This is a genomic window from Paraburkholderia fungorum, from assembly GCF_046027605.1.
Classification (GTDB): domain Bacteria; phylum Pseudomonadota; class Gammaproteobacteria; order Burkholderiales; family Burkholderiaceae; genus Paraburkholderia; species Paraburkholderia fungorum_F.
This window is the reverse complement of record NZ_JAQQEF010000006.1, coordinates 171,990-229,660: the sequence shown is the minus strand read 5'-3', so window position 1 is coordinate 229,660 and position 57,671 is coordinate 171,990. Positions and strand designations below refer to the sequence as shown.

Below are 57,671 nucleotides of genomic sequence, written 5' to 3'. Positions count from 1 at the left end.
GCAGCAGCGCCACCTGCGGAATGCTCAGATCGAGCCGCAGATCGGACAAGTCGAAGGATTGCGACGCACCGTCGACCAGATCGGCGAGATTCGCGCACTCACCCGCCTGGGCTTTCGCGAGTTCGCCACGACCCTTGCCCGACAATGCCGAAAAGTCCAGACCGAGGCGCTCGATCAGCGCTTTGCTGAAACACGGCGCGGCGTTCCCCGCGCCTTCGCGTGCCACGAAGCGAAGCGCGTCGTGGCCAACCCAATTTCCGTTCACATAAAGATCGACCGTGTATTCGCCCGGTTGCACCGGATTGCCGCGCTCGAAACGCGACACGTCGACGCTTTGGCCTTTCGGCTTCATCAGGAACTCGCTGTTGAACTGCACGTCGGCGAGCAGCGTCGAGTCGGCGAACGCCGGCACCGTGCCCCAGGCGGCCAGCGCGCCGAGCATCAGGGCATGGCTGCGCCTGAGCGCGAACCGGCTTCCGGCTCGCGGCCGTGGAGAGTGTGACCGGGTGCGCATGATTACTTGCGGGTCTCGTCGCGCAGCGTTTTGCCGTTGACGCCGGCGCCGTAGTCGTTGATGAACGTGTAGTCGACTTGCGCGGGCACGTCGGCGAGCGGCGCGACATTGCCGACGTCGAAGTCCGCGCTCGCGCCCGGGTCGACCATGCCGCCCTTGTCACTGGTCCAATTCGTCGTGCTCTCGCTCGCGACGATCTTGCTGAACGTGACGTGATAGGGCGTCGGATTGGTCGCCTCCAGCGCGTAAGCGCCGTTGTCCTTGCGCACGAATTTCCAGCTCACTTTCGCGGCCGCTTCGTCCGCATTGCCCGGCAAGCCCGTCGGCCGGAAAAACAGCTTGATGCGCGAACGGAACGCCAGTTGCAGTGAATTCGGATCGTCCGCTGCTGCGCTGGCGGCCGCGCGCGGCGGCACTTCAAGCACGTTGAGCCAGAACAGCGACTCCTTGTCTTGCGGCAAAGGCTCCTGCGTATAAATCAGACGCAGGCTCTGCCCTTTCTTCGGATCGAGGCGAAACAGCGGCGGCGACAGGGTGAACGGCACCTTCGATTCGTCCGGCATCGCGTTGGGATTGCCCGTGTCGAGCCACACCTGCACCAGTGCGGGGGCGTCGCCTTCGTTGCTGAGCTTGACCGTCACTTCACGCTCTTTTGCCTGATAGATCACGCGCGTACCGCTGATGACGACACCCGCATGCGCGCTGCCCGCCAACCATGACAATGCGAAAACCGTCATCGCCTTTAATAATTTTTTTCGCATTACCATTTCGTGATCCTGATTACATGGCGAACTCGGGGTTCGCTCAGATCTTCTCGACAGCCGGCGCCTCTCCCGGGCGCCGGCTACCGCCCCGTAGCGTTTTACTTTTACTGATAGACGATCGAATACATGACGGTCGTATTGACGGTACCCGCCGTCGACGCGCCGTTCGTCGCCACGTATTGCGCGAAGTACTTGAGCGTGGCCGCGCCGCTTGCCAGCGCAACGGCCTTCGAGTTCTGCGAGGCCTGAGCGGCGCCCAGCGTGATGACACTGCTGTCGCCGTTGAGGAGGCCGATTTCGACATTGGTCGCCGTGCCCGAGGCGTTGACCAGTTGGCCCGTCGTCGTATCGACGGTAGCGCCCGGCTCGAAATAGGTCGACACATTGCCCGAGTTCGGCGTGCAGTTCGACAGCGCGATGTTGAACGGCGTGCGGCCCGCGGTCGTGCCGGCCGTTGCGAGCGCCGAGGTCGAGACAGTCGGAAGCGTGACGGTAAAGTTCTTGCCGGCGCCGTTGCCGCTGATCGTGCAGGTCTGGCTCGTAATCTGACCGGTGAACGTGATGGTGCCGTCCGCGGCTTGCGAAACTGCCGGCATGGCGGCAGCGACCGCGATCGCTGCGGCGAAAACGCCTGAGCGCGTGAAATTCATGGTGATCCCCATTAGTGAGTGATGCGTCGTATTGAAAGGCCGTGTGTGTGGCGGGTTCGGCGATGGCGTTGCGCTCAAACCAACCGCGCCGGGGCTAATTATCGGGACGACACTCAAAAGGAACAGTCAACCAATGTCAGGCTGGATGCAAAAAATTTTAAGCAATGTCAAATCGGCGGCATTTGACAAGCGGACGCGGCCTGAGCAAACGCTCAGGCGCCAGAAGGAGGATACGGGGGACGGTTGCGCGGGTTCATCGTGCGGCGTCCCGGCCTGATGGCCGACGCCGCAGTGGCGCGGTGCTTCGTTATCTCTTCACAATCAATCAGGCAGCAGCGTAAAGCCGCCTCACTGCGCCTGTATCGCAGCGGGATTCAACTCGATATGCAGAATCACGAGCCACCGTTTCGGGCAATCCTGGGCGATCTGCAAATCCTGCTTTTTGTCGCCAGCCGTCTTCACGAAACCCTTGGCACGCGCGAAGCCGAACGCGCGCCGGGCATCGGCCTGCAGCCACAACGTGAGCAGCCCGCAGGTCACGCAACTGAACAGCCAGATCGTTTCGTGGGGCAAGTCTGCATCGAGCTGCTGCGCGACGTAGGTAAAAATAGTCGTGAGAACCTGATTGGTGACGAAGGCGATGGCAACAACCTTGCACATCCCTCTGAGCATCATGGCGGGTCTTGACGGGGTCATGATGTGGCAGAGCCCGGAGCGGCGCATACGCAAGCCTCGACGGTCACGTAGCCCCTGGTTTGTTTGAACGCCATACACTCTCCAGCCAATCGCGGATTTTTCGCGGCGGAACGCCGGACTCAAACTATACGGACGACACCATAAACGCCGCGAAAGGATAGCTGCCGTCAGCATAAAAATTTTGTGAAATTCACCGCACGCCGACCAGCCGGTAACCCACGCCGGACTCGGTGACAATGTGTTCAGGATGCGCCGGATCGCGTTCGAGCTTATGGCGCAGATGTCCCATGTAGATTCGCACGTAATGGTGGTTGTCGGTTTGCAAGGGGCCCCATACCTCGCCGAGCAGTTGTTCATGCGTCAATACCTGCCCAGGATGGCGCATCAGCGCGGAGAGAAGGCGATACTCGGTGGGACTGAGATGGACGGTCCGGCTGCCGCGCAGCACTCTGCGCTCGCCGAGATCGACCGTGACGAGGCCGAACTGAATCTGTGGCGGCCCGGCCCTGGCGCAGCCGGCCTGTCTGCGCAAGCGCGCGCGGATCCGCGCGCTGAGCTCGGGCAAGCCGAATGGCTTGGTGAGGTAATCGTCGGCGCCGGCATCGAGCGCGGCGACCTTGTCTTCCTCGCGGCTTCGCGCCGACAGCACGATGACCGGCATGGTCGACCAGCTACGCAATTCGCGGATCACTTCGATGCCGTCCACGTCCGGCAAACTCAGATCGATGATGACGAGGTCCGCCAGCCGCGTCGCAGCGTGCGCCAGGCCTTGTGCGCCAGTCTGCGCTTCGAAGACACTCATGCCGCCCGCTTCGAGGCTCGTGCGAATGAAGCGGCGAATGGCTTTGTCGGTATCGATCACAACAACTGTAACGGTGGGATCGCTCATGAATGTGCCACGTCGACAGCTCGCCGATCAGGCGGCGGCCGACGTCAAGGCGAGGTCTCCATTAATTATTGGAAGAGCGCGCATGTGCACGCCGGTAAAGCAGCGGCGACAGAAGTCAGACCCAGCCGAACAGGTTCAGCACAATGTCGATCAGCTTGATGAACGGAAACGGCAGCAGAATGCCGCCTAACCCGTAGATCAGCAGATTGCGGCGCAATAGCGACGCCGCGCCGAGCGGCCGGTACTTCACGCCCTTGAGTGCCAGCGGGATCAGCGCCACGATAATCAACGCGTTGAAAATCACCGCCGACAGAATGGCCGACGACGGCGAGCTCAGATGCATCACATCGAGCACACGCAGTTGCGGATAGGTCGTCGCGAAAGCCGCCGGGATGATCGCGAAGTACTTGGCGACGTCGTTGGCAATCGAGAACGTCGTGAGCGAGCCGCGCGTCATCAGCATCTGCTTGCCGATCTCGACGATCTCGATCAGCTTGGTCGGATTCGAATCGAGGTCGACCATGTTGCCGGCTTCTTTCGCCGCCTGGGTGCCGGTGTTCATCGCCACCGCTACATCCGCTTGCGCGAGCGCCGGCGCGTCGTTGGTACCGTCGCCGGTCATCGCCACGAGGCGCCCTTCGGCCTGGTGCGAGCGGATCGCCGTTAGCTTCGCTTCCGGTGTCACCTCGGCGAGGAAATCGTCCACACCTGCCTCGGCGGCGATCGCCGCCGCCGTCAGCCGGTTGTCGCCGGTCACCATGATGGTCTTGATGCCCATCTTGCGCAGTTCGGCAAAGCGCTCCTTGATGCCGCCCTTGACGATGTCCTTCAGCTCGATCACGCCCATGCAGCGTGCTGCGCTTTCGCCGCGGCCGTGCTGCGCGACAACCAGCGGGGTGCTGCCGCGCCGGGCGATCTCCGTCACCGCGGCCGTCAGCTCCGCGGGGAAGCGCCCGCCGCGTGCCTCGACATAATGTTTGATCGCGTCGGATGCGCCTTTGCGAATCTCGCGATCGGGCAGATCGACACCGCTCATGCGCGACTGCGCGCTAAAGGCGAGAAAGGTGGCCTGCAACGAATGCATGTCGCGTTCGCGGATATTGAAGCGCTGCTTCGCAAGCACGACGATGCTGCGGCCTTCCGGTGTTTCGTCGGCAAGTGAAGACAACTGCGCGGCATCGGCGAGCAGTTCCTCAGTGATACCCGGCGCCGGCACGAACTGCGACGCCTGGCGATTGCCGAGCGTGATCGTGCCGGTCTTGTCGAGCAGCAACACGTCGACGTCGCCGGCCGCTTCCACCGCGCGGCCCGAGGTGGCGATCACGTTCGCCTGCATCATCCGGCTCATACCCGCCACGCCGATCGCCGACAACAGGCCGCCAATGGTGGTCGGGATCAGGCAAACCAGCAGCGCGACCAATGCCGTAATCGTGACGACGTGCCCTGCTTTCGCGGCTTCGACCGAGAACATCGAGAACGGCAGCAGCGTTGCCGTAGCGAACAGCAGAACGAGCGTCAGCGCGACCAGCAGGATCGTCAGCGCAATTTCATTCGGCGTCTTCTGACGCTTGGCGCCTTCCACCATCGCAATCATCCGGTCGAGGAAAGCCTCGCCGGGATTCACACTGACCCGCACGACGATCCAGTCCGACAGCAAACGCGTGCCACCCGTCACCGACGAAAAATCGCCACCCGACTCGCGGATCACCGGCGCGGACTCCCCCGTGATCGCCGACTCGTCGACCGAGGCAACCCCTTCGATCACCTCGCCGTCGGCGGGAATCACGTCGCCGGTTTCGACCAGCACGACATCGCCTTTGCGTAGATCGGTCGCTGTCGTGATAACGATCGGCGACCTGGAATGCGCTTCCTGCAACTTCTTCGCCATCACGTCGCGCTTCGCGCCACGCAGTGAAGCCGCCTGCGCCTTCGAGCGGCCCTCGGCAAGCGCCTCCGCGAAGTTGGCGAACAGCACGGTAAACCAGAGCCAGAGCGCAATCGCGAGAATGAAACCGGCGGGTGCTTCAGCCTGACCGCCGAGCGCGGCGATCCACAGAATGGTCGTCAGAATGCTGCCGACGTACACGCAGAACATCACCGGGTTACTCAACTGATGACGCGGCGCGAGCTTCCTGAACGAATCGACGAGCGCCGGCCGCGCAATGGCCGGGTCGAACATCGAGCGCGCGGCGTTGCGTGCCTGACCGACGTTGCCAGGCTGATGAAACGGCGGTTGGAATCCGTTATTCATGCTTTCCTCTCAGTCAATGTTCCGCGACCACGATCAGATGTTCAACGACGGGGCCAAGCTCCTTTATGGACGGCCGCGAGGCGCGCGGCGAAGCGTGCCGCACGCCAATCACGAAGGCCGCGACGAGACCGCTGAACACGATGATGTCGATGAGGTAAAGCAGATCGATGGCCGCGCCTTCCACAACGGACTCTTGCACCATGCAATGTAGAAGACGCTACGTAAACGCAGCGTCAAGACTTCGCGCGATTTCGTAAAGACGGTGTGCAGGATGCGGGAGAGCGCCGGGCTGGCGCAGCTGGAATACTTTCAGGCGGTTCGAGCCGCCATCTGAAAACGACCGGTGTTTATGCCGTCTACCCGGCTTATGCTGCCTGAGCCGCTTCAGCCGTTTGAGTCGCTTTTTCGAGCGCGGCCTGTTCGAGCCAGAGCCGGCTATCGGGGAACCAGAATGCGTCCGGGCGCGGAGGCGAGACGAGCCTCACAGGAAGGGAGGGATTGAATATCTTCGACCATGCGGACAGATAGGACGGCGTCTTCACGAGGAACCCGCAATTGGCCAGAAGCAGGCTCGAAACCAGCGCTTCGCGGCCGATCTCGAGTCCCGGATAGCCGCTAAAGTGAATCGGCGTATTGCCACATGCGAGTAGTTTTGCCGGCGCTACTTTAACCGGCTTGCCGAATGGCCACGCGACAAAGAAATCGATAAACGCCTGTTCGTCGCTCGAGATGAAAATATGGGTGAGCTGCGGATTTTCCGCGAGCGCCAATTCCACCTGCCGGCAAAAGCTTCCCCACGAAACCGGCACGGCTTCCAGTGCCTTATCGGTACCTCTGAAATGCGCACCAAGGGTCGAGGTGCCGAGTCCGAGCTTCTGGCAGATCGAGTCGACTTCTTCATAGATATGGGTAGCCGGCCGATAGTGCGCGAAGAAGAGTTCGCTTGCACTACTGAGTCGAAGCCGGGCTTCATAGCGCTGACGAAATCCGAGCTGAACCAGGTCGCGGACCGTCGACGTTCTCACCTTGTGAGTGACCGCGTTTCTCGAAGTAGCGTGCACGGGTTCGAAGAACGCGGAGAACCAGTCCAGTTTTCCCTCGGCGTCGCCATACAACCCACCGCGGGCGCTAATGCTCGGCGTGAGGCATTTCTCGTCGCAATACATCAGAATAAACAGGACCATCTGCATCACGGAGAAGAACCCGGAGTTCTCCTGAATCTCGATGGAAAAGACGCCCCTGTTCAAACGCTGTGTAGCGTGAAGCGAAAGCCGGCGCGGCGTGGCCACGGAATGCTTGAACCCTTCGCTGCGTCGGATCTGTTTCGCCCGATCGACTACCTTTCTCAACATGCCCAACTCCTAATGAATTAGGTATTCTTTGAAATGGCACGCACCTGTTTGCTGCGAAGGAATGGAACACTCAGCATAACAGTTAAACAAATCCGGCCAAGTAAGTTTGGCTTGTATTCGTGAGCTAACGCACAAAGGTTCGGTAAGGTTTTCCCTGGATAGGCAAAGCCGCGGCGAGCTGCTCCAGCGCGTCATTCAATTGCCTCGCGGTGATTGCGTGAAGATTCGCATGCGGGGATACCAGGGGCAGTCATCCCGATCATGCAGCCAGCGTCAGCAACTCGCGAGGCGATTGAGCAGCCAGACGGGATCGCAATGTGCGTAGACGCTTGACCTTCCCCCGGTGGGAAGGTCCACGCTTCGGCTCTGATCTCTCATCGGAGCCACGAAAATGGAATTCAACATCCCGGATATGTCATGCGGCGGCTGCGCCAACGCGATTACTCGTGCAGTGACAAGTCTCGACCCCGCGGCGAAGCTCGACGTCGATGTCCCCGCCAAAATCGTTGCGGTCACATCGAGGTTGCCGACGGCACGCATCATCGAAGCCATGGAGGCGGTGGGTTTTCATCCTTTGCTCAGGGGCTAGGCGGATCGCGTCAAGTCATATAAATCGATTAAGCTTGCCTCCCTGTTCACGGCAGCACGGCACCGCGACATCACCGCATCACGGCGCGGCATCATGGCCGCCCGATATCACTTTTTCTCCAACGGAAAATCCAACATGAAAAACCTTCACACATTCCGTGCCCTGTGTCTTTTCAGCGGCGTTGCGTTTGCTGTCGCTGCGGCGCCTGTCTATGCGCAGCAGAGTGCGTCGATGCCCGGCATGGACATGTCAGCATCGGCGGACGCCGGGTCGAGCGCCTCGACGCAGGCCTTCAAAGATGTCGACGAGAAAATGATGCAGGACATGGAATCGCCCGCCTATACGGGCGATGCCGACAAGGACTTCGTGGCCCACATGATCCCGCATCATCGAGGCGCGGTCGAAATGGCGCAGGTGGAACTGAAATACGGTAAAGATCCCGAGTTGAAACGGTTGGCCCGCAACATCATCCAGGCGCAACACGAAGAGATCGCGTTCATGCAGCGCTGGCAGGCGAAGCACGGTGTGAAGTGACAACCGGCGCGGCCTGACCTGCCGCTACCGGTCGCGATACAACCGCAAACGGAAAACCGCGAAATAACGGCGACCCGCATCTCACGCGGGTGCTCACCGGGTCGTCGCGGCTTGCGCTTCGCGAGTCTCGCGAACGAGCGTCTCAACCAGTTCCGCCGCCGGCATCGCACGCGAAAGCCGCACGGCCTGGCCTGCCCATTGCGCCGCATACGCAGCGCTTCCCCGCGCTTTCGCGGCCGCATGCAACGCCTTGCCGGCGTCGTAAGCAATCGGGTAGTCAGGCAGCGCGGGACGCTGCGGGTCATCGCCCAACTCACTGAACTGATTCACGATGCCGCGCGCCGCACGTCCGGAAATCGCGCTAATGAAGGTGGTGCGGCTGTGGGGATTCAGCAGCGCGGCCCGGTATGCCGCGTCGGCAGCAGATTCCGGCGATGCGACGAAGGCAGTGCCCAGTTGGGCGGCCTGTGCGCCAAGTGCCAGCGCCGCCGCGATGCCCGCGCCATCCATGATGCCGCCAGCCGCGATCACCGGCAGCGGAATCTCATGAACCAGCAGTCGCACGAGCGCCAGCGTGCCAAGCAATTCGTCCGGGACCGATGGATCGAAATTGCCCCGATGACCGCCGGCCTCGGCGCCCTGTGCAATGACGCCGTCCAGTCCCGCTGCCTGGATCTCAGCGGCTTCGTCGAGGTTGGTGGCGCTCGCCAGCAGCATGATCCCAGCTTCGCGCAACGCCGCGAGTTTCGCGGCCGACGGCAAGCCGAAGTGAAAACTGACCACAGCCGGACGCTCCTCGAGCAACATCGCGAGCATCGCGTCGTCTTCGACAAAACTCGTATAGATCTCACGCAACGCCACAGGCGGTTGAGCACCGAAGCGCGCGAAGTGCGGCGCCAGATAGTCGAGCCAGCGCGCCTCCCGAAGCGGATCGGCGTGGGCTGGCGCATGGGCAAACAGATTGACGTTAAACGGCTTGCTGCTCAACGCGCGCGTTTCGTGGATCGCGGCCCGCGCGCTCTGCGCGTTCATCGCACCGAAACCGAGCGAGCCCAATGCGCCGGCGTTCGATACCGCCGCCGCGAGCGCCGGCGTGCTCACGGCCGCCATTGGCGCCTGGATGATCGGCAAGCCTATGCCCAACCGGGCGAGTAGATTTCCAGCGTCCTTCATTTTCGTCCCTCATTGAGTCTCACGCGTTCAGCATTGCCGCGCGCGCAAGTCTGTCCCGCTCCCACGCAACTGACTATACTTGTGCCCCCGCGTTGATAAACACCTCCATATCGAATTAATTTGATACATCGCGTAATGAATAATCCTCGGATCATTGAACGCAACAATAAACGGCAGTTCGACGACTTGATGCTCGGCAGCATCGAACTGTTCTGTCTGGCGGCGGAACGGGAGAGCTTTACAGACGCCGCCACCGCTGCCGGCGTCACGCCTGCGGCGGTGAGCCGTTCGGTGTCGCGGCTCGAGGAGCGCATGGAGGTGCGGCTCTTTGTCAGAACCACGCGCCGTATCCGGCTGACCGACGCGGGCAGGACCTATTACGAGCGTTGCCGCGAAGCGCTCGGGCAACTCGTCGACGCGGAGCGCGAAGCGACCGGCCAGCAGTCCGCCGCTGCCGGCGTGTTGCGCATCAGCATGCCGACGCCTTATGCGCACTATCGCGTGTTGCCCATTCTGCCGGCACGGCGGATTGATCGGCGTCCATCTCGGTCTGCACGCCGTGTTCTTCGTCACAGGTTCGCTGTTGATTGCTTGCGCCGCGCTCGGTCAGGCAGTGCGCAATCAGCCGACGCCGGCATGATGCGACAGGCGTCGGCCAATCGCGCGCTTATTGCCCCGTCTTGAGCACAACCCTGAAGCGGGCGGCACCGCTCATCATCCGGTCGAAGGCCTCGGCTGCCTTTGTCAGTGGGAACTCTTCGATCATCGGTTTGATTCCCGATAGCGCGCTGAAAGCGAGCGTGTCCTGAGAATCCGCCGACGTACCCGACGGCCAGCCTTGCACCGAATTGCGCCCCATGATGAACTGCGCGATAGGCACTTCGACGGGCTCATCGGAGAGCCCGACCATGATCAGCTTGCCGTTCGCCCCGAGGCCACCTATTACCGCGCTCATCGCCTTGCCGCTCGTGACGGTGGCGAGAATGACGCGCGCGCCGCCCAGCGCCTGCAATGCTTCAGCGACGTTGCCCGCGGTGCTGTCGATGTAGTGATGGGCGCCAAGTTGTTTCGCAAGACTGGCCTTGTCCTCTCCGCGCGCGATGGCTACCGTGACGAATCCCATCTTTCTCGCGAACTGCACGCCGAGATGACCGAGTCCGCCAATGCCCAGAATGGCGACCACATCGCCGGCCCGCGCGCCGCTGTTGCGCAGTGCGTTGAATGTCGTGATGCCCGCGCATAGCAGCGGCGCGGCATCGACATCGGAAAGATCATCGGGAATGCGCGCCAGCGCTTCGACCGGCGCCACCATGAATTCGGCGTAGCCGCCGTCGTAGCTGATACCCGGGACGAGGGCGCGCTCACACAGAACAAAATCGCCTCGACGGCAATTCTCGCACCGTCCGCAATGTCCGCCGTGCCAGCCGACGCCTACGCGCTGCCCCGCCTGCCATCCTTCTATGCCCGCGCCGACTGTATCGATGACGCCTGCGATCTCGTGCCCGGGCACCCTGGGATATTTCAGGCCAGGCCACTGCCCTTCCTTCGTCAACACGTCACTGTGACAAACGCCGCACGCCTGGATCCTGATCAGCACCTGCCCGGCACCCGGTTCCGGCACGTCCCGTTCGACGAGCTCGAGAGGGCCGCCCGCCCGCGCGACCTGCATTGCCTTCATCGTCCGCATCGCTTACCTCCTGATGAAAGAGACGAACGCGAGCTGACCAAACCCGGTTCGCGGATCTGCTGCCGACGTCACCCACCGGTCAAGCGTTCAGCTTACGCCATATTGCAGGCGCCGCTCCCTGCCACGGCATGGCCTGTCCTTATCGTCGACGCGAACGCCGCATGACTCGCGAAAGGCTTGTTCAAGCAGGCCACCCGTGCGGCCAGTTTTGCGCCCTTCACGCTGACCCGACAGGATCGCTCACGGCCGGATCACTCACCGCACCGCGTTGCACCGCCGGCCCCAACTGCTCGCCGAACTGCAACGCAGCCAGCTGGGCATAGAGCGGCGAACTCAAAAGAAGCTCCGCGTGACGGCCCTGCGCGACAATGCGCCCCTGTTCCAGCACGACAATGCGGTCGGCCTGCTGGACGGTCGCGAGGCGGTGTGCGATGACCAGTGTGGTGCGATTCTGCGCGGCATTGTCGAGCGCCTTTTGCACCAGCCGTTCGCTGGCGGCGTCGAGCGCGCTGGTGGCTTCGTCGAGCAGCAGGATGGGCGGATTCTTCAGGATCGCGCGAGCGATCGCAATGCGCTGGCGCTGTCCGCCGGACAGGCGCACGCCGCGCTCGCCGAGAAAGGTGTCGTAGCCTTGCGGCAGTTCTTCGATAAAGCCGGCCGCGGCGGCCATGTCGGCAGCGCGTTGTACTTGCGCCAGCGTGGCTTCCGGCGCGCCATAGCGGATGTTGTCCAGCACGCTCCCTGAAAAGATCACCGATTCCTGCAGCACCACGCCGATTTCCTTGCGCAATTCGACGAGCGGCACGTCACGCGTCGGCACGCCGTTGATCAGAATGCGGCCGGATTGCGGATCGTAAAAGCGCAGCAGCAACTGGAACAGCGTGGTCTTGCCCGCGCCGGACGGACCGACCAATGCGACATGTTCGCCCGGACGGACATCGAGCGAGAGTGCGGATAGCGCGGCAATGCCAGGACGCGATGGATACGAGAAACTGACGTTGTCGAAGCGGATGCCCTCGCCTCGCACAGGCAACGTGACCGTGGACTCAGCTTCCACCACCGGCGAGCGCGCCGCCAGCAATTGCAGCAAACGTTCGGTGGCGCCGGCAGCGCGCTGCAGATCGCCCCACACCTCGGCGACCGCACCCACGGCGCCTGCCGTGAACACTGCGTAAAGGATGAACTGGGACAACTGCCCCGCCGTCATCCGCCCGGCCAGCACCGCCTGCGCCCCGAGCCACAGCACGAACACGATGGCGCTGAACACCAGCACGATCACCACGGCGGTCAACCAGGCGCGCGCGCGAATGCGCGTGAGCGCGGTCTCGAAGGCCGCCTCCACCGCGCCGGCAAAGCGTCGCGCCTCGAATGGCTCCTGCGTATACGACTGGACGGTCGGCATCGCATTGAGTACCTCGCCCGCCAGCGCGCTGGTGTTCGCGATCTTGTCCTGGCTTGCACGCGAGAGCCGCCGCACGCGCCGGCCGAAGATCACGATAGGCGCGACCACCACGACCAGCGTCGCGATGATGTAGCCGGACAGCACCGGGCTCGTCACCGCCAGCATCGCCACGCCACCGGTCAACAGAAAGAAGTTGCGCAATCCCAGCGACAGGCTGGTGCCCACCACCGCCTGAATCAAGGTGGTGTCGGCAGTGAGGCGTGACAGCACCTCGCCGGTCTGGGTGGTTTCGAAGAACTGCGGACTCATTCCCAGCACGTGATCGTAGACCGCGCGCCGCAGGTCGGCCGTGACGCGCTCGCCCAGCCACGACACGAGATAGAAGCGCAACGCCGTGGCGCCGGCCAGTACCAGCGAAACGACGAATAGCGCGAAGAAATAGCGGTCGATGTGCGCCCGGTCGCCCCCGGCGAAGCCTCGATCGATCAGGTATTTGAACGCCACCGGCAACACCAGCGTGGCGCCCGCCGAGGTCACCAGCGCGAGGAAGGCGAGCACCCAACGGCCGGCATAGGGGCGCAGAAAGGGCAACAGCGCAAACAGGGGGCCGATACGTGGTGATGAACGTGAAGGAGGCGAAGACGTAACGGCATCTGGCATGGGGATTCCCGAGCGGATCGAATATCTTCCGATTGTGCCAGTCCTGCGAATTCGAGGTCGGTTCACGCAAAAGCCCGGCGCGGCCCGATGCATGGCCTGTTGCGCCACCAGCCCTATAATCCGCAGCACAGGCCAATTAACCTATCGATACCGAGGTCGAATCGATGTCTGAAAGCATGTCCAACGGAGCGCTGCGGCGCATGGCCTCGATTGTTGCACTCGTGGTCGCACTTGCGCTGGTCGTTGTCAAAGTCTGGGCATGGCTTACCACCGGCTCGATTTCCCTGCTGACATCCGCTGCCGATGGTCTGGTGGACGTCGTCGCGTCTACCGTGACCTTCGCCGGGGTCCGTTATGCAGCCATGCCTGCCGATCGCGGCCATCGCTACGGGCATGGCAAGGCCGAGGCTGTCGCCGCGTTCGTTCAGGCCTTGCTGCTCGCCGGTGCGGCGATCGGACTCGCCATCGAGTCGGTGCAACGTCTGTTCGTTCCTCAAGCGCTGAATCAGACAGGGTTCGGCATCTGGGTGATCGTGGGCAGCTCACTGGCTGCGGCCGGGCTCGTCGCTATGCAAACCGTCGTGGTCAGGCGCACGGGTTCCACAGCCATCGCCGCGGATCGTGCCCACTACGTGACGGACGTGGCGGTCAACATCGCCGTGCTGATTGCGCTTCTGCTCGACCGCTTTCTTGGCTGGTCGCGGGCCGATGCGATCGGCGCCCTGGCGATCGCCGTCTACATGCTGTGGAACGCGCGCGGCATGACGGTCCATGCGTTGGTTCAACTGCTGGACCGTGAGTTGGATGAAGCAGATCGGGCACGCATTGAAGCCGCGGTACTGGCCTGCGACCGCGTGCAAGGCGTTCACGATATCCGTACGCGCGACAGCGGGGACAGGATTTTTGTCGAGTTTCATGTGGAAGTCGACGGGGCGCTCACTGTCGAAGAAGGTCATGCAATCGGCGACAACGCCGAAAAAGCGGTGCAGCGATTGTTCCCTTCGACCGATGCCACGGCCCACCTCGAGCCTGCCGGCATCAAGGACGAGCGGCTGGACGATCTTGTCAGATAGCCTGGTCGTGCGGACCGCGGTGGAGCAGCGGCAAGCGACCCCGTAAAAACCCTAGGATACTCCGTTGGTGTATCGATTTACTATATCGATACACTAAATCGTCCGAACACCACGGACTTCAGGAGACACCATGGCTTCGATTTCCCGGCGAAAATTCTTACAAATCACTTCCGCCGCCTCGGTCGCCGCAGCGGCCGGTTCCCTCCCCACCCTGGCGCGCGCATCGGCGCCGATCGCCCTGCGTTTTTCATCCACGATGGTGGCGGACCAGAACGCCTCGCACTATGTCTGGTATCAGAACTTCGCGGCGAGTCTGAAAAAGAACGTAGGCGACGCCATCCGTGTCGACTTCTTTCCCAACAACCAGCTTGGTAATGAAAGCGACGTCGTGCAGCAGGTCAAGATCGGCTCGATCGACATGATGGTGACGGGCGCCTCGATATGGGCCACGCTCGCGCCGGAAATCGGCATGCTGGATATGGGCTATCTGTTCGACAGCTTCGCGCATGCGGAGAAGGTTCTTGATGGCCACGTGGGTGCCACCTTGGGCAAGTTCCTGCAAGACCGCTCGGGTTGCCAGATTCTCACGTGGACGTCCCAATTCGGCGCGCGCAATGTCTTCACCAAAAAGCCCGTTCAGTCGCTGGCCGAATTCAAGGGCACCAAACTGCGGGTATTGCCGACACCCGCCTTCATCCAGACCTTCAAGGCCATGGGTGCGGTCCCCACGCCGATCCCGTTCGGCGAACTCTATATGGCCGCGCAAACCGGCGTCGTCGATGGGCTCGAACACGATTCCGCGACGGTGCTGTCAGGCAAGTTTTACGAGGTCGTGAAGTCATGCTGGAAAACCCAGCATAACTTCAGTCCGCTCACCGTCGCGATTGGCAAACGATCCATGGACAAGATCCCCGCGGAGCTGCGCCCGGGATTTCTCAAGGCCGTTCAGGAAGCCAGTTTGAAACAGCGCCCCATCGCCGACGAAAAAGTCGCGCAGGCCGAGCAGGTGCTCAAGCAGCACGGCATGACTTTCTACCCGATGGCGCCGGCAGAGCGCGATACCGTGCGCCATCAATTGCAGAGCACGCTCTATCAAAGCTTCGCAAAACAATATCCGGCGACGGCACCGCTCTTTGCGGAAATCGCCGCGGCAAGGGCCTGATCGATGAGCGCGCTCCCCACCCCGCACACGCCGAACGAGACCGGCCACGCCGCCACAGCGCTGGCTTTCGATCGTGGAACACCTTGGGGACCGGGCCTCGAACGCTTGGTGCGATGGACCGAATACCTCTCGGCAGCCGTGCTGGCGGCCGATGTGGCCGTGGTATTCGTGTCGGTCATCTACCGCTACTTCCTGCACGACCCGGTGGATTGGGCCGAGGAAATCGCCTCGGCGCTGATGATCGTGCTGGTCTTCTTCGGTGCGGCGACGGTACTGGCCCGTAGCCAGCACGTCGGCATCGAGTTGTTTCGCGGCCTTTTGCCGGGGCGCTGGCAAACCGCGATGATTCACGCCGGGCACTGGATCATCGCCGGGGTGTCGGCGAGCCTGTTTTTTTCGTCCTGCCTGTTGCTCGTCGATTCGTACGGGCAGACGACCGCGAGCGGCATGCCCGGCTGGATCAACGTCTATCCGCTCGTGATCGGAAGTCTGTTCATGACGCTGTTCGCCGTGGCGAATGCCATCAACGGCACGCGGCGCATCGTGCTGGGGAGCCTCGCCGGATGCGCGGTGATTGCGCTCGCGCTGCTCGCCTGGAGCACGTTCGTCCCGGCCCATCCGATCGAGCCCGGGCTGTTGCTCGCCGCGGGATTTTTCGGCGGCCTGTTCCTCGGCATCCCGATCTGTTTCGTCCTCGCCTTTTCCGCCCTGCTGTTTTTCCTCGCGGAACCGAGCCTGCCCATGCTCGTGTACTCGCAGCAGGTGATGGCAGGCGCCAATCATTTTGTCCTGCTCGCGGTACCGTTCTTCGTGCTGGCCGGCCTGCTGATGGAATCCAACGGCATGTCGTCCCGTCTGGTCGAGCTGCTGCTGCGTATCTTCGGACGCGTGCGCGGCGGCCTCGGCTTGATCTCCATTACGGCAACCGCCTTCTTTTCGGGTGTGTCCGGCTCGAAGCTGGCCGATATCGCGGCAGTAGGCGGCGTCGTGATGCCGGCCGTGCGTCAAAGCGGGGAGGATCCGGACGAGATTGCCGCGATCCTCGCCAGCAGCGCAGTCATGGCGGAAACCATCCCGCCCTGCGTGAACATGATCATCATGGGCTTTGTCGCCAACATTTCGATTGCCGGCCTGTTTCTCGCCGGGATCGTGCCGGCCGCGGTGCTGGCGGTGTCGCTCGGCATCATGGCCGTGATTTTTGGCCGGCGCATCGATCCCAGCAAGGCCTTCAGTGTGCGCCGGCCGCTGGTGCCCCTGCTCGGCGGCGCGCTCGTTGCCTTCATCATGATCGGCATGATCGGCAAAGGCGTGACGTCCGGGGTGGCGACCTCGACCGAGGTATCGGCGTTCGCCGTGGTCTATGCGCTGGTGGCGGGATGGCTTGCATTCCGTGAACTGACGCCGCGAGTGGTCGCGCGGCTGTTCGTGCGCTCCGCGTCGATGGCCGGCAGCATTCTGTTCATCGTCGCCGCGGCGTCGAGCGTCTCGTTCGCGCTCACCATCGAGCAGATTCCGGCGCTCGTGTCCGGCGTGATGGTCTCTTTCGGCAGTCACTACGGTGCGACCGGGTTCATGCTGCTGTCCGTGCTCATCATGATCGTCTTTGGCGCGATACTGGAAGGCGCGCCGGCGTTGATCATCTTCGGGCCTCTGCTGACGCCGATCGCCCAGCAGCTTGGCATCAACCCACTGCACTTCGGAACGGTGGCCGTGGTGGCGATGGGACTCGGCCTGTTCGCACCACCTGTGGGGCTCGGCCTGTTCGCCACCTGCGCCATCACGGGCACCAAGGTCGAACGCGTTGCGCGGCCCATGCTCAAATACCTTGCGGTACTTGCTATCGTCCTCGTCCTGCTGGTGCTTGTGCCCGGCTTCTCTCTCTGGCTACCATCCCGCTTTGGGATGTAAGTCACTTTACCGAGGATCTCGTGAGCACGATACAAGACGTCGCTAAACATGCCGCCGTCTCGGTGAGCACCGTGTCGAATGTACTGAACGGCCGCACGGAAAGGATGCGTCAGGAGACGCTCGCCCGCGTGGAGGAAGCGATAGAAGCGCTGAAATACCGGCCAAGCACCCTCGCACGTCAGCTGAAAACCGGCCAGACACCGTTGATTGGCCTGCTGGTGCCGTCCATCGCCAACCCGATGTACGGCTACATTGCCCGCGAGGTCGAGACCTTCGCGCAGGAGCAGTACGGACACCGCGTGTTGATTGGCAACACCTATCGCGACAAGGAAAAAGAAGCGTCTTTTTTTGAGGACCTCCTCGCCCATGGTGTCCGGCGCGTCATCGTGATCTCTTCGCTGGCTGACGAGAGCCACCTTACGCAGGCGGTACAGCGCGGCATGGTGGTCGTCAGCTACGACCGGCGCGCAACCCCCGGCGAGCAATCTCAAGTCAACCACGTCGCGCCGGATAACTTCGAGGCGGCGCGGATCGCCACCCGTCATCTGATCGCGCATGGCCATACGCAGCTCGCGTTCGCGACGGTTGCGGGGATGACCGTGAGTCGCAGCGACAAGATCGATGGCTTCTACGCGGCGGCAAGCGAGGCCGGCTTGCGCGACCAGGCGCGTGTTATTGAAGGCGGCCCGTCGAACGAATATGGCGACTCCGTCATCGGTGAAGTGGGACACGAGCTTGCGCGGCAAATCGTCAGGAATGCCTGCCGCCCCACGGGAATCGTGGCGGTCAATGACCTGATGGCGCTGGGTTTGATGTCCGGCCTGCGTGAAACGGGGCTGAGCGTGCCTTCGGATGTCTCTATCGTCGGACTGGACGGCCTGTTTCTGTCCGCGCTTTCCAATCCCAGATTGACGACCGTACAGCTGCCGGTGACCGAGATGGCTCGCGCGATGGTCGAGCGGGCCATGACTCCTCAGGGGGCGCCGGACGCGAACGCGGATGCCAATGATCTGGTTTTCAGCACTACGTTGCTCATCGAACGCGAATCCGTGGCGGCACCTCCCGCGCAGATTCCGTCTATCCATGCCAGAAAGCGGAATACCAGGAAATGAATACGGTTTTTGTTAGTCATCCTAGCAACATGCTGGAACGTTACTTCGGCGACAAGGCGCTCGCCGGGTTACGCGCGTTCGCCGAGGTGAAACTGAACACCGGGCGCCGGGAACTCAGCACCGATGAACTGGCCGCCGCGGCGCGTGACTGCGACGTGATCATTGCCTATCGCCAGACGCCCGCGCCGCGCAGCCTGTTCGCCGCGCTGCCTGAGCTGGCGGCGCTCGTGCGGTGCGCGGTCGATATCCGGACCATCGATGTCGACGCCGCAAGCGAGCACGGCGTGCTGGTCACCCAGGCGAGCGCCGGATTCGTGCCGTCGGTTTCGGAATGGGTGATCGGCGTGATACTCGCCATGGCGCGCGGCATCCCTACCTACGCGACGGCCTACCATCGCGGCACGCCCACCGAGCCTGTGATGGGACGCCAGCTGCGTGGCGCCACCCTGGGTGTCATCGGTTATGGCCAGATATCGCGCTATCTATGCGACGCGGCGTGCGCGTTGGGCATGCGTGTGATCGTCACGGATCCGTACACCGAGGTAGAACAGCCCACCTTGCAGCAGGTGCCGCTGCCCACGCTGCTGGCTCTATCCGACTTCGTTGTGTGCCTCGCGCCTGCCACCGCCGAAACCGCCGGCCTGATGAATGCCCAGGCGTTTGCCTCAATGAAACGCGGGGCGTACTTCATCAATGCCGCACGCGGCGAACTGGTCGATGAAGCCGCGCTGCTATCCGCACTGGATTCCGGTCTTCTGGCCGGCTGTGCACTCGACGTCGGCAGCGAAGCGGACCAGATGCCCTCCCTGATCCTCGCACGGCATCCCAGGGTGATTGCGACCCCGCATATCGGCGGTCTCACGCCGGAGGCGATCGAACATCAGGCGCTTCAGACAGTCTCGCAGGTCGAGGCGATCTTCAGCGGAGCAATACCGGAAGGCGCGGTGAACGCTTCGCACGCGAGCCGATTGAGCAGATTCGCGCATGGCGGGAAGCAGGCGCAGGCCGCGCTGGATACGCAAACGCCCCGTCATTCATAGCAGCGCGCAACTGACACCTCATGAATTCGACTTTGGCCACGATGTACCCGGGCGCATGTGATTGCCACATCCATATCTATGAAGCGGGCTATCCTCTCGCGCCTCACGCCACGTTTGTCCCGCCGCCCGCGCCCGTGAGCGCATACCAGCGGATGCAAAAGGAGTTGGGCTTGACGCGGGTCGTCGTGGTGCAACCCACCGGCTATGGCTTCGACAACAGTTGCACCTTGTCGGCATTGGAAAGGTTCGGCGACGCGGCACGCGGCATTGCAATGCTCCCGCCGCAGGCACACGCACAGACACAGCACGGCGACAGTGAACTCGCGCGTCTGCACGAGGCGGGCATTCGCGGTCTGCGTTACATGATGCTCGCCGGTGGTCTCACCTCATGGAGCAACCTCGAGGCCGACGCCGCCCACATCGCCTCGCTCGGCTGGCACATCAATCTGCAACTCGACGGACGCGACCTGCCCACCCACGAGTCCGCGCTGAAGAACTTGCCCTGCAAGCTCGTCATCGATCACACCGGCAAGTTCATCGAGCCGGTGCAACCGGACAGCGAAGCGTTCCGCTCGTTGTGTCGCCTGCTCGATCGCGGACAATGCTGGGTCAAGCTTTCCGCACCGTATGAAACTTCCCGGCTTGGCGCACCGGACTACGACGACGTGGCGCTGCTCGCGCGCACGCTCGCCGCGCGCTATCCGGAGCGCTGCCTATGGGCAAGCAACTGGCCGCACCCTAACGCCCAGCCGCGTCCCGTCGATGCGCTGCTGCTGGATTGGCTCATCCGTTGTGCGGGCAATGAAAACACCGTGGAAAAGATTCTTGTCGGCAATCCCGAAGCGGTCTACGGCTTCTCGCCGTTGTCGAGCTCACATCGGAGTGCGGCGGGCACCGCCTGACGAAACGGCGCGGCAGTCATCGTCATCGTCACGGAGCTGGATCGCCGAGACTGGCCGCGCGCAACCGGTCGAAATCCAGAATGGCGATTTCTCCCGATTTCAGGCTCAAAATATGTTGGCTTTCGAGGTTCCTGAGCAACTGATTCGTGGTCTGTCGCGACAACGACACCATTGAAGCCAGGCTGTCTTGCGAGACCCTGATCCTGCTGTGTGAGGCGTTGAGACCGCCATAGCCGCCCGCGATCATCAACAAACGGTTCGCCACGCGCTGTGCCGCGGGCAATAGGGTCACCGCTTCGGCGTTCTCGAACGAAACCCGCAGTCTTTGCGCCATCAACAACGCAAAATCGCGCCAATAGCCGGGCGTGGAATCGAGCAGGCTCTGCAACGCGGCTTCGGGCACGTGCAGCAACAGCGTCCTGCCGACGGCAGTGGCGTCATTCGGACGTGGCAGCCCGTCGAACATCGAGATTTCTCCCACCCATGCAGTCGGTCCGAGCACCGCGAGCAACGCCTCTTTCCCATCCACGCCGACGGTGCCGATAGCGAGCGCGCCGCCCAGGACGGCGTACAGTCCATAAGACTGGTCGCCGCGGCGATACAGGATTTGGCCCTTCTCCAGCGTGAGCAGGCTGGCACGGCTGACGAGGTAGTCCCGCAACTCCAGGGCCAGGCCCCGGAACCACGGTGTCGTTTCGAGTTGCGACCGGTAGCGGTGCAGGCTGGATTCCATGGGCGCGTCGACCTGTCGTGTATCTGACAGATTTTAGGCGGGTTCGAGAACATCATGTGGACTTGCATCGGACGACGACGCAATGACTTTGGTCCATGCCGCACCTGCTGCACCTGCGGCAGCGCACGGACCGAATGCGCGATTTCGCCGGGCGCTATGCCACCAGGTTGTTCCATTGCTTGAATCATCGAATAAGGAGTGTCGACGTGGCCTCATCTATTGTCAGTCTGAAGAACGACGTGTCACCCGCCGAATGGGAAGCGCGAGTCAACCTCGCGGCCGCGTACCGTCTCACGGCGTTGTTTGGCTGGGACGATCTGGTGTTTACCCACATCTCGGCGCGCGTGCCCGGCCCCGACCATCATTTCCTGATCAACCCGTACGGCATGATGTTCGATGAAATCACCGCGTCCTCGCTGGTCAAGATCGGTCTCGACGGCCGCAAGGTTGTCGAATCGCCGTATGACGTGAATCCGGCCGGCTTCACGATCCATAGCGCCGTGCATGCGGCACGCGAAGATGCGCATTGCGTGATGCACACTCACTCGATCAACGGCGTTGCGGTATCGGCGCAGGAGGCGGGCTTGCTGCCGCTCTCCCAGCAATCGCTCGGTGTGCTGGCGTCGCTCGGCTACCACGACTACGAGGGCATCGCGCTCAATGACGCCGAGAAGCCACGTCTCGTTCAGGACCTCGGCAGCAACAATTATCTGATGCTGCGCAATCACGGCTTGCTGACGGTCGGCGCGACGGCGGCGGACGCCTTCGTCGCCATGTACTTCTTTGAAGCGTCCTGCATGATTCAGGTGCGTGCTCAGGCCGGTGGCGGGAAGCTCACGTCCATTCCCCAACCGATTCTCGACGGCATCAAGGAACAGATCGGATTGGTGACGAGGGGCGTCACGCTGGGTGCGCTGGCATGGCCCGGGCTGCTGCGCCGGCTCGATCGCCGCAACCCCGGATATGCGGACTAACGCGGTCCATTCGCGCCATGCGCTACGCACGATGACAGGTGCTGAGCGAACGGCGTAAGCGTCATCGCCCGTGCCTGCTGATTCAAGGCATCGCGGCTGGGTGGCCAAGTCACGTGAGAACTAATATGGCAAAAATCTTTATCTACGGCGCCGGCTCGATTGGCTGCTATGTTGGCGGACGGCTTCTGGCCGGCGGCAGCGACGTGAGTTTCATCGGGCGTGCACGCATGGCCGATCAGTTGCGCAGTCAAGGCATCACGCTGTCGCGGCACGACAATAGTCGCTGGCATGTGCCACCGGAGCAGACCGACGTGTCGACGGACGCAGCCAGCGCCGCCACCGCCGACCTCGTGCTGGTCACCGTCAAGTCTGCCGCGACGCCCACGGCCGCCGCGGAATTGGCCAGCGTGCTGCGGCCTGGCACGATTGTCGTGAGCTTCCAGAACGGCGTGGGCAACGCGGACGTATTGCGTGCCGCGCTGCCACATCACATCGTGCTAGAGGGGATGGTGCCGTTCAATGTCGTCGAGCGCGGCCCTGGCGCGTTTCATCAAGGTTCAGCGGGCGAACTGGAAATCAGACATACGCCGGCCATGCAGCCGTTCGTCGACGCGTTCAGGCAAGCCGGTCTGCCGCTGATCCAGCACGTCGATATGTTGCCGGTGCAATGGGCGAAGCTGTTGCTCAACCTCAACAATGCGATCAACGCGTTGGCGAACCGTCCATTGAAAGAGGAGCTCTCGCAACGCGCCTACCGGCGCTGTCTCGCGATGGCGCAAAAAGAAGCGCTCGCGCTGCTGAAACGGGCCGGCATACGGCCGGCCAAGGTGACGCCGCTTCCGTCAAGCTGGATACCGCATGTGCTCGCCGTACCCGATGCGGTGTTCGAACGGCTGGGCCGCACGATGCTGACGATCGATCCGCTCGCGCGCTCGTCGATGTCCGACGACCTGGCGGCAGGGCGCGCCACGGAAATCGACTGGATCAACGGCGAGGTCGTGCGCCTCGCGCAACGCCTCGGGCAAACGGCACCGGTCAACGCGCGGCTATGCGAACTCGTGCGGCAAGCGGAACGCGCCGACGCGCGCCCTGCATGGTCAGGCGAAGCACTGCTGGCTGAGTTGCGAGCTGCGGCGGATGCCCGTTTGGTATTGCACGGCAATATCTGAACGCCGGCGCACGCGCAGCCGTTCTTCAGTATCCGTCCTCGAAGCGCCTCGAACTCCGCATGGCCCTGGTTAGCCGGTCGTCCCCGCATAGGCGGCTCTGAGCGTGGCGAGGTCAAGCTTCACCATTTTCATCATGGCTTCGGCCACCCGCGTGGCCTTCACGCGATCGGGGTCGGCCATCATCCGGAGTAGCTCGGTCGGACAGATCTGCCAAGAGACGCCGAAGCGGTCTTTCAGCCAGCCGCACGCATCAGTTGAACCGCCGCCCTCGAGCAGGGCGTTCCAATAGCGGTCGACTTCTGCCTGATCCTCACAGTTGACCAGCAGGGATATCGCATGGTTGAACGAATCGCCTCCCCCGGAGCTCATGGCGATGAAGGGCTGCCCAAACAGAACGAAATCCACAACCTTCGTGGAACCGGCGCTCGGCACCGCGGTGACCCGAGTGATGCGCGAGTCGGGAAAGATAGCCGTATAGAACGCTGCGACCTCTTCAGCTTCAGTGGCGTACCAAAGGAAAGGCGTGATCTTTTGAATCGTCATGGCAAATCTCCTGTCAGGGATGGCTAAATGTGCAGGCAAGTCGCATGCCGCTACTGAGACGACGAAGCAATAGCATCAAGATCGACATGCCGAGAGGAAAAGTTTCACTTTTTATCCATCTCTGTATTCCTGATACTCATTAAGGGGCGGAAGCGGCGCCCTTTCCCGCCGCTGCACCTGCTTCCTTTTCCAAACACGTGACAGCGCAGTTTCCGTATCCTTCCAATGAAACTCGCGCGCCACACCTTCGGCAAAATGCGCGGTTACGGCATCGGCCAGCTCCGCTACTTCCGGTTCGTCCTTGCGAGGGAGATTCTCTAGCCGCGCCGGATGTCCGAACTCTCCGCTCCGATCCATCCAGCGATACAAAGCCGGAATGGTCTGCCGCCATTCGCCCTTGCGCGCAACCGCGCATAGCGTGCGCCACGCTACCGTGTCGCTTTCGAGCCACCGCTTGCGCGCGTCGCCCAGCCGATGTTTTGCGCGGCGCAAGAACATGACGATGCGCCCTCGTGCCCACGCCACCACCAGCAGGCCCAGCACGATCGCGCAGCCGGCGATCAACTGCCTGCTGTGAATCACGATGATTCTGTGGGGAAGGCCCTGACTCATCACATCGGCGGGGATTTCGAAGAGGGGTTTCTCGCGCGCGGTTGACGCGGAAAACGTCATCCCCGGCAACGCGATCGTCTCTTTCTTTTGCGTCTTCGTGTTCCACCATTCAATCGTCACTGGCGGCAGCTTGAACCGGCCATTGTGATCGGCAATGTAGGTCACGCTGTCGGTCCGCTCTCCGGCGACCAATCCCTCCCGGTCCTGCACGATGTTGCGGGTCGTGGACGGTTTGGCGTAACGTTTCAATCCGTCGACTTCGCCGAGATTGGCCGGCGGAATCAGCATCGACTCGGTGCCCTCTGCACTTTGCGTGATGGTGCGCGTGATCGAATCGCCTACCCGAAGCTGCTGCTTCGACGGTTCGATTTTTTGCGTCGCGGTGAGCTTCGTGGTCGGAAAGAATACGGCCATGTCCTGCGCGCCCGGCGGCACGGTCGCCACGAGTTTGAGCGCGGGCGTCATCACTTGCACTGGCGTGTTCGTGCCACCCGGATAGACGGTGATCGCAAACGGCGGGATGTCGTAGGTCTTGCCTGTCTGAGGCGCAATGCGATAGGCGCGGCTCACGCCGAACCAGCGCACGCCGTCGATGTCCTCGGAAAGGTTGTCGGCCTGCTCGTCCGGCAGACTCACGATCGCATCGGCGACGCTGAAGAGCGGCCAGTTCGGCGCCTCGGTAAACCAGGTGGTCGTCAGCAGATCGACGACGAGCTTGACCTCACTGCCCGCGACGACCGGGCCGGCGGGTTCGAGATGCGCGCGAACCAGGGTCCGCGGCGCAGGGTCGGCGAAGGCCGGCAGCGATGGGCAAGCCGCGCCAAGCCACACGATGACGAGCAGTAACCGCAGCAAAGTGGCTGTCATGGCGCGCCCGCTCCCTTGGCCGCGGACTCCGCTTCAAAGCGCTGCTGCAGAAAAACGGCGGGCGACGTATTCAGACTGCGCATCCAGACCTCCTCGCTCGGCCGCGGCGCTCCCTCGATCACGGTCGACGTGCCCCGCCCTTTCTTTTTGTCGGTCTGCACCTGATCCGGCGCCTCCTCTTCCGGGTCCATCTGATCCTGCTGGTCTTTCGCGAGCAGGCGCTGCAAGAACGCGCGATTGGTCGCCGCCTCGCGCAGCGCAGGCTGGAGTTTGAGCGCGTTGTCGTAGGCTTTGATTGCGGCGGCGTAATCATCCAGATGCGCGAGCGTATTGCCCATGTAGAAATACGCCTGCGCCGTCTTCAGACGCGAAAAACTTTCGAGGGCGCCGGCATAGTCGCCCGCGAGATATTGCGCGCGTCCCTTCCACATCGGATCGTCGAAGCGTTGCGCGGCTACCTTGTAATCACCGTGCTCGAAGTGCCAGCGGCCTTGCTGATCGTGTGTCGCGAACAGATCGATCCAGTGCCATTCGGCAGCCTGTGCATGACGCGGAATGGCACTGAAGGCGAGCGAAATCAGCACCACAGGCAGCCACTTGACGGTCCAGCCGCGCCGGAAACTCCACAACGCGAGCAGCAGCAAAGGCACGACGAGCCAGTAGCCGGTCTCTTTCCAGCGCGGCACGATCTTCGACTCTTCCTCCTGCGCCAGGTACGCCTGCGCACGGTGCTGGACCCACACCACGTCGTCGTCATCCACGCGCATGCTGGCGAGCGGAATGTCGGCGTCGTGCGCCACCTTGCGGATCGCGTCGGCATCGAAGGTGCCCATCAGCGGGTGGCCTTCGGGGTCCATCGCGATCATGCCGTCGGGGCCGCGTATCGGGCCGCCATTTTCCGTACCGACCGCGAGCCAAAGCAGTTGATGCCGGAGTGTTCTGGCCTTCCGCACGAATGCGTCGGTCTGGTTCGTATCGAAGCCGTCGCTCATAAAGACGATCGTGCCCGCGGCGGGGTCCTTCGCCAGAAGCCGCTCGGCCGCATCAAGCCCGGCGGTGGCGTTCTTGCCGTCGCGCGGCATCAGCGCGGGCGACAGCGCCGGCACATACAGTTCGAGCATGGCCGGGTCCTCGGTGGGCGGCACGACGAGGTGGCCCGTCGAGGCGAACACCACCAGCCCGGTGCGCGCGCCTTTGCGCGCCCTCGCGAGATCGAGCACCTTCTGTTTGGCACGTTCGAGCCGCGTGGGCGCGACATCGGTCGCGTCCATCGAATGCGCCAGTTCGAGAACGACGACGAGCGGCGCCTTGTCCTGATTGAATGGCGGGCGCTCCTGCTGCCAGGTCGGCCCCGCGGCGGCGAGCGCGCCGATACCGAGCAGCAGAGCCAGCGTGTGAACCGGCTGGATCACGCGGCGTTTCGTGTCGCCGACGATCAGGTGTTCCAGCAACACCGGATCGATGACATTGCGCCAGCGCGCACGCACGCTGTTGCGACGAAACCAGACGAGCGGTAACAGCACGGCGGGAATCAACAGCAGCAACCATCCCGGGCGCAGAAAATGGAACGCCGTCAGATCAATTTCCACGACGCGCCTCCGCAATGGCCACACGTTCCGGAGCGGGCTCGCGACGTGGCCCGCGCAGTATCGCGATCAGCAGCGCCAGCACGTGGTAGAGCGCGAAAATCGCCACCGCCAGGCCGGCCGGCACCCAGTAGAAATCGCGCTGCGGCCGGTAAATTTCGCGCTTCACTTTCTCGGGCGTGAGTTTGTCGAGCGTGGCATAGACGTCGGCGAGGTCCTGCTGCCGGCCGAGTGCGCGAAACGCCCGGCCGCCGGTAATGCTCGAAATGCGGGCGAGCGCATCGAGATCGACCTTGTCCTCGCCGGTCGTATCCGGATCGCCAATGCCGATGGTGTGGATCACCAGTTTGTGGTCTTTGGCGATCTCGGCGGCACGCTCGGGCGGAATGGCGCTGCTGGTGTCGTTGCCGTCGGTCAGCAGGATCAGCACCTTCTCGGGCGCCGGTGAATTCGCCATCAGCTTCACCGTCAGGCCGATTGCGTCGCCAATGGCGGTACGCGGCCCGGCCATGCCGATCTGCATCTGGTCGAGCAGAACCTGCACAGCGTCGTGATCGAGCGTGAGCGGCGCCTGCGGATAGGCGGCGTCGCCGAATACCACGAGACCGAGGCGATCGCCCTTGCGCTTCGCGATGAAATCGGCCACTACACTTTTGACCGCGCTCAAGCGGTCCATCCGGACGCCGGCGGCGTCGACGAAATCACGCGTCGCCATCGAACCCGACAGATCGATGGCTAGCATCAGATCGCGCGCGGGTTCTTCGCGCACGATCGGCGCTTCGACATAGACCGGTTTGGCGGCTGCGATCACGAGCAACGTCCACAGCAACGGCAGCAGCAGACGTTGCAGCCAGTTGCGGCGCAGGCGCACGCCGCCGGGTGCCGGCTTTTCGCCGGCGGCCTCCGCCATTTCATGAAAGAACGGCACGCGCACTGCGGAGGCTCGGGTGCGATAGGCCGGCACCAGCCACCACACGAAAAGCGGCAGCGGCAGCAGGGCGAACATCCACGGAAAATCAAATTTCCACATGGTGACGCTCGATCCAGTCGCGTGTATGGCCGATGAGCGCTGCCGCGTCACCGTCGGAAATGCCGGCCACTACCTCGGGCGGCGCATAGCTCGCGAGTGCGAGGAGCGCGCCGCTTCTCGCGTCGAAGCGGCCGCGTGTGCGCTGCAAGAACGCGAGCCATTCACCGCCGGTCAACGCCGCAACCTGCTCGCGCGGCACGACGACGAGCGCGGTGCGCTTGATCAGGCGCGGTATGGCGGCAAGCGCGTTCGCGCGCTGTTCACGGTCCGCGTGGGCGGATGCAAGACTGGCCTCAATGCTCGCGAGTTCCGTGAGCGCGGCTCGCCGGTAGCGCTGCTTCGCGCGACGCCGCCGGGCAAACCAGAGCGCGACGCCGAGCGCCGCCAGCAGCACGACAGCAACGAACACCCAGCCAATGGTATGCGGCGCGTACGACACCGCTTCCGGCAACGGCAGCTCCTGCAACGCCTTGAGTTGCCCCGAAGAATCAGGTGGGACGAGCGATGCATCGCTCATAGACCACTCCCGGTGGCCGGTCGCGCGCGCTGGCCGAACAAGCGCCGCACCTGCTCGACCGTCGGCTCCGCTGTTGACAGCGCCATCAACGGTACGCCGCTGGAGCGCAGCAACTCCGCTACCTCGGCGGTGCGGCCGCTGAACAGGCTCGACAGCGGCGCACGGACGCGCTCCTGCTCGATCCGCAATTCCACCTGCAGATGCCCTTCGCTGACCACCAGCGCGCGATGTTCCGGCATGTGCTGCCACAAGGGATCGAAGACCATGGCCGCGACGACGTCGTTGTGGGCCGACAACTGCCGCAACAGCCGCTGCGTGCGTTCGTCCGCGCCGGCAAAATCGCTGACGATGCAGATCAGGTAATCGTGACCGGCCAACTGAAGCACGCCTTCGAGCGCCGCGTTCAGTTGCGCGTAGTCGGTGCGTGCGTCGCTATCGGCATGCAGCGCGCGGTTCATCGCGGCGAGCGCGCCGAACAGGACTTTGATCCGGCTGCGGCTGCGCAGCGGCCTCACCCGCACGATCCGGTTGTCATTGAACAGCACGCCACCTACCCGGTCGCCGGCCGTGAAGCCCATCCATACGGCAAGCGCGGCCACTTCGGCGGCCACCACCGATTTGAACGCCCGGCGCGAGCCGAAAAACATACTCATGCGCTGATCGACGACCACCAGCAGCGGCCGGTCACGCTCCTCGGTATAGGCACGAATCTGCGGCTTGCCCAGACGCAGCGAGACCTTCCAGTCGATGTGGCGGATATCGTCGCCGGGCAGGTAGGCGCGAATCTCTTCGAAATTGAGCCCGCGCCCCCGCAAGCGCGACGCGTGACTGCCCGACAGCACGCTCGATACCGGCGCCGGCGCGATAAAGCTCAGCCCGCGGGCATGAAACTCGAGCTTCGCCAGATGCGCGGCGTCGACATACACGCGGCCATCGGCGGATGTTGCGGAGCTTGCGGATTCGGACATCAAGACCACGGCGATCCCCCGCGTCGATGCGACGATGCTGATTGCGCCATGCGCTCTGCGTTATACGTCATTGCGCCATGCGCTCTGCGTGAGACGCCATGCGCTCTGCGCCGTGCCTCAGGCCGGCACGGCCACCTTTTCGATCAGCCGGTCGACCACGGCGTCGGCACTGACATTCTCCGCATTGGCGTCATAAGACAGTATCAACCGATGCCGCAGGACCGGATGAACCACCGCGCGCACGTCGTCGGGCGTGACGAATTTGCGGTCCTGCAACCAGGCCTGCACGCGGCTCGCGCGGTCGAGGCCAATCGAACCGCGCGGGCTCGCGCCAATTTCAATCCATTTGCCGAGGTCGGCGTCGAGTTCGCTAGCATGCCGGGTCGCATTGACGAGCGACACAATGTAGTCATCCACCGCCGGAGCAACCGTGATGTGCCTGATTTCTTCGCGCACCGCGAAAATGACGTCCTGGGCGAGCACATTGGGTGGGTTGTCCGGCTGGCCGCTTTCGCGCCGCAGCAGCCGCAACATCTCCACCTCGCTTTGTGGCGACGGATAACTAATCAGTACCTTCAGAAGAAACCGGTCCATTTGCGCTTCAGGCAATGGATAGGTGCCCTCCTGTTCGATCGGATTTTGGGTTGCCATAACAAGAAACAGATCCGGCATCCTATGCGTTTTACCCGCCACGGAAATCTGCCGCTCTTCCATTGCTTCCAATAACGCCGACTGAACTTTGGCGGGCGCGCGGTTAATTTCATCGGCAAGAATCAGATTGCCGAAAATCGGGCCGGGCTGAAAACTGAGCGTGCGTTCCGTACCGCTTTGCAGCAGCGTTTCGGCGCCGGTGATGTCGGACGGCAACAGATCGGGCGTGAATTGAATGCGGCTCATGGTTGCCGCGAGACGCGTGGCAATGGCTTTGACGGTACGGGTTTTGGCGAGTCCTGGCAGGCTTTCCAGCAGCACGTGTCCGTCTGCCAGCAGCGCAATGAGTACCTGCCGGACAATGGCTTGCTGGCCGACTATCGCTTCATTGACACTCGATTCGAAGCGCAGGATCGTTTCGCGCATAGTTCTCGATTCCCCATTTTGTTGCCGGTGGGACAACTTGAATGCCAACGATCGCCAGATACGTTAATGCACGGGCGGTCTTTCGTCAAAGTTTCTCCCATGAGTAAAAAAAGCGTGAAATGTGTTAGAAAAATTGATAGCCTGCGTGTCATGTTTGCTAAACAGCACGCGACACATTTCTATTGGGCATAAATCGTTATTCCGCATCGCTAAGCTTCTTCCGTGCAAAAGAGAGCCGGGCCGCCTGCTAAAGGTCTGCCGTTTCAAACGTGTGAGAGAAGGGATGATGAGTTCAGGAAAACGTAGCACGGCAACGGATGCTCGCGCCAAAGGCACACCCGCCGCGCGCTATCGCAAGCTACTCCTGTGGGGCGGACTTCTCGTCATGCTCCCCGCATGCGTCGGTGCCGCTGTCAGTTGGGCTGTCACCTCACATAATCAACCTCATCAGCAAGTTGTCTATGGCGACGGAACGCATGGCCCGCTTGGCATGGCATGGGTTCCCGGTGGTCAATTCCTGATGGGCAGCGACTCGAAGCAGGCGCAGCCCAATGAACGCCCCGCCCACAAGGTGCGTGTGCACGGTTTCTGGATGGACCGTCATCACGTCACCAATGCCGAATTCCGCAAATTCGTCGAAGCAACCGGTTACGTCACGACTGCCGAGAAGAAACCGGATTGGGATACCTTGAAGGTGCAACTACCGCCCGGTACGCCGCGTCCGCCTGATAGCGCAATGGTCGCGGGGGCGATGGTGTTCGTCGGCACGAACCACCCGGTGCCGCTGGAAGACTATTCGCAGTGGTGGCGCTATGTGCCTGGTGCGAACTGGCGTCATCCCACGGGACCTGACAGCAACATTATCGGTAAGGACGATCATCCGGTCGTTCAGGTTTCCTACGAAGATGCGCAGGCTTATGCGAAATGGGCCGGCAAGCGCTTGCCGACCGAAGCCGAATGGGAGTTTGCCGCGCGCGGCGGGCTCGAACAGGCCACTTACGCCTGGGGCAATCAATTCGCGCCGAACGGCAAGCAGATGGCCAACGTCTGGCAGGGCCAGCAGGTGCAGTCATTCCCGGTGGTCAGCCCGAAGGCGGGCGGTGCGCTCGGTACGAGTCCGGTCGGCACCTTTCCGGCGAACGGGTATGGGCTGTCGGACATGACCGGCAACGCGTGGCAGTGGGTGGCCGACTGGTATCGCGCCGACCAGTTCCGGCGTGAAGCGGTGAGCACCAGCACGATCGACAACCCGGTCGGCCCGCGCGAATCGTGGGATCCGGCCGACCAGGGTGTGCCTGTAGGCGCCCCCAAGCGCGTGACACGCGGCGGTTCGTTCCTCTGCAATGAGGATTACTGCCTGAGCTACCGTCCCAGCGCGCGGCGTGGCACCGACCCCTACAACAGCATGTCGCATCTCGGCTTTCGCCTCGTAATGGACGAAGACACCTGGAAGCAACCGCTTGCACGTCAGGCGTCGGCCCGCGCCGCAGACGCCGACGGAAGCTAGGGCGCACTGCCCTTTCGAGCTGTATCTGTTTCTTCCGCGCGCTTGTCGCTCGCGGGTCATGGAATTGTGCAATCGGAATGGAGGCTGGATGCGTTCGAGCTGTGAGCCAAAATGGTCGGTGCGTGCCGCGGGCTCGATCCGCGCTGCGGGTGAGTCAAGCTTCGGGTCCGCATTCGGGTCCGCATTCCGCTCGACATTCGGGTCGGCGCTCGGTGTTACCCTGGTCGCGCTCAGTGTCGCGCTCGGCGCCGCCGGTTGCACCGCACCTGGTGGCACTGCACCTGGTAACACGAACGCACCCCCGCCGGCTGCCGTCAGTTCGAGCGCCGCGCTGCCGTCCTGGCGCGACGGCGCGGCCAAACAAACGATCGAGAAATTCGTCGCCGACGTCACCCGTGAAGGCTCGCCGAACTTCGTACCGCCGGCCGAGCGGATCGCCGTGTTCGACAACGACGGCACGCTGTGGAGCGAGCAGCCGCTGTACTTTCAGTTCGTCTTCATGCTCGACCAGGTGAAAGCGGCGGCGCCGAAGCATCCCGAGTGGAAAACGAATCCGGCCTTCAAGGCGCTGGTTGCCAAAGACTACGGCGCGCTGGCAAGCCAGCAGAAACAGCTGCTGCAACTGGTCGCCGTCGCCAATAGCGGCATGACCGTGGACGCCTACGACAAGACCATCCGCGACTGGCTGGCCAGCGCGCGGCATCCGAAATTCAATCGCCCCTACACCGAGCTCGTCTATCAGCCGCAACTCGAATTGCTCGCCTACCTGCGCGCCAACGGCTTCAAGACCTTCATCGTGTCGGGCGGCACCATCGAATTCATGCGGCCGTGGGCGGAGAAAGCGTATGGCATTCCTCCCGAGCAGGTAATCGGCTCGAGCCAGCTGGTGCAATACCAGATGCATGACGGTCAGGGCGCGCTGGTGCGCCTGCCGAAAATCGATTTCGTCGACGACGGCGCTGGCAAACCGGTCGGCATCTATCGGAACATCGGCCGCAAACCGATTCTCGCGTTCGGCAATTCGGACGGCGATCTGCAGATGCTGCAGTACACCACGTCCGGCAACGGCCCGCACCTCGCCTTGCTGGTGCATCACGACGACGCCGTGCGCGAATTCGCGTACGACCGCGCCTCGAAGATCGGCAAGCTCGACAAGGCGTGGGACGAAGCGATCGCCGACGGCTGGACCGTGGTCAGCATGAAGGACGACTGGCAAACCATCTATCCCGCGCCGACGCAGTAAGCGGTGCGAGCGCGAGCCGCGCGTGGGATGCGGCCGCTACGAGACAACCCCGCGCGCAGGGAACGCGTAACGGGTGAACTGAAGTCAACTCCATTGGAGCGACACGATGAGAATGTTCCTGCGCAAGGGGCGCTACGCAGCCGGAGCGACAGTCGTCGCGATGGCCGCGTTCGCTGCATTGATTCTTCCCTCCATCAACGCGCCCGCGCAGACTCAAGCGCCGGCCAAACCGGCGGCTGCGCCGGCCACCAGCGCGCCGCAGCAACAGCCCGCCGCTAAAAATTCGGCGAAACCGAACATCCTCGTGATCTTCGGCGATGACATCGGCCAGGCCAATATCAGCGCCTACACACGCGGCGTGGTGGGCTACAAGACGCCGAACATCGACCGTGTGGCCAACGAAGGCATGATCTTCACGGACTACTACGCGGAGAACAGTTGCACGGCAGGGCGCTCGTCGTTCATCACCGGCCAGGTGCCGTTGCGCACGGGGCTCTCCAAAGTCGGCGCGCCCGGTGCACCGGTCGGCCTGCAAAAGACCGACATGACGATCGCCCAGGCGCTCAAGCCGCTCGGCTACGCGACTGGTCAGTTCGGCAAGAATCACCTTGGCGACAAGAACGAATACCTGCCGACCAATCACGGCTTCGACGAGTTCTACGGCAACCTGTACCATCTGAACGCCGAGGAAGAGCCCGAGCGCCCCTACTGGCCGAAGGACAAGAACGACCCGTATGTGAAGAACTTCTCGCCGCGCGGCGTGATTCATAGCACCTCGGACGGCAAGATTCAGGACACCGGCCCGCTCACGGCCAAGCGCATGGAAACCATCGACGACGAAACCGGCGCGCACGCGGAAGAATTCATCCGCAAGCAGGTCAAGAACGGCACACCGTTCTTCGTCTGGATGAACTACACGCGCATGCATGTGTTCACTCACGTTCGTCCCGAGTTCAGAGGCAAGAGCGGCATGCCCGGCAACGAATACGCCGACGGCATGTGGGAGCACGACCAGGACGTCGGCAAACTGCTCAAGCTGCTGGACGACCTGAAGATCACCAACAACACCATCGTGATCTACACGACCGACAACGGACCGAATCAGTTCTCGTGGCCGGACGCGGCAACCACACCGTTCCGCAGCGAAAAGGACTCCAACTGGGAAGGCGCGTTCCGGGTGCCCGCGATGATTCGCTGGCCCGGCCATATCAAGGCGGGTGAAACGTCGAACGAGATGATCTCGGGGCTCGACTGGTTCCCCACGCTGGTCGCCGCAGCCGGTGACACCGGTGTGAAAGACCGGCTCCTGAAGGGCTGGGCGCCTAAAGCCGGCGGCGCGAGCTTCAAGAATCACCTCGACGGCTACAACCAGCTGCCTTTCCTGACCGGGCAGACCACCAAGGACCCGCGCACGGAGTTCTACTATTTCGACGACGACGGCGATCTGGTGGCCATGCGCTGGGATCAGGACGGCAACGCGTGGAAAGCGGTGTTCTGCGAGCAGCGCGCGAAGGGCAATCTGAATATCTGGCAGGACCCGCTCGTCTGCCTGCGGCTGCCCAAACTGTTCAACCTGCGCATGGATCCTTATGAACGGGCGGACATCACCTCGGATCAATACAACGACTGGGTGACGAAGAACGTCTACCTGAACGGCATCGCGACGATGAAAGCGTCGGTGTTCCTGCAGACCTTCGTCAACTATCCGCCGAGCCAACGTCCTGCAAGCTTCAGCGTGGACGGTGTGCGCCGCCAGGTCGACAAGAAGATCGACGAGTCCTTCAAGAAGCGCGGCCTCGAGTAATACCTCACGCGGTTGCGCCTGCCGGCCTGGACCGGCGGGCGCAACTTCTCGATGCCGTTGCCTATCCCGTCAAGCCGGTCCAGGTCTATTTGGTTCAGATCTACCAACACCCTCCCCTCGCCATTCATTCCATGACGCAAACGCTGGCCAACCGTGCTAAAAGCTCACGCCGTGAGCGCCGTGCACATGAACGCGCACAGCGTCGCGACGATGCTCACTTGCACGCACCGCAGAAAGAAGCTGTCAGCCCAAGCTTGCCGATTGCGTGGCCGATGCTGCTTCTGTTCGCCTCGGGCGGTGCCTCGCTGATTTACCAGGTGCTATGGATCAAGCAGCTCGCGCTGGTAGTGGGTGTCGAAGTGCAAGCCGTCACCGCCGGCGTCAGTGCTTTTTTCGCGGGCCTCGCCATCGGCGGCTGGGTCTTCGGCAGACTCGCCGACCGCCTTGCACGGCCCTTGCGCCTGTATGCGCGGCTCGAAGCCGGCGTGCTGGTGCTGGCCGTCGCCAGCACGTGGATGCTGCCGCATGCCGCGGCGCCGTTTGCGTCGCTGCAAGATCGGATCGGACCGTTGGCCTGGGCATTGCCCTTCGTTCTGGTCGGCCTGCCTGCCGTGCTGATGGGCGGCACGCTGCCGGTGCTGATGCGCGCGCTGTGCCCCGCCGCGATCCATATGGGCCGCGCCGGCGCCCGGCTCTATGCGGCCAATACGGCCGGTGCGATTGCCGGCACATTGGCGGCGAGTTTTGTGCTGATTCCGTGGCTCGGCGTGCTCGGCAGCGCATGCGCCGCTGCGTTGCTGAATGCGGGCGCGGCGCTTGTCGCTGTTTTGATCGGACGTACGCAGCCGGCCCTTGTGCCGGTTGTTTCGTCATCTTCACCGGCCGTCGTTTCAGCGCAATCCGTGGCGGGCATCGCGCATGACAGACCTTCCCCCGTCGCTGCGGAGCGGAACGCGCACGGCGCAGCCGGCCCGCAGCCTGAGGCGCCGAACGTACGCGACGTGTCCTCCCTGGCTACGGTACGCAACGCGCACGACATGTTCTTTCAATCCGCATCCGCATCCGCCTCGCAGGCTCGCCTTGCACTCGTCCTCTACGCGATTGCCGGCGGCGTCGCGCTCGGCTACGAGGTGGTGTGGTCGCAGGTGATCGTGCAATTCATCAGCACGCGCAGTTTTGCTTTCGCCGTGGTGCTGGCCACCTATCTGCTGGGCCTCGCGCTCGGCAGCGCGCTGGCGGCGCGCTACGCCGATCGGACGCGCGATCCGTGGGGCGCATTCGCGACGCTGATCGTCGCGGCAGGATTCGTCGCGCTACTGGAGATCGCCGTGCTGGGCAGCTGGCTGCCGCACTGGCAAAGCCTCGCGCGAGAAGCCGCGCTCGGCGCCACCGGCAACCTGCTGAGCGCCATGTGCGCGGGCTTCGCGGTCGCGGCCATGTGCGTCGTCTTCGTGCCTACCTTGCTGTTGGGCGCGGCGTTCCCCTTCGCGTTACGGTTGAACGTCGAAAACCGGCACACAGGGCGCGATGTGGGTGCCGTCGTGGCGCTCAATACCGCCGGTGGGATCGCGGGGACGCTGCTGACCGGATTTGTGCTCGTGCCGACGCTCGGCCTCATTCACACCCTCGCGGCGCTTGCCGTCCTCGCGGGCGCCGTGAGTCTGATCGCCGTGTTGCGCGGCTCGAACGTGCGGCCGTTGGCGCGCTGGAGCGTGCCGGTTCTGACCGTGCTGACGCTCGTCACCGTGTTCGTCACGCCATCAGACCGGCTCGCGACGCTGCTCGCCGAATCGCGCGGCGGTCATCTCACGTTCTACGAAGAGAGTGCGGGCGGCACGGTGGCGGTCGTCGAACAAAACGCCGGCCCGCGACAATTCCGGCGGCTCTATATCCAGGGTGTCTCCAACTCCGGCGACACGATGGCCTCGCTGCGCTACATGCGCCTGCAAGCGCTGCTGCCTTTGCTGATCCACCGCGAGACGCCGCGCACGGCGCTGGTCATTGGCCTCGGCACCGGCATTACCGGCGGTGCGCTGCTGACCTGGCCGGGGCTGGAACATCGCGCGGTCGCCGAGCTGCTGCCGGCCGTCGTGCGCGCCGCCCCACAGTTCAAGGGCAACTACGGCATGAGCATCGATGCCCGCATGGACATCCGGATGCGCGACGGACGGCGCGAACTCTTGCGCAACGCCGAACGCTACGATCTGATCACGCTCGAACCGCCGCCGCCGTCGGCCGCGGGGGTCGTCAATCTGTACTCGTCGGATTTCTATCGGCTGGCGGCGTCGCGCTTGCAGCAAGGCGGCATCGTCGCGCAATGGCTGCCGTTGCCGACGCAAAATGAGCAGGACACGCGCTCGCTGATCCAGAGCTTCATCCAGGCGTTTCCGTATGCCGCGTTGTGGACCACGGAGTTGCACGAGATGATGCTGGTGGGTTCGATGCAGCCGCTCGAACTGGACGTGCCGCGGATCGAGGCGCGCTTCGCACAACCGCAGGTTGCCGCGGCGCTGCGCGAAGTCGGTATTGCGTCGCCGGCAGCGCTGCTGGCCACCTGGATCACCGACCGTGCCGGCCTCGAATATTACGCCGCCGACGCTCAACCGGTCACGGACGATCAGCCTCGCATCGAGTACGCCACATGGGTTCGCCGCGACGCATTTCCGACGACGCTGAACCACCTGCTCGCGCTTCATTCCGAGCCGCCGTTGCAAGGCGCGGACGACGCGTTTCGCGCCGCCATGGAAAATTCGCGCGGTGCATTGCAGAGCTTCTATGCAGCGGGGCTCGACGCCTATCAAGGCGATCGGGATGCGTGGGCGCAGGACATCGGCGATGCGCTTCACAAGGATCCGGACAATGCTTACTTCCGATGGCTTGTCGGCGACGGCAATTAGGGGCCTTGAACCGGTCTGCGCTCCCGATTATCTGCCTTGCGAAACAACGCGGAGAACCCATGAATGACGACCCGCAAAGCGCCGCGACCGAGGGCAGAAAATGTCTCCGGAGCATGCTGCGGCCCATAGCAGCAGCCAGCGATTGGCTCGACCAGGCCGACCCCGGCACGCACCGTCGGATCAAAGGACTGCGGCTCGTGACCGCGTACGGTATCGCGGCTGCACTCGGGACACTGCAGGACATTGCCCACAGCGTGCCAAGCAACGTATCGCTGGGTTATCTTGCCGGAAGCTTCGCACTCTGGGCGAGCGTGTCCGAGGGGAAAACGACACGCGCCGAGTCGAGCCGCGATCTCCTGCTACTCAGTCTGGCTGCCGCGTTAGGCGCGGTGCTGTTCGCGATCTGTTTCCAGCCATTGCAACTTGCGGGTCGGGGCGGCCCGGAACTGATACTCGTGACCGGCGCGTTTCTGGTCGGATATCTGAAACGGTTCGGCGTCCTCGGCGCCGGCATCGGATCGCAAATCTATATCGGCGAGTTGTTGGCTTACAGCGCCCACCTAACGACCGCTGATTTGCGGGCCATCGCAATTGCCGCGTTGATCGCCGCGTTGGCCTCGATCGTGCCACGCGTGCTGAGCGGCCCCGCGGAGCGGCCCGTTTCCCTGGCGGCACTCGCTGCCGGAGTAGCACCGGGTGCCGGGCGATGGTCGCCGGAATTCTTCATGGGGGTGCAGGCAGCGCTCGGCGCGTTGGTCATCGTCGTCCTGAACGGCTTGATTGGTCTCGAGGAATCCGCGTGGGCGATCACCGCGTGTACCTACGTCGTCGCGGGCTCGGCGACGGGCACGATACAGCGCGTGCGGCGCCGGATTCTCGGGACGTTGGTGGGCGTTCCGTTAGGTCTCGTCTGTCTGCCGGTTGCAGAACATGCACCGCTCCTGATCTGGATTGCAGCCGCGCTCGCGATGATCGTCTATGCGATGGCATTGCCGGAGCGCTACGACATCGCTTGCGGTGCATTCGCTTTTACGTTGATCGTGACGCTTGCGGCAAGCGGCGTGCATTCAATCCCCCTGCTTGCAGCACGCGCCTGGGAGACGCTTCTCGGCGGATGCCTCGGTCTGCTTGCCGCCATGTTCGTTTTCCCGCTCAGAACCTCCGGCCCCGGCAAGTAGCGTTCGACTCGAGTATGAACGTAACCACGCGTCGGCGAGCCGAGATCATTGACGATCGGATCAGATAGACGATGCTCCGCGGATAAAGTTTCGTGCTGCCAATGGAAAACGTCGAAACGAAACTGCTGCGCTGGTAAAGTGCCCGTGACTTTCCCGCTTCCATTCACTCCCTCGCCACGCTGCCATGCCGTTTAAGCCAAATCAAAGCAGCGCCCGCGCCTCGACCGTACTCCGTACGCGGCGCCTTCCGGCCATCGCTGTCCTGAGTCTGTCCTTGCAGGGATGCACGCTGCGCGGCGCGCCATCATATGAAATCTCCGGCGCCTATTTTCCGCTCTGGCTGGTGAGCGCGGTAGCCGGGTTCGTCGGCGCACTCATCGCGCATCGAATCTTCGTCTCCACCGGGTGGGCCCAGATCGTGCCGGCTCAACTGTCCGTCTGCGTCGCCATCGGCATGACGGTCGCGGTGCTCTTCTGGCTTGCGGGAACAGGACAGCTCTTATGAAAATCGCCGGCAAGCGCCAGGCTTCTGTCAAAGGCCGCGTGATCGCGGGCGTCATTGTTTTGCTTGGCATCGCGGCGGCGATTTACGGCTACGACCGCACCACCCGCTTTCCGTCAACGGATGACGCGACGATCGATGCCGACGTCGTGCACGTCGCGTCGCCGGTCGGCGGCCGGATCATCAGGCTGGCGGTGCAGGAAAACCAGCGGGTCGCCAAAGGCGAGGTGCTCTTCGAGATCGATCCCGTTCCGTTCCGTCTCGTGGTCGCGCAGACCCAGGCGGACCTCGAACTCGCCCGCGCAGCGCTCGAAACACGACGCCGGACGATCGTCGGTGAGCGTGCCAACGCGACCATCGCGGACGACCAGACCGGCAAGGCGGCCCACAACTACGAACTGGCATCGCGCACCGTGCAGCGGCTCACGCCGCTCGTGGCGAAGGGCTATGTCCCGGTCCAGCAGCTGGATCAGGCGCAGGTCGCCGAGCGCGATGCCGCGTTGTCGCTCAAGCAGGCACAGGCTCAGAAGCAGGCAAGCGCGAAGACGATCGGCGACGAGGCGGACGCCATCGCCGTCGTCCATGCGCGCGAGGCCGCACTCGCGCTCGCGCAGCACAGCCTCGACGACAGCGTCGTGCGCGCGCCGCAAAATGGTTTCGTCACGGGGCTCTCGGTGCTGGCGGGTGAGACGGTTGCGCCGCATCAGTCGATCTTCACGCTCGTGCACGCGGACGAATGGTTCGCCGTCGCCAACTTCCGCGAAGGGGCGCTCGCGCGGATCCAGCCAGGTGATTGCGCGACCGTCTATTCGATGATCGACCGGAACCAGGCGATTCGCGGCAAAGTGGTCGGCATCGGGGCGGGCGTTGCCGATTCGGACCGCATCAATCTGCCGCGCACCTTGCCGATCGTTCAGCAGTCCGTGAACTGGGTACGGGTTGCCCAGCGCTTCCCTGTGCGTGTGCGGCTCGACGAACCGGCCGCCCGGCTGGTGCGGATCGGTGCGAGCGCGATAGTCGAGGTCCGGCATGGCGCAGCCTGCCGGTGATCTTGCCCGACCGGGCCCCGCCGACATCCTGAAGCTGCTTGCGCCCTATCCCGGGCGCGCGGCGATGGCGGCTCGCATCGCGCTGATCTGCGCGCTGACGGCGTTCGTGACGAGCGCCTACGGCACGCCGGAAGCAGCCATCTCCGCCTATGTCGTGTTCTTCCTGAACCGGCCCGACCGGGTGCTGAGCGTGGTGCTGGGCTCGGCGCTGCTGGTGCTGGTCACGCTGGTCGTCGGGCTCGTCATGGTGGTGGCCATGTTCGCGCTCGACGAGCCGCTCTGGCGGGTGTCGTGCATAGCGGTGCTGTCGTTCGGTTTGTTGTTCGTGACATCGGCGAGCAAGCTGCGGCCGGTCGGCGCGATCATCGCGATGATCGTCGGCTTTGCACTCGACGAACTCGGCATGGCGCCGTTCGGCGAAGCGGCGACGCGCGCCCTGCTCTACGCGTGGTTGATGGTCGCGATTCCGATCGGCATCTCGATCGGCGTCAACCTATTGATGGCGCCGTCGCCGCGCAAGCTGGCCGGCCGCGAGCTGGCGAGGCGCCTGCGGCTCGCCGCGCGCAGCCTGGCCGAACCCGAGTCGTCGGGCGACGCGCTCAGCGCGTGCCTGCGCGAAGGGGATGCGCACATTGGCACGTGGCTGAATCTCTCGGCGCTCGACGGATCGTCGCGGCGTGCCGATATTGCTCCGCTGCGACAGGCCGTGTCGTCGACGCTGGCGATCCTGGTCGCGGCCGATCTTTCGGTGCACGAACCGTCGGGACGGCTGCCGGCGTCGTTCGTCGGAGCGCTTGGCGACACGCTTGAGAACATGGCACGCATGCTCGAGGCCGGTGGCTATCCGGTGGAGATCGAACTGACGCTGCCTGCTGTGACAGGGTTGAAGCCGCTCGCGCGCGTCGTCGTCGAGAAACTGCACAATGCGATCGTCCGCTTTGCTGTGGTCGAAAGCGCGGTGGCGGTGGAGGCGGAAGGCGTGATTCGAAACGAAGGCAGCGCCGAAGCCGACGTCGAAGCACGTGCCGAAGCCAACGCCGCAACCCGTGCTGAAGCCCACGTCGAAGCGAACGCCGGAGCCCGTGCTGAAGCCCACGTCGAAGCCGACGCCGAAGCACGTATTAAAGCCGATACCGCGCCGCCGGCCACCGCCAAGCACGGCGGGTTCTTCCTTCCCGATGCATTCACCAGTCCCGATCACGTCCGCTATGCACTGAAGACCACCGTGGCGGCGATGTTCTGCTATCTGCTCTATTCGCAGATCGACTGGCCCGGCATCCATACCTGCTTCATCACGGTCTACATGGTGTCGCTCGGCACCACCGCCGAGACCGTCGAGAAGATGACGCTGCGGATCGCCGGGTGCATGGTCGGCGCGCTCCTCGGTGTCGCGGCGATCATGTTCGTGGTGCCGGTGCTGTCGTCCGTCGTCGGGTTGATGGCGCTCGTGCTGGTAGGTGCGTGGCTGTCGGCGTGGGTCGCTTTCGGTTCGCCGCGGATTGCTTATGCCGGCTTCCAGATCGCGCTCGTGTTTTTCATGTGCGTGTTGCAGGGCGCGGCGCCTGACTACGATCTGACGATCGCGCGGGATCGCACGATCGGGATCCTGATCGGCAATGTGGTCGTTTATCTGGTTTTCACGCGCGTGTGGCCAGTGAGCGTCGCCGAGCGCGTCGACAGCGGGCTTGCCGCGCTACGGCAGCAATGGGCGCGGCTGGCTGCCGTGCCCGATGCCGTCACGCGGCGGGCGCAAGCCGCGAGCGCCATGGCGCAGTGCGGCGCGTTGGAACAGGACCTCGCGCTGATGCATTACGAGCCGTCGTGGGTTCGCCCTGACTCGCCGTGGATCGCCGAACGCCGCGGCGCGTTGGCGAGGCTCGACGCGCTCGAAGGGCCGATGTTTCTGCTCGCGGAACGACGCCCGGGGGATGCTGTGATCGATGGTTGGCTTGGGCGCGTCGTGGGTGGGTTGCCGCTAGGGCGCGCGCCTGTTGAAAACGCGACTGGGGGTGATGCAATCGCGGGGAATTCAGATTTGCCCGTTGCGCAGGACTCGCCATTGCCGGATGCGGCGGGGTCTCCTCTACCGGTCACGCAAGACTCACCTTTGCCGCTTAAGCGGGACCCGGCCTTGCCCGTCGGGCCAAACACGATTGGGCCAAACTCAGCCGCTGACGACAGCACACGCACCACTTTGATCAAGCTCGGCGATGCCCGTCTCACTCAACTTGAACACGCTGTGTCGAATGACGCGGCGAAGGAATTCACCCGTCATGCGCCGGCTTAAGCCTCCATTCGCAGTGGCGTTCCTGGTCACGGCGGGTTTGGCCGGATGCGCCACGTCATCCATCGACATGGCGCCCGACAACCCCGACCGTCCGTGGCAACCGCGGACGGACGCGACGGGCGCCATCGTGCCGGGGCCGGCTGGTTTGGCTGGTTCTACTGCTTCGACTGGTTCGGCTGGCTCCCCAAACCCGGCCAACACAACGTCTCCAGCCAACCCCACAGTCTCCGCACGCAGCTACCAACTGCCCGCGAATCCCGCGCTCGCCGCCGTGCCGCCTCCGCCGCCGCTAGAGCAGGAACACGCTTACAGTCTGGCCGAACTGATCGACCTGGCGGAGTCGGCGAACCCACTGACCCGCATCGCGTGGAACGACGCGCGCAATGTCGCGCTCGCCGCCGGCATCGCGAAGAGCGCCTATCTTCCGCAACTCTCACTCGCGGCGATGGGCCAGTACGCGGGTTTTCATAATTCGAATACCTCCGTGCTCGGCGATTCGTCGGCGAGCGCGACCGGACACGGCACCACCTCCGTGGTCGCGCTGCAATGGCTGCTGTTCGATTTCGGCGGACGCGCCGCCCGTGTCGAAGCCGCGTCGCAGGCTTCGGTGATGGCGAACATCGGCTTCACCGCGGTCCACCAGCAGGTGATCTTCGACACCAGTGTCGCGTTCTACGCGTATCAGGCCGCGCGTGCCCGCATCGCCACCACGCGCCAGGGCCTCGACAACGCCGACGCGATCCTGGCCGCGGCACAGTCGCGCTACAAGCATGGCGTCGGCACCGTTATCGAAGTCGCGCAGGCCAATCAGAATCGCGCGCAGGCCAGGCTCGCGCTCGTCCAGGCCCAAGGCGTCGAGAGCAACAGCTATCTCGCGCTGATCGCCGCGATGGGCATTTCTCCGCTGTCGAAGCCCAGAATCGCGGAGATACCGGCGCGCACGCTGCCGGCGCCGACGAGCGACTCGATCGACCGGATCGTGTCGAGCGCGATCGCGCGGCGCCCGGACGTGTTGAGCGCCTACGCGGCCGAACGGGTCAACCTGGCAAAAGTAAAGGCGGCCGAATCGGACTTCATGCCGAAAGTATTCGTCTCGGCGACCGGCGCGTACAACACGGGCAGCTCGTCGATTTCGGCGGTGCCGGCAGTCGGTCAGCAATTGCCGACAGTGAACCTGAGTGGCGGCCATTACGGCGGCAGCGTGATCGTCGGCGTGACGATTCCGCTGTATGACGGCGGCTTGAGATCGGCGGTGCTCGCGCAGGCGCGCAACGACGCCGATAGCGCGTCGACCCGACTTACCCGAAGCCGTGAAGAAGCGGTCCGGCAAATCGTTACCGCGCAAAATACGCTGCAGACGAGCCTTGCCGCGCAAGTGGCCGCCAGGGAGTTACTGGCTGCGGCGCAGACCACGTATGACGCCGCGTTCGATGCGTATCGGCACGGCGTCGGCTCAGTCACCGACGCGCTACTTGCGCAGAACCAGTTGCTCGCGGCAAAGAATGCGGACGCGGACAGTTACAGCAGTGCGCTATCCGCAGCGGCGGCATTGGCGCTGGCGACCGGGTCGGTTGATTCGATACCGATGCGGGACAACTGGTGAGCAAGCGGTTGTGGGTATCGTCGTGCGACGACCTGCAGCTACGTTTGCGTACCCACTACCAGCACTTCACGCATAGCGCGCCAGAAACATATCGGCAGCGGACTCGGCGACCTGCCTTTGTTCATCCACGCTGAGAGGTGGCTGGCCCATCGTCACCTGCGGCCAGAAAGCGAACGCTTTCACGAGGCCTTGCAACTGCTGCGAGGCGAACATCGGGTCCGGCGTCTTGAGACGGCCATCGGCAGCGGCTGCGCGAATCCATACCGTCAGGTCTTCCTCCCGCTCACCCATGCGGGTCACCATATCGCGCGCGCGCTCCGGTGAATGAATGCCAGCCGCGATCGCCACGCGCGCGAGGGACAGGAACGCCTCGTCATTCAACAGGCCCAGCTTTTTCAACAGAAGCTGAAGCAATTGCGCACGCAATGGATGCGCGGCGGAATAAACCGGCGCCGCGCCCGTGTCGCTCGACTCCCACAACTGCCGCAGGATCGCGGCAAACAGCGCTTCCTTGCTTGGAAAATGGTTGTAGACCGTACGCTTCGAGACGCTCGCGCGCGCCGCGATGCGGTCCATGCTGGTCGCGTCGAAGCCCGCCGCGAGAAATTCTTCAATGGCCGCGGCGATCACGGCGGCGCGCTTGCGGTCGGTCAGGCGCAGAGGAGTATCACGGGTGTCCATCGTTAAATTTTACACCGGGTAGTTTACTTTTCTCAAAAATAAACTACACTCAACAGTCTACTTTCTGCATCGAGGCGGTTTGCATGACATCGTTTACCGGTTCTATTCGCCGCGCCTTGGGCCTGACGGCCGCGCGACGCGGGCGTGAATTGTTCGAGGCGTCGGCCCAGCACGACGGCGAACGCTTTCGCAACGTCAAGCCGCGTCCTGTCGAAGGGATCGGCAAGACCTTGAGCATCGTGTGGAATGTGTTGTTCAACAAGCCGGACGACACGACGCCGGCGGGCGCCCTGCCCGTCGATGCGCTGTCGCGTGAACAGCTCGATGCCGCGCCTGACCGGAGCCTCTATCGTCTCGGGCATTCCACCATGCTGCTCAAGCTGCGTGGCCAGTTCTGGCTGACCGACCCGGTCTTCGCGGAACGCGCATCGCCGTTCCGGCGGTTTGGTCCGAAGCGCTTCCATGCGCCGCCCATTGCGCTCGAAGACTTGCCCCCGCTGCGCGCCGTGATTCTCTCGCACGACCACTATGACCATCTGGACCGTGAAACCGTGCTGGCGCTCGCCGCCAGGACGGGCGTGTTTCTGACGCCGCTGGGCGTCGGCGACCGTCTGATCGAGTGGGGTATCGACGCGGCGAAGGTACGCCAGTTCGACTGGTGGCAAAGCGTGGAGATCGACGGTCTCGCGTTCACCGCAACCCCGGCGCAGCATTTCTCCGGCCGCAGTCTGTTCGACGGCAACAGTACTTTGTGGGCTTCGTGGGTCATCGTCGACGACGCGCTGCGCGTGTTCTTCAGTGGCGACACCGGCTACTTCGACGGCTTCAAAACCATCGGCGAGCGGCTGGGTCCATTCGACGTGACGCTGCTCGAAACGGGCGCCTACGATGCGCAATGGCCGTACGTCCACATGCAGCCCGAGGAAACCGTCCAGGCGCATGTCGACCTGCGCGGCCGCTGGATGGTGCCGGTTCACAACGGCACGTTCGATCTGGCGATGCATCGCTGGCAAGAACCGTATGAGCGCGTAATCGGGCTGACGGCCGTGCGCGGCATTGCGCTGGCGACACCCCGCATGGGCGAGCGGCTTGACCTGAGCGCGCCGCATCGCGGTGAGAAATGGTGGCGTGAGGTTCAAGAGCCTGCGCAGGCGCCTGTGACGTCGCGACGCTGGTTCGCATGCCGCGCCAGCCGGCAGGCGAATTGAGCAGACCCATACCGGCTGAAAGCGTAAGCCGCCGGTTGGGCCCGCGTTGCTTTTTCTAACGCTCGACCTGCGCGGCCGCAATGTCCTCGAGCGATCTGCCGCGCGTCGGCACGCCCATCAGCAGCACGGCCAGTGCGCCGATCAGCAGCACCAGCGTGGTCGCACCGAACACGCCGGCAAAACCCAGCAGCGGATAGACGTACCCGACCAGGATAGGCGCGGCAATCGCGCCCAGCCGGCCAATCGACGACGCGAGCCCCGTGCCCGTCGCGCGCACGTCGGTGGGGAAAACTTCCGGCGTGTAAGCATAAACGCCGGCATAGGTGCCGTTCATGAAGAAAGACAGCAGGATGCCCGACACCATGATGCCGGTATCCGTACCCGTCAACGCAAGCCCTAGCGCCGATATGCCCCCCAGGATCATGTATGACGCGATGGTCGCCTGGCGGCCGATCTTCTCGTTGAGCCACGCGCCGGAAAAGTATCCCGGGATCTGGGCGATATAAATCACCAGCGAATACGAAAAGCTCCGCGTGATCGTCATGCCGTTCTGAACCAGCAGGCCGGGAATCCACGTGAAAAAAGCGTAGTAGCTGAACGTGATGGATAGCCACATCAGCCACGTCATGGCCGTGATGCGCGCGAGCTTCGGCGTCCACAACGCCTTCACGTTCGCGAGGATGGAGGCCCGTCCGGCGGCGAGCGGAACGTATCCGTCGCGTACCGGAGGCAGCGGCTCCAACTGCACGCCCGCTTTGATCACCTCCGCTTCCATGCGCGACACGATCGCGTCGGCTTCCGCGTGCCGGTCGCGCGCCTCGAGCCAGCGCGGCGATTCGGGCAACGCACGGCGCCACCAGAGCAGCATCACAATGGGCAGCGCAGTGATGACCATGACCGCGCGCCATGCATTGGGGGCGAGCGGGATCACCAGATAGCCGAGCAGTGCCGCCGCCACGAAGCCAAAAGAGAAAAAACCCGCGAGGCTGCCCGTGAAACTGCCGCGATACCGTCGCGCGACGAACTCCGAGAGAAACGGCGCGACGATGGCGCTTTCCGCGCCCGTCCCTAACCCGGCGACGATGCGCGTCCCAAGAAAAAATCCCCAGTCATTCGCTAGCGCGCTGGCCAGAGACGCTATGCAGTAAATCACCAGCGCATACATCATGACCTTGCGCCGCCCGATGACATCGCCGAGCATGCCCGCGAGCATCGCGCCGACGAAATAGCCAATGAACGTGCCGCTTCCCAGCACGCCCGTCTGCACACTCGTCAAACCCCATTGCGCGCGCAGTACCGGCAGCAGGAACGCGAGCACGGCGGCGTCCATTGCGTCGAAGGTGTAGCCGAGGCCGCCCATCAACAGCAAACGGCGGTGAAAACCTGAAAACGGCAGACGCTCGATGCGGGCGGCAATCATCGACATGGACAGACTCCGATAGGGACTGCGGGGCGTTCCGATGCAGGGTCATGCGGGTGACGCGGGTCGTGCGATCAAGCGCTTTCGAGCTCGTTGACGAAGAGCCGGCCATCTTTCATCACGAGCGGAATATGCTCGCCCTGCCCCAACAGGCAATCGACGGACTTCAGCGGATTGCCATCGACCACCAGCAGATCGGCATGCGCGCCCGGCATGATTCTGCCGAGCTTGTCCTGCATGCCGAGGACTTCCGCGCCCACGATGGTCGCGCTCGCGATCACCTCGGCCGGCGACAGGACTTCGGCGAGCAGCCGGAATTCATCGCTTTGCAGACGCTGGGCCTCGCCGAGCAAGTCCGTGCCGAAGCCCATCTTGACCCCGGCGCGCTTCATGATTTCAATCGAGTGCATGCCGGCGCCGTGCACGTCCGCGATCTTGGCAATGCTGGCCGGCGGCAGCCCATATTTCTCGCCTTCGCTTGCGAGGGCGTCGTACGTGACGAGGGTCGGTACGACATACGCGCCGTGCTCCGCGACGAGGCGGGCGGTCTCCTCGTCAATCAGATTGCCGTGTTCGATGGTGCGCACGCCGCAGCGCACCGCGCGCGCGATGGCCGCGGGCGTATAGGCATGCGCCAGCACATAGGTGCCTCGCCCCTCCGCTTCAGCGACAATGGCGCGGATCTCATCCTCGGAGTAACCGAACGCGCCGACGGGATCGGTGGGTGAAGCCACCCCGCCCGAGGCCATGATCTTGATCTGGTCGGCGCCCATCTGCAGTTCCTCGCGCACGGCCCGGCGCACTTCATCGACGCCGTCCGCCACGCGGCCGAGCGCGCCCACGCGCACACAGCATCCGCAGGGTGAATCGGGCGGCATGTAGTCGGAGCGGGCGCGGCTATCGGCATGACCGCCCGTCTGGCTCAACGCGCGGCCGGAGACGAACAGGCGTGGACCTTCAATCAGCCCTGACTCGAGCGCCTGCTTGAATGGATAGCCGGCGCCACCTGCATCACGCACGGTGGTGAAGCCGCGGCGCAGCATGGCGCGCATGATCGGCACGGCACGCAGCGTGACCAGCACATTGGGTAGCGTCGCGACGCGCGGCAGGTTGAACTCGATCGCGACGACGTGCACGTGCAGATCGATCAGCCCCGGCATGATCGTTTTGCCTTTGACGTCGATCACGCGCGCGCTGCTGCTTGTTATCGGCTTATCGGAAACTTCGCGCACGAAGCCGTCCTCGATGAGGATTTCAAAGCCTTCCAGCAGATCAGGACGGGTGGGATCGAGCAGCGCGCCGTTACGTAGGAGGAAGCTGGTCAACGGTTATCTCCTTCAGGTTGCGATCGCAGCGCCCGGCATCCGGGCCTCGCTTCGAATATGCGAGGCTGGAGCGAGGAAACGCTGCCAGGATGTTCATCGGTCGAATATGTTGTGTCAAGTATGGGCGCTGACGTGCAGGTGGCGCAAGACGGGACGTGCGGGACTGAAGCCGCCACCGAAGACGCATGCAGCTTGATCGAACGGTCATTGGCCACTCGTCACGCAAGAATCCGGGCGACCTATACTACCTGCGCGACCTGTGGCAACACAGCCGCGCCCGTTTCTGAATCGGCCGCTCGTCGAACTGAAAGGATGGGCGGGCAACCCGCGACCGATAACCTTCCGAAGATTTCAAACCCTTTCCCTAGGAACCGTAAATCATGGACCCGGTAACATCGACACTTCCCGCATCGTGTAAGGCCGTCCAGATCGATAAGTTCGGCGGTATCGATTCAATGCATTATCGTGACGTCCCGCTCGCGCATCCGGCGGCAGGCCAGGTGTTGGTGCGTGTTGCCGCAGCCGGAGTCGGGCCATGGGATGCGTGGATCCGCTCGGGCAACAGCGTCTTACCCCAACCACTCCCGCTGACCTTGGGCTCGGACCTTGCGGGAACCGTGGTACTCACAGGTGAAGGGGTAAGCGGCCTTGCCTCGGGAGACGACGTATTCGGCGTGACCAACCCGAGATTCACGGATGCGTATGCTGAATACGCGATCGCGGACGCGGGTATGGTCGCGCGTAAACCTGCCGCGCTGAGCTTCGAGGAAGCGGCGTCCGTGCCTGTGATAGCGGTCACGGCGTGGCAAATGCTCTTCGAGCAGGCCCATGTGACGAAAGGCGATCGGGTTCTCGTATTGGGCGGCGCCGGTAACGTCGGCGCGTTTGCCGTTCAGCTCGCCCACCGCGCCGGCGCGTTTGTTTTAGCGAGTGCATCGCACCGGGATGCGGATTTCGTCACGTTGCTGGGCGCCGATGAAGTCATTGACACACGCGAACAACCATTCGACGCATACCGGCATTCGTTCGATGTCGTGGTCGACCTGGTCGGCGGGGAAACGCTCGAGCGTTCCTTTGAGACCGTCAGGCGCGGAGGCAAAGTGGTGTCGGCGGTGGCTGAACCGAACGCCGAACGCGCAGCGGCGGCTGGGATAAGCGCGAATTTCATGCTGGTCGGCGTCACGACTTCAACGCTCGTCGAGCTCTCGGCGCTGCTTGAGACGGGAGCGCTCCGAACACGTGTTGGAGAGATTCTGCCGTTGTCGCAAGCACAGGCCGCCCACGAAATGCTGGAGGGTCGCAAGCACGCGCCGGGGAAGATCGTGCTCGTACCGTGACGTCGACGCCGGGGAATGCTCCCGATGGCATTCGCCCGCGCAACGGGTGCTGCACCAATTGTTTGGCTACGGCAATCGTCAAGAACCCATTGCTCGCGGCGCTGGCCGAACACTAGCCACCGGAAGCCGTGGTCGAAGAAGGGGCCGCCACTTCGGCCCGCTTCGTGGTGAAGTTCCAGCGCAGCGCCGTGGCCGTATCCACTGGCGCCGGCAGAAGACCGGCACGATAGAAGGTGTCGGCGATCTTTTGCTGTTCGCCGAAGTTCTGCGCATCCACGGCGCGCACCGCATAGCTGCGGCGTCCATTCGCACGCTCGATCGTCGCTGCGTCCAAACCCCAGATGGGCGCCAGCAACTTGGCCGCATCATCGGGATGCGAGCGCACCCACTCGCCCGCCGACGTCAGCTGTGCGAACACGGTGCCAATCACGTCAGGGTGAGCGGCGGCGAAGCTGCTGGATGCAAGGTAATACCGTTGATAGGAAGCGAGGCCCTCGCCATTGGCGAGGATGCGCACTTCGGGTGATTTGTCGACGGACGCGACGTACGGGTCCCAGGTGATCCAGGCATCCACGCTGCCGCGCTCGAATGCAGCGCGGCCGTCGGCGGGCGTCAGATAGCTGATGCGCACGTCAGCGGGTGCCAGGCCCGCTTTGGCAAGCGCCGCGAGCAGCAGATAGTGGCTGCCTGCGGCCTTGGTTACCGCGATGCGCTGGCCTTTCAGGTCGGCAAGCGTATGCAGAGGCCCGTCACGCTTCACGATGATTGCCTGGGCGCCGGGCGACGGCGCTTCCTGCGCGACATACACGAAACGTGCATGGGCCGCCTGAGCGAACACCGGGACCGTGTCGGCGACATCGGCGCTAAAGTCGACCGCGTCGGCATTGAGCGCTTCGGTCAGGGGCAAGCCGCTCGCAAACTCGTTCCAGGTAATGCTCACGCCCAGTGGCGCCAGCGCCTGCTCGAGCGAGCCGCGCGCTTTCAGGATCGTGATGAGCGTTGAAGATTTCTGATAGCCAATCCGCAGCTTCAGCGGCGTCGAAGAATGGGTGGCGGTTTGCGCATAGGCGCTACTCATCACGAGCAGCGACGTCAGTGCCGCACGCGCAAGCAAACGAAAGAGGGAAAGTGTCACGGCTCGGGATTCCGGTCTGGTAAAGACGATCAAACCGCGATCGTAGCAATGCCGGACCGCACGGATAAGCGAGCGTTTTAACTATGCTTAGAAGCTAAACGGATAATGGGGAAAGGAGCGGGGAAGTAATGCAGCGACAGCCCCGTATCCCCGCGACTATCGGCAGCGCGGGCGCATCCATCAGTCCATCCGTTCCGCCGACATCCAGCCGTTCGCGACGTTTGCCGCTGCAATCTGCTTCGCGATCAAATCGCCCAGCTTTTTCGCATCACCGGCCACGCTATCGCGTTTCACCTCGGACACGCCATGCAGCGACACACCGGTCGCCGCAGCCGTTGCAACATGGCCGGCCGCCGCGCCGACACCGGCTGTTTCCGCGACGCCCGGCATGTGGCCACTATCGGCGTTAGCGGCGAAGCTTTGCAGCGGCACCGGTGCGCCTTCTGCGGGCTTGTACAGAATCTGGACCGACGCACCCACTTCGCTCTTGCCGGCGCCAAGACCGATCAACATGCGACGGCGGCGCTTGCCTTCGTCAATCGTCTGGAAGTTGCCCTCGACGATCAGCGCGTTCTGATTCGCCGGTGCGGGACCATCCACGCGCACTGCGCGCAGTCCCATCGATTGCAGTTTGTGCACGATTTCGTCGGCGACCTGTTCACGTGTCTCCATCGCCGTCTGATACTGCTTCTGCGCAGACGATTCACCGCTCATCGCCGTCTTCAGTTCCTGTGCCATGCCGCTGTCCATTTTCACCTGGTCGGGCGTCGCATCGAACGAATACACATAGATGACGTCGGCGCGCACGTGCAGCGCAGCGTCGGCCACAGTGGTGGGGGTGGCGCCCATGGCGCAGCCGCTCATCAGCAGCGATCCCGCCAGGAGTGCCGTGCCTGCCAGGCGCTTTGCGTGGCGAACGAGGGAGTTGAATGAGGTTTGCATGTCGATCCTGTCATTGGCACAGGCGTGCCGTAAATTGTCGAGGGAGCGTCACCGACAATCGTTCGATCCACAGGATCACAAACTATCGGAGATCACGTCTGCATGAGTGCGCACTGTCTGTGAGAGAGGTGCGCCGCAACACGCAGACGCAAGTATGGGAGGAAGCGGGTGGGCACGCTATCCGCGAATTATGTCGCTCCATGTCGCCGGTCTGCCAACGCGATTGCAAGTCCGGCAGCCGCAATTCCGCGACATCGGGCGACATAGTTTGCGCATGGCTTTTAACCGGTCAGCCCACTACATTAGCTTCACCCGACGCGAGAGCGGCCTTGTCCCGCAGACCAGGCGTCCCATCTCAACCCGACACCCGCCCATCATGTTGACCACTGAAAAAATCGCGCTTTTTACTACGTTGTTCGTCGTGGGCGTCTCGCTGATCGAGGCGTGCGTGCTCACCCGCAAACAGCGCGACAGCGCCACGCCCTTTGATTGGTATGAAGTAGGGATTTCGCTAGCCGATGTGGCCGGCCGCAAGCTGCTCGCCCTGCTGCCGCTTTCGCTCGCGGCGCCCGTGTTCGCGCTCGCCTGGGATCACCGGATCTTTACCGTCACGCTCAACAGCGCGTTGATGGTGTTCCTGCTCTTTATCGGCCAGGAGTTCTGCTACTACTGGTACCACCGCGCGTCGCACCGCATCCGCTTTTTCTGGGCGACCCATGCGGTTCACCACTCGCCGAACCAGCTGACGCTTTCGTCTGCTTACCGGCTTGGCCTGACGGGCAAACTGACCGGTTCAGCACTATTTTTCACGCCCCTCGTGTGGCTTGGCGTGCGTCCGGAAATCGTGCTGGCGACGCTGAGCTTCAATCTGCTTTATCAGTTCTGGCTGCATAACACGTGGACGCCGAAACTCGGCTGGCTCGAATACGTATTCAATACGCCCTCTGCGCATCGCGTGCACCACGCGTCGAACGTCGATTATCTCGATGCGAACTATGGTGGCGTGCTCGTCATATTCGACCGCCTGTTCGGCACGTATGTCGAAGAACGCGCTGACGAGCCATGCCGCTACGGTCTCACGACACCGACGCGCTCGCGCAATCCGCTCGTCGTCGAATTCGAGCACTGGGTCAGCCTCGCGCGCGATATTGCATCGGCGGGTAGCGTGTGGACTGCGATCAGCTACGTGATCCTGCCGCCGGGCTGGCGCGCGGACGGTGCCGGCGAAACCACCGAGGCGCTGCGTCAGCAGAATCTGGCCACACGTCGCGCGGTTCCATTCAGTACGCAGCCGCATCTGAAGCAGTGAGCGGGCAACTCGACGCCGAGGGGCAAACCTCGGCGTCGTCGGAAGACGCGGCGGTAAAGGTATAGGTAAAAGCCGCGGATCTTCTTGCAGAGCGCTTCACCACCGCGTGACTGCCGGACTTATTTGACTGCCTGGATTTCGTCGGCGAGCTGCTTCATTTGCGGGGTCTTCTCGTACTTCGCCCAGACCGGCTGCATCGCCTTCACGAAAGCAGGACGATCGATCTGCGACGCGGCGACGATGCTCGCGCCGCCCTTGGTGACCGTCTTCGCCGCGTCGTTTTCGCGCGCGGTCCACAGCTTCTGGTAGTAAGGCACCGAATCAGCCGCCGCCTTCTTGATGATGTCCTGCTCTTGCGGCGTCAGTGTGTCCCACACCTTCTTGGAGAACACCAGCACTTCCGGCGTCATCGAATGCTGAGTTTCGGAGTAGACGTTCGCGACCTCGAAGTGCTTGCCCTCTTCATACGTCGGCAGGTTGTTTTCCGCGGCGTCGACCAGACCCGTCTTCAGGCCCGTGTACACCTCGGCGGTCGGCATCGGCGTCGGCGTGCCGCCCATTGCCCTGATTTCATCGACCATCAGATCCGAAGGTTGTACGCGCACCTTGAGGCCCTTCATATCAGCGGGCGAATGAATGGCCCGTTTGGCGTACATCGAGCGCGCGCCGCTCTCATAGAACGTCAGCGCGATCATGCCCTTCGCCTTGAAGGCGTCGAGAATCTTCTGGCCTTCCGGGCCGTACATCACTTTGCGGAAGTGGTCGATGTCGCGAAACAGGAACGGCAGCGACGGAATCATCGACTCGGGAACGATCTCGTTGAACGCTGCACCGTTGGCGCGAGTCATGTCCAGTGCGCCAATGCGAACCTGGTCGATCGTGTCGTTTTCGGAACCCAGCGCGCTGTTGCCGAAGACCTTCACGGAATCCTTGCCACCGGTTGCCTTGCTGATCTCTTCACCCATGTATTTCACGGCCATATTGGTCGGATAGGTGTCGCCGTGCACATCCGCCACGCGAAAGACTCGCGCCTGTGCGGAGCCGGCGCTGAATGCCAGCAAAGAGGCCGCAATAATCGCCGGGACAGGGGAAAAGTTGAATTTATTTTTCATCGTGATATTTCTTTAAAAATAGATCATCCGACGGATTGCGAATGCCGAGACTTGAGCCCGCAAATTAGTTGTACGACAACGTACAAATTCTATAAAACACGGCAGGAGATGTACATACCGTGTTTACCCGTGACGCAAACCCGAGCGAGAGGGAGGGGTCCGCCGGTACCGACGGTTATTTGACATACAATGGCGCGGATTGATGACGAACTCGCTTCCAATTGCTGTACTTTCTGGAGAAGAAGGCGAGACCAAACGGCGTCGCGGGGGACCGTGACGTTGTACGACGAGAGAAGTCAAGGAGCCAGAAAATAGGCAAACATCTCATCGAATTGATTGACGGAGCATAAATAAAACAAACCGCCCTGTTGCATGGCAGACAACGTCACGGTGACTAATGGGCTAACAGCGTCATTCAATGCAAAGCTCGAAAGACCGAACCGAATTTCTTTCGACATTTGTTTTTTATTGACGCACACATTGCGCATCATCGAAAGCGGAACGAAAAGAAAAAATAACATGGCGGTCATGTCGCGTCTCTAAGGTCAGCGGCACGGTGAATGGTGACAATCTTGTCGCCGCCGTCAATGGAGATTAAACAGATGACGCGTGCCCTTTACCCCACCTCGGCAACTCTGAAGGCGCTCGCCGCCGCGGCGGTCATCGGCCTCGCTTCGGCGAGCGTGCAAGCCGAGGTGCCCGATCCAACTACCCAGATTACGCAAAGCGGCTACTCGCCCGTGTATGTCGGTGTCGATGCCGAAACGGCGACGGTACCCTCGAACCCTGCGACTACCGGCGGCAAACCGACCGTGAGCCGTGCTTACGTGATGCGCATCGATCTGCGCGCGCCGGGCGTGAGCGTCGAGACAACCGGGCAAAGCGGTCCGCTGATGACGACCTCGGAGACGATTTCGCAATTCGCCGCGCGCACCAACACGCGGCTCGCGATCAACGCCAATTTCTTCGCGCCGTGCTGCGCGACGACGCCCGAGCCGAAGACGCTGATCGGCTTGCTGGTGTCGCACGGCCAGGTTGTCAGCCCGCTGACCACTGACCCGACGCAAAGCGAAGCCGTGCTCGCGATCACACGGCAGGGCCGCGCCTATATCGCCGAAGCGCCGCAAATCTCGCCGCAGGATCTGAAGCTGATCGATACGGCGGTCTCGGGTTCGGCCATTCTGCTAAAAAATGGCCAGGACCTCAGCGCGCAAAGCCCGAACGAAGGCGATCCGCTCGATCCGAATCCGCGCACGCTGGTCGGCCTGTCGCAACAGGGGCGCTTCCTCTATTTCGTCGTGATCGATGGGCGCGTTGCGGGATATTCGACGGGCACGACCAACGGACAATCGGCGCAACTGATGAAGGCAATCGGCGCGGATGATGCGATCAATCTCGACGGCGGCGGTTCGACCGAACTCGTGCGCGCCGATCAACTCGGGGTGCCTTTCATCGTCAACACACCGAGCGGCGGTGCGGAGAGACTCGACGCGTCGGCGATCGGCGTGCATGCGTTGAAGCTGCCGGATTTGCCGGGGTTGCCGTTTTAAGGACGCTGAACGCCTGATGATGCGATAAGTCCTTCAAAAGGACCGGGCGGTACTGCGCCGCCTGGACCGGAACCTCGCTCAGCGATTCCCGGGCACTTCTTCGAGCACTTTGCGCAGCACCTCCAGGAAAACTTTTGCCTGATGCGACAACGGCTCCGAGATGGAATACACCGCCTGCACCTTGAGCGCTATTTCGGGGCGCAAGGGCCGCACGTCGATACGCTCGCGCCGCGTGGCGTCGAGGCACAGCGGATCGACCAGCGCAACGCCGACACCCTCTTCCACCAGCGAACACGCGCTCATGGCAGAGCGCACTTCGACAGTGGGCCGCGGCCGGATTTCACTACCGAATGCGCTACCGACTACGCGTCCGAGCGGGGTCTCGTGGCCGTAGTCGATCCACGGCCGGCCTTTGAGATCGCGCAGACGCACCGTCTTGCTATCGGGCAGCCAGCCACGCGGACTCACACACACGAGTGGCACCGTCACCAACGGTTCCGTTGCGAGATTCGGATGCGCGACCTCGAACATCGACACGCCCACATAATTTTTTCCGAACATCACCCGCGGCACGAGGTTGTTATGGGTAAGCGGTTCGAAATGCACTGGCAACTCGGGATATTGCCGATTGAATAGCGCGATCGCACGCGGCACCAGATGCACGCCGAGGCTCGGACTGCAGACCACGTTCAGTTTGCCGCTGCGGCCCTCCACCAACGCTCGCACGAGGTCGTCAACGCGTTGTACCCCGGCATAAGCCGCCTCCACTTCCTCGAAGATCTGTTTCGCCTCCGGTGTCGGATAAAGACGCCCACGTGCGCGCTCGAATAACAGCAAGCCGAGCCGCTCCTCGGTCACCGACAAGACCCGGCTCACTGACGGCTGCGCGACGAACAGCATGCGCGCGGCCTCGCTGACCGAGCCGGTAATCATGATGGCGCGAAACACTTCGATCTGGCGCAGGCTCATGCTCAGCCTGCTCTGCGGGGACTCTTCAACTGGCATGTCTTCCTTGGGGACGGTTGTCGCCACAATGATGGCGTGGCATCTGAACGCGCTGGGTATGCATTGCGTCTATACCCTGCCAATTTTGGACTATTTCACGTCCGGATGGGCGATTGATACGGTTCGGGTATCGACATGGATAT

The 57,671-nt window shown here is 63.0% G+C and carries 50 protein-coding genes and 1 pseudogene (1 of these 51 only partly in view); 25 read left to right on the top strand and 26 right to left on the bottom strand.

Features of this window, described 5'->3' with window-relative positions:
- The 3 genes from PQR53_RS13180 to PQR53_RS13170 form a co-directional block, all read right to left on the bottom strand.
- A protein-coding gene (locus tag PQR53_RS13180; protein WP_408454085.1) for a fimbria/pilus outer membrane usher protein crosses the window boundary here: on the bottom strand, positions 1-442 show its beginning. The gene continues 2,147 nt to the left of window position 1, outside the view; only the first 442 of its 2,589 coding nucleotides appear in the window; the start codon lies at positions 440-442; the stop codon falls past the left edge of the window.
- 74 nt (positions 443-516) lie between these two features.
- On the bottom strand, positions 517-1,275 hold the full coding sequence (locus PQR53_RS13175; protein WP_459251629.1) for a fimbrial biogenesis chaperone: 759 nt from the start codon (positions 1,273-1,275) through the stop codon (positions 517-519).
- Between the two features lie 107 nt (positions 1,276-1,382).
- Complete coding sequence (locus PQR53_RS13170) at positions 1,383-1,928, bottom strand: fimbrial protein (protein WP_408454079.1); 546 nt, start codon at positions 1,926-1,928, stop codon at positions 1,383-1,385.
- A 276-nt stretch (positions 1,929-2,204) separates the two neighbouring features.
- Between PQR53_RS13170 and PQR53_RS13165 the strand changes: the two genes are divergently transcribed.
- Positions 2,205-2,615: a hypothetical protein gene (locus PQR53_RS13165; protein WP_408454076.1), complete on the top strand. Its 411-nt coding sequence runs from the start codon at positions 2,205-2,207 to the stop codon at positions 2,613-2,615.
- A 199-nt stretch (positions 2,616-2,814) separates the two neighbouring features.
- On the opposite strand, the gene PQR53_RS13160 is transcribed toward PQR53_RS13165, so the two are convergent.
- The 4 genes from PQR53_RS13160 to PQR53_RS13145 all read right to left on the bottom strand — a co-directional run bounded on the left by PQR53_RS13160 (position 2,815) and on the right by PQR53_RS13145 (position 7,116).
- Positions 2,815-3,513 (bottom strand): response regulator, encoded by a 699-nt coding sequence (locus PQR53_RS13160; RefSeq protein ID WP_408454073.1) that lies wholly within the window; start codon positions 3,511-3,513, stop codon positions 2,815-2,817.
- Positions 3,514-3,628: 115 nt separating this feature from the next.
- Positions 3,629-5,692, bottom strand: a complete 2,064-nt coding sequence (gene kdpB, locus PQR53_RS13155; RefSeq protein ID WP_408454317.1) for a potassium-transporting ATPase subunit KdpB — start codon at positions 5,690-5,692, stop codon at positions 3,629-3,631.
- A gap of 85 nt (positions 5,693-5,777) precedes the next feature.
- On the bottom strand, positions 5,778-5,948 hold the full coding sequence (locus PQR53_RS13150) for a hypothetical protein (protein ID WP_408454070.1): 171 nt from the start codon (positions 5,946-5,948) through the stop codon (positions 5,778-5,780).
- 181 nt (positions 5,949-6,129) lie between these two features.
- Positions 6,130-7,116 carry an O-fucosyltransferase family protein gene (locus PQR53_RS13145; protein ID WP_408454067.1) on the bottom strand — a complete coding sequence of 329 codons (987 nt, stop codon included), beginning with the start codon at positions 7,114-7,116 and terminating at the stop codon, positions 6,130-6,132.
- Positions 7,117-7,507: 391 nt separating this feature from the next.
- On the opposite strand from PQR53_RS13145, the gene PQR53_RS13140 reads away from it, so the two are divergent.
- Together PQR53_RS13140 and copM are read left to right on the top strand one after the other, a co-directional pair.
- Positions 7,508-7,705, top strand: a complete 198-nt coding sequence (locus PQR53_RS13140; RefSeq protein ID WP_408454064.1) for a heavy-metal-associated domain-containing protein — start codon at positions 7,508-7,510, stop codon at positions 7,703-7,705.
- Between the two features lie 135 nt (positions 7,706-7,840).
- Entirely contained in the window at positions 7,841-8,239 is a 399-nt protein-coding gene (gene copM / locus PQR53_RS13135; RefSeq protein ID WP_408454314.1) for a CopM family metallochaperone, read from the top strand.
- Between the two features lie 93 nt (positions 8,240-8,332).
- Here the strand turns inward: copM and PQR53_RS13130 are convergent, their stop codons facing one another.
- Positions 8,333-9,412, bottom strand: coding sequence for an NAD(P)H-dependent flavin oxidoreductase (locus tag PQR53_RS13130; protein ID WP_408454061.1), 1,080 nt, complete (start codon positions 9,410-9,412; stop codon positions 8,333-8,335).
- A 135-nt stretch (positions 9,413-9,547) separates the two neighbouring features.
- On the opposite strand from PQR53_RS13130, the pseudogene PQR53_RS13125 reads away from it, so the two are divergent.
- Positions 9,548-9,940 (top strand): annotated as a pseudogene (locus PQR53_RS13125) (LysR family transcriptional regulator); the annotation flags it as partial.
- A 139-nt stretch (positions 9,941-10,079) separates the two neighbouring features.
- Here PQR53_RS13125 and PQR53_RS13120 read toward each other — a convergent pair.
- Both PQR53_RS13120 and PQR53_RS13115 read right to left on the bottom strand, forming a co-directional pair.
- Positions 10,080-11,099: an alcohol dehydrogenase gene (locus PQR53_RS13120; protein WP_408454059.1), complete on the bottom strand. Its 1,020-nt coding sequence runs from the start codon at positions 11,097-11,099 to the stop codon at positions 10,080-10,082.
- Between the two features lie 217 nt (positions 11,100-11,316).
- Positions 11,317-13,161: an ABC transporter transmembrane domain-containing protein gene (locus PQR53_RS13115; protein ID WP_408454056.1), complete on the bottom strand. Its 1,845-nt coding sequence runs from the start codon at positions 13,159-13,161 to the stop codon at positions 11,317-11,319.
- 200 nt (positions 13,162-13,361) lie between these two features.
- Here PQR53_RS13115 and PQR53_RS13110 point away from each other — a divergent pair, with 200 nt between their 5' ends.
- The 6 genes from PQR53_RS13110 to PQR53_RS13085 all read left to right on the top strand — a co-directional run bounded on the left by PQR53_RS13110 (position 13,362) and on the right by PQR53_RS13085 (position 20,358).
- Positions 13,362-14,234 (top strand): cation diffusion facilitator family transporter, encoded by an 873-nt coding sequence (locus PQR53_RS13110; RefSeq protein ID WP_408454054.1) that lies wholly within the window; start codon positions 13,362-13,364, stop codon positions 14,232-14,234.
- A gap of 130 nt (positions 14,235-14,364) precedes the next feature.
- Positions 14,365-15,396, top strand: a complete 1,032-nt coding sequence (locus PQR53_RS13105; protein ID WP_408454051.1) for a TRAP transporter substrate-binding protein — start codon at positions 14,365-14,367, stop codon at positions 15,394-15,396.
- A 3-nt stretch (positions 15,397-15,399) separates the two neighbouring features.
- Entirely contained in the window at positions 15,400-17,304 is a 1,905-nt protein-coding gene (locus tag PQR53_RS13100; RefSeq protein WP_408454048.1) for a TRAP transporter large permease subunit, read from the top strand.
- Positions 17,305-17,324: 20 nt separating this feature from the next.
- Positions 17,325-18,416 (top strand): LacI family DNA-binding transcriptional regulator, encoded by a 1,092-nt coding sequence (locus PQR53_RS13095; RefSeq protein ID WP_408454045.1) that lies wholly within the window; start codon positions 17,325-17,327, stop codon positions 18,414-18,416.
- Complete coding sequence (locus PQR53_RS13090; RefSeq protein WP_408454042.1) at positions 18,413-19,456, top strand: hydroxyacid dehydrogenase; 1,044 nt, start codon at positions 18,413-18,415, stop codon at positions 19,454-19,456. Before PQR53_RS13095 ends, PQR53_RS13090 begins: the two co-directional genes overlap by 4 nt.
- A 20-nt stretch (positions 19,457-19,476) precedes the next feature.
- Complete coding sequence (locus PQR53_RS13085) at positions 19,477-20,358, top strand: amidohydrolase family protein (protein WP_408454039.1); 882 nt, start codon at positions 19,477-19,479, stop codon at positions 20,356-20,358.
- A gap of 28 nt (positions 20,359-20,386) precedes the next feature.
- Here PQR53_RS13085 and PQR53_RS13080 read toward each other — a convergent pair whose 3' ends face one another.
- Entirely contained in the window at positions 20,387-21,091 is a 705-nt protein-coding gene (locus PQR53_RS13080) for a Crp/Fnr family transcriptional regulator (RefSeq protein WP_408454037.1), read from the bottom strand.
- Positions 21,092-21,297: 206 nt separating this feature from the next.
- On the opposite strand from PQR53_RS13080, the gene PQR53_RS13075 reads away from it, so the two are divergent.
- Both PQR53_RS13075 and PQR53_RS13070 read left to right on the top strand, forming a co-directional pair.
- On the top strand, positions 21,298-22,065 hold the full coding sequence (locus tag PQR53_RS13075; RefSeq protein ID WP_408454034.1) for a class II aldolase/adducin family protein: 768 nt from the start codon (positions 21,298-21,300) through the stop codon (positions 22,063-22,065).
- Between the two features lie 125 nt (positions 22,066-22,190).
- On the top strand, positions 22,191-23,234 hold the full coding sequence (locus PQR53_RS13070) for a 2-dehydropantoate 2-reductase (protein WP_408454032.1): 1,044 nt from the start codon (positions 22,191-22,193) through the stop codon (positions 23,232-23,234).
- Positions 23,235-23,303: 69 nt separating this feature from the next.
- Here PQR53_RS13070 and PQR53_RS13065 read toward each other — a convergent pair whose 3' ends face one another.
- The 7 genes from PQR53_RS13065 to PQR53_RS13035 all read right to left on the bottom strand — a co-directional run bounded on the left by PQR53_RS13065 (position 23,304) and on the right by PQR53_RS13035 (position 30,434).
- Positions 23,304-23,777 (bottom strand): VOC family protein, encoded by a 474-nt coding sequence (locus tag PQR53_RS13065; RefSeq protein WP_408454029.1) that lies wholly within the window; start codon positions 23,775-23,777, stop codon positions 23,304-23,306.
- A gap of 111 nt (positions 23,778-23,888) precedes the next feature.
- The gene (locus PQR53_RS13060; protein WP_408454026.1) at positions 23,889-25,256 is read right to left on the bottom strand and encodes a BatD family protein; all 1,368 of its coding nucleotides are present in this window, start codon (positions 25,254-25,256) and stop codon (positions 23,889-23,891) included.
- Complete coding sequence (locus PQR53_RS13055) at positions 25,253-26,845, bottom strand: vWA domain-containing protein (protein WP_408454023.1); 1,593 nt, start codon at positions 26,843-26,845, stop codon at positions 25,253-25,255. Before PQR53_RS13055 ends, PQR53_RS13060 begins: the two co-directional genes overlap by 4 nt.
- Positions 26,835-27,872, bottom strand: a complete 1,038-nt coding sequence (locus tag PQR53_RS13050) for a vWA domain-containing protein (protein ID WP_408454020.1) — start codon at positions 27,870-27,872, stop codon at positions 26,835-26,837. The genes PQR53_RS13055 and PQR53_RS13050 overlap by 11 nt, the downstream gene beginning before the upstream one ends.
- Positions 27,859-28,389, bottom strand: coding sequence for a DUF4381 domain-containing protein (locus PQR53_RS13045; protein ID WP_408454017.1), 531 nt, complete (start codon positions 28,387-28,389; stop codon positions 27,859-27,861). The genes PQR53_RS13050 and PQR53_RS13045 overlap by 14 nt, the downstream gene beginning before the upstream one ends.
- Positions 28,386-29,357: a DUF58 domain-containing protein gene (locus tag PQR53_RS13040; RefSeq protein ID WP_408454014.1), complete on the bottom strand. Its 972-nt coding sequence runs from the start codon at positions 29,355-29,357 to the stop codon at positions 28,386-28,388. Before PQR53_RS13040 ends, PQR53_RS13045 begins: the two co-directional genes overlap by 4 nt.
- 117 nt (positions 29,358-29,474) lie before the next feature.
- On the bottom strand, positions 29,475-30,434 hold the full coding sequence (locus PQR53_RS13035; protein WP_408454011.1) for an AAA family ATPase: 960 nt from the start codon (positions 30,432-30,434) through the stop codon (positions 29,475-29,477).
- Between the two features lie 283 nt (positions 30,435-30,717).
- Between PQR53_RS13035 and PQR53_RS13030 the strand changes: the two genes are divergently transcribed.
- From PQR53_RS13030 to PQR53_RS12990, 9 genes are all read left to right on the top strand, one after another.
- Complete coding sequence (locus tag PQR53_RS13030; RefSeq protein ID WP_408454008.1) at positions 30,718-31,941, top strand: formylglycine-generating enzyme family protein; 1,224 nt, start codon at positions 30,718-30,720, stop codon at positions 31,939-31,941.
- Positions 31,942-32,029: 88 nt separating this feature from the next.
- Entirely contained in the window at positions 32,030-33,184 is a 1,155-nt protein-coding gene (locus tag PQR53_RS13025) for an HAD family hydrolase (RefSeq protein ID WP_408454005.1), read from the top strand.
- Between the two features lie 106 nt (positions 33,185-33,290).
- Positions 33,291-34,988, top strand: a complete 1,698-nt coding sequence (locus PQR53_RS13020; protein WP_408454003.1) for an arylsulfatase — start codon at positions 33,291-33,293, stop codon at positions 34,986-34,988.
- A gap of 272 nt (positions 34,989-35,260) precedes the next feature.
- Positions 35,261-37,885 carry a fused MFS/spermidine synthase gene (locus tag PQR53_RS13015; protein ID WP_408454000.1) on the top strand — a complete coding sequence of 875 codons (2,625 nt, stop codon included), beginning with the start codon at positions 35,261-35,263 and terminating at the stop codon, positions 37,883-37,885.
- A gap of 59 nt (positions 37,886-37,944) precedes the next feature.
- On the top strand, positions 37,945-39,063 hold the full coding sequence (locus PQR53_RS13010; protein WP_408453997.1) for an FUSC family protein: 1,119 nt from the start codon (positions 37,945-37,947) through the stop codon (positions 39,061-39,063).
- A gap of 184 nt (positions 39,064-39,247) precedes the next feature.
- The gene (locus PQR53_RS13005) at positions 39,248-39,568 is read left to right on the top strand and encodes a hypothetical protein (RefSeq protein WP_408453994.1); all 321 of its coding nucleotides are present in this window, start codon (positions 39,248-39,250) and stop codon (positions 39,566-39,568) included.
- Positions 39,565-40,614, top strand: a complete 1,050-nt coding sequence (gene mdtN, locus PQR53_RS13000; RefSeq protein ID WP_408453991.1) for a multidrug transporter subunit MdtN — start codon at positions 39,565-39,567, stop codon at positions 40,612-40,614. The genes PQR53_RS13005 and mdtN overlap by 4 nt, the downstream gene beginning before the upstream one ends.
- Positions 40,595-42,901: an FUSC family protein gene (locus tag PQR53_RS12995; protein ID WP_408453988.1), complete on the top strand. Its 2,307-nt coding sequence runs from the start codon at positions 40,595-40,597 to the stop codon at positions 42,899-42,901. Before mdtN ends, PQR53_RS12995 begins: the two co-directional genes overlap by 20 nt.
- A complete protein-coding gene (locus tag PQR53_RS12990; RefSeq protein ID WP_408453985.1) occupies positions 42,888-44,504 on the top strand; it encodes a TolC family protein in 1,617 nt (538 codons plus the stop codon). Before PQR53_RS12995 ends, PQR53_RS12990 begins: the two co-directional genes overlap by 14 nt.
- 66 nt (positions 44,505-44,570) lie before the next feature.
- Here the strand turns inward: PQR53_RS12990 and PQR53_RS12985 are convergent, their stop codons facing one another.
- Complete coding sequence (locus tag PQR53_RS12985) at positions 44,571-45,185, bottom strand: TetR/AcrR family transcriptional regulator (RefSeq protein ID WP_408453982.1); 615 nt, start codon at positions 45,183-45,185, stop codon at positions 44,571-44,573.
- Positions 45,186-45,268: 83 nt separating this feature from the next.
- On the opposite strand from PQR53_RS12985, the gene PQR53_RS12980 reads away from it, so the two are divergent.
- Positions 45,269-46,393, top strand: coding sequence for an MBL fold metallo-hydrolase (locus PQR53_RS12980; protein ID WP_408453979.1), 1,125 nt, complete (start codon positions 45,269-45,271; stop codon positions 46,391-46,393).
- Positions 46,394-46,448: 55 nt separating this feature from the next.
- Here the strand turns inward: PQR53_RS12980 and PQR53_RS12975 are convergent, their stop codons facing one another.
- Both PQR53_RS12975 and PQR53_RS12970 read right to left on the bottom strand, forming a co-directional pair.
- Positions 46,449-47,819: an MFS transporter gene (locus PQR53_RS12975; protein WP_408453977.1), complete on the bottom strand. Its 1,371-nt coding sequence runs from the start codon at positions 47,817-47,819 to the stop codon at positions 46,449-46,451.
- Positions 47,820-47,887: 68 nt separating this feature from the next.
- Positions 47,888-49,138, bottom strand: coding sequence for a metal-dependent hydrolase family protein (locus tag PQR53_RS12970; RefSeq protein WP_408453974.1), 1,251 nt, complete (start codon positions 49,136-49,138; stop codon positions 47,888-47,890).
- A gap of 380 nt (positions 49,139-49,518) precedes the next feature.
- Here PQR53_RS12970 and PQR53_RS12965 point away from each other — a divergent pair, with 380 nt between their 5' ends.
- A complete protein-coding gene (locus PQR53_RS12965) occupies positions 49,519-50,475 on the top strand; it encodes an NADP-dependent oxidoreductase (RefSeq protein WP_408453971.1) in 957 nt (318 codons plus the stop codon).
- Positions 50,476-50,587: 112 nt separating this feature from the next.
- Here the strand turns inward: PQR53_RS12965 and PQR53_RS12960 are convergent, their stop codons facing one another.
- A complete protein-coding gene (locus PQR53_RS12960) occupies positions 50,588-51,553 on the bottom strand; it encodes an aliphatic sulfonate ABC transporter substrate-binding protein (RefSeq protein WP_408454311.1) in 966 nt (321 codons plus the stop codon).
- 237 nt (positions 51,554-51,790) lie between these two features.
- A complete protein-coding gene (locus tag PQR53_RS12955; protein ID WP_408453969.1) occupies positions 51,791-52,552 on the bottom strand; it encodes a DUF4410 domain-containing protein in 762 nt (253 codons plus the stop codon).
- 376 nt (positions 52,553-52,928) lie between these two features.
- On the opposite strand from PQR53_RS12955, the gene PQR53_RS12950 reads away from it, so the two are divergent.
- The gene (locus PQR53_RS12950) at positions 52,929-53,861 is read left to right on the top strand and encodes a sterol desaturase family protein (protein WP_408453966.1); all 933 of its coding nucleotides are present in this window, start codon (positions 52,929-52,931) and stop codon (positions 53,859-53,861) included.
- Positions 53,862-53,980: 119 nt separating this feature from the next.
- Here PQR53_RS12950 and PQR53_RS12945 read toward each other — a convergent pair whose 3' ends face one another.
- Together PQR53_RS12945 and PQR53_RS12940 are read right to left on the bottom strand one after the other, a co-directional pair.
- Positions 53,981-54,973: a TRAP transporter substrate-binding protein gene (locus PQR53_RS12945; protein ID WP_408453963.1), complete on the bottom strand. Its 993-nt coding sequence runs from the start codon at positions 54,971-54,973 to the stop codon at positions 53,981-53,983.
- Between the two features lie 296 nt (positions 54,974-55,269).
- Positions 55,270-55,503, bottom strand: a complete 234-nt coding sequence (locus tag PQR53_RS12940; protein WP_408453960.1) for a hypothetical protein — start codon at positions 55,501-55,503, stop codon at positions 55,270-55,272.
- Positions 55,504-55,575: 72 nt separating this feature from the next.
- On the opposite strand from PQR53_RS12940, the gene PQR53_RS12935 reads away from it, so the two are divergent.
- Positions 55,576-56,523 (top strand): phosphodiester glycosidase family protein, encoded by a 948-nt coding sequence (locus PQR53_RS12935; protein WP_408453957.1) that lies wholly within the window; start codon positions 55,576-55,578, stop codon positions 56,521-56,523.
- 78 nt (positions 56,524-56,601) lie between these two features.
- Here PQR53_RS12935 and PQR53_RS12930 read toward each other — a convergent pair whose 3' ends face one another.
- Positions 56,602-57,492: a LysR substrate-binding domain-containing protein gene (locus tag PQR53_RS12930; protein ID WP_408453955.1), complete on the bottom strand. Its 891-nt coding sequence runs from the start codon at positions 57,490-57,492 to the stop codon at positions 56,602-56,604.
- Between the last annotated feature and the right edge of the window lie 179 nt (positions 57,493-57,671).

Bases quoted from the DNA above. Each gene is read 5' to 3' on its own strand.
- PQR53_RS13175 (WP_459251629.1), bottom strand. From the start codon at position 1,275: ATGCGAAAAAAATTATTAAAGGCGATGACGGTTTTCGCATTGTCATGG.
- PQR53_RS13170 (WP_408454079.1), bottom strand. From the start codon at position 1,928: ATGAATTTCACGCGCTCAGGCGTTTTCGCCGCAGCGATCGCGGTCGCT.
- PQR53_RS13165 (WP_408454076.1), top strand. From the start codon at position 2,205: ATGGCCGACGCCGCAGTGGCGCGGTGCTTCGTTATCTCTTCACAATCA.
- PQR53_RS13160 (WP_408454073.1), bottom strand. From the start codon at position 3,513: ATGAGCGATCCCACCGTTACAGTTGTTGTGATCGATACCGACAAAGCC.
- kdpB (WP_408454317.1), bottom strand. From the start codon at position 5,692: ATGTTCGACCCGGCCATTGCGCGGCCGGCGCTCGTCGATTCGTTCAGG.
- PQR53_RS13145 (WP_408454067.1), bottom strand. From the start codon at position 7,116: ATGTTGAGAAAGGTAGTCGATCGGGCGAAACAGATCCGACGCAGCGAA.
- PQR53_RS13140 (WP_408454064.1), top strand. From the start codon at position 7,508: ATGGAATTCAACATCCCGGATATGTCATGCGGCGGCTGCGCCAACGCG.
- copM (WP_408454314.1), top strand. From the start codon at position 7,841: ATGAAAAACCTTCACACATTCCGTGCCCTGTGTCTTTTCAGCGGCGTT.
- PQR53_RS13130 (WP_408454061.1), bottom strand. From the start codon at position 9,412: ATGAAGGACGCTGGAAATCTACTCGCCCGGTTGGGCATAGGCTTGCCG.
- PQR53_RS13120 (WP_408454059.1), bottom strand. From the start codon at position 11,099: ATGCGGACGATGAAGGCAATGCAGGTCGCGCGGGCGGGCGGCCCTCTC.
- PQR53_RS13115 (WP_408454056.1), bottom strand. From the start codon at position 13,161: ATGCCAGATGCCGTTACGTCTTCGCCTCCTTCACGTTCATCACCACGT.
- PQR53_RS13110 (WP_408454054.1), top strand. From the start codon at position 13,362: ATGGCCTCGATTGTTGCACTCGTGGTCGCACTTGCGCTGGTCGTTGTC.
- PQR53_RS13105 (WP_408454051.1), top strand. From the start codon at position 14,365: ATGGCTTCGATTTCCCGGCGAAAATTCTTACAAATCACTTCCGCCGCC.
- PQR53_RS13100 (WP_408454048.1), top strand. From the start codon at position 15,400: ATGAGCGCGCTCCCCACCCCGCACACGCCGAACGAGACCGGCCACGCC.
- PQR53_RS13090 (WP_408454042.1), top strand. From the start codon at position 18,413: ATGAATACGGTTTTTGTTAGTCATCCTAGCAACATGCTGGAACGTTAC.
- PQR53_RS13085 (WP_408454039.1), top strand. From the start codon at position 19,477: ATGAATTCGACTTTGGCCACGATGTACCCGGGCGCATGTGATTGCCAC.
- PQR53_RS13080 (WP_408454037.1), bottom strand. From the start codon at position 21,091: ATGGAATCCAGCCTGCACCGCTACCGGTCGCAACTCGAAACGACACCG.
- PQR53_RS13070 (WP_408454032.1), top strand. From the start codon at position 22,191: ATGGCAAAAATCTTTATCTACGGCGCCGGCTCGATTGGCTGCTATGTT.
- PQR53_RS13065 (WP_408454029.1), bottom strand. From the start codon at position 23,777: ATGACGATTCAAAAGATCACGCCTTTCCTTTGGTACGCCACTGAAGCT.
- PQR53_RS13060 (WP_408454026.1), bottom strand. From the start codon at position 25,256: ATGACAGCCACTTTGCTGCGGTTACTGCTCGTCATCGTGTGGCTTGGC.
- PQR53_RS13050 (WP_408454020.1), bottom strand. From the start codon at position 27,872: ATGTGGAAATTTGATTTTCCGTGGATGTTCGCCCTGCTGCCGCTGCCG.
- PQR53_RS13045 (WP_408454017.1), bottom strand. From the start codon at position 28,389: ATGAGCGATGCATCGCTCGTCCCACCTGATTCTTCGGGGCAACTCAAG.
- PQR53_RS13040 (WP_408454014.1), bottom strand. From the start codon at position 29,357: ATGTCCGAATCCGCAAGCTCCGCAACATCCGCCGATGGCCGCGTGTAT.
- PQR53_RS13035 (WP_408454011.1), bottom strand. From the start codon at position 30,434: ATGCGCGAAACGATCCTGCGCTTCGAATCGAGTGTCAATGAAGCGATA.
- PQR53_RS13030 (WP_408454008.1), top strand. From the start codon at position 30,718: ATGATGAGTTCAGGAAAACGTAGCACGGCAACGGATGCTCGCGCCAAA.
- PQR53_RS13025 (WP_408454005.1), top strand. From the start codon at position 32,030: ATGCGTTCGAGCTGTGAGCCAAAATGGTCGGTGCGTGCCGCGGGCTCG.
- PQR53_RS13020 (WP_408454003.1), top strand. From the start codon at position 33,291: ATGAGAATGTTCCTGCGCAAGGGGCGCTACGCAGCCGGAGCGACAGTC.
- PQR53_RS13015 (WP_408454000.1), top strand. From the start codon at position 35,261: ATGCTGCTTCTGTTCGCCTCGGGCGGTGCCTCGCTGATTTACCAGGTG.
- PQR53_RS13010 (WP_408453997.1), top strand. From the start codon at position 37,945: ATGAATGACGACCCGCAAAGCGCCGCGACCGAGGGCAGAAAATGTCTC.
- PQR53_RS13005 (WP_408453994.1), top strand. From the start codon at position 39,248: ATGCCGTTTAAGCCAAATCAAAGCAGCGCCCGCGCCTCGACCGTACTC.
- mdtN (WP_408453991.1), top strand. From the start codon at position 39,565: ATGAAAATCGCCGGCAAGCGCCAGGCTTCTGTCAAAGGCCGCGTGATC.
- PQR53_RS12995 (WP_408453988.1), top strand. From the start codon at position 40,595: ATGGCGCAGCCTGCCGGTGATCTTGCCCGACCGGGCCCCGCCGACATC.
- PQR53_RS12990 (WP_408453985.1), top strand. From the start codon at position 42,888: ATGCGCCGGCTTAAGCCTCCATTCGCAGTGGCGTTCCTGGTCACGGCG.
- PQR53_RS12985 (WP_408453982.1), bottom strand. From the start codon at position 45,185: ATGGACACCCGTGATACTCCTCTGCGCCTGACCGACCGCAAGCGCGCC.
- PQR53_RS12980 (WP_408453979.1), top strand. From the start codon at position 45,269: ATGACATCGTTTACCGGTTCTATTCGCCGCGCCTTGGGCCTGACGGCC.
- PQR53_RS12975 (WP_408453977.1), bottom strand. From the start codon at position 47,819: ATGTCGATGATTGCCGCCCGCATCGAGCGTCTGCCGTTTTCAGGTTTT.
- PQR53_RS12965 (WP_408453971.1), top strand. From the start codon at position 49,519: ATGGACCCGGTAACATCGACACTTCCCGCATCGTGTAAGGCCGTCCAG.
- PQR53_RS12960 (WP_408454311.1), bottom strand. From the start codon at position 51,553: ATGAGTAGCGCCTATGCGCAAACCGCCACCCATTCTTCGACGCCGCTG.
- PQR53_RS12955 (WP_408453969.1), bottom strand. From the start codon at position 52,552: ATGCAAACCTCATTCAACTCCCTCGTTCGCCACGCAAAGCGCCTGGCA.
- PQR53_RS12950 (WP_408453966.1), top strand. From the start codon at position 52,929: ATGTTGACCACTGAAAAAATCGCGCTTTTTACTACGTTGTTCGTCGTG.
- PQR53_RS12945 (WP_408453963.1), bottom strand. From the start codon at position 54,973: ATGAAAAATAAATTCAACTTTTCCCCTGTCCCGGCGATTATTGCGGCC.
- PQR53_RS12940 (WP_408453960.1), bottom strand. From the start codon at position 55,503: ATGACCGCCATGTTATTTTTTCTTTTCGTTCCGCTTTCGATGATGCGC.
- PQR53_RS12935 (WP_408453957.1), top strand. From the start codon at position 55,576: ATGACGCGTGCCCTTTACCCCACCTCGGCAACTCTGAAGGCGCTCGCC.
- PQR53_RS12930 (WP_408453955.1), bottom strand. From the start codon at position 57,492: ATGAGCCTGCGCCAGATCGAAGTGTTTCGCGCCATCATGATTACCGGC.